This is a genomic window from Peptoniphilus sp. BV3C26, assembly GCF_000478985.1.
GTDB lineage: Bacteria > Bacillota > Clostridia > Tissierellales > Peptoniphilaceae > Peptoniphilus_B > Peptoniphilus_B koenoeneniae.
The window spans coordinates 1-57,671 of record NZ_AWXB01000027.1; the positions used below are offsets into that span (position 1 = coordinate 1).

General features: G+C 31.7%; 58 protein-coding genes and 1 tRNA gene (1 of these 59 running past the window's edge). 9 read left to right on the top strand and 50 right to left on the bottom strand.

Annotated elements, in window-relative coordinates:
• Positions 1-1,213 (bottom strand): hypothetical protein (locus HMPREF1253_RS02555; RefSeq protein ID WP_023055207.1); only part of this gene is annotated, 1,213 nt, incomplete at its 3' end.
• A gap of 229 nt (positions 1,214-1,442) precedes the next feature.
• Here HMPREF1253_RS02555 and rpsD point away from each other — a divergent pair.
• A complete protein-coding gene (gene rpsD / locus HMPREF1253_RS02560; RefSeq protein ID WP_023055251.1) occupies positions 1,443-2,039 on the top strand; it encodes a 30S ribosomal protein S4 in 597 nt (198 codons plus the stop codon).
• A gap of 68 nt (positions 2,040-2,107) precedes the next feature.
• On the top strand, positions 2,108-2,368 hold the full coding sequence (locus HMPREF1253_RS02565; RefSeq protein ID WP_023055209.1) for a putative signal transducing protein: 261 nt from the start codon (positions 2,108-2,110) through the stop codon (positions 2,366-2,368).
• Between the two features lie 23 nt (positions 2,369-2,391).
• Here HMPREF1253_RS02565 and HMPREF1253_RS02570 read toward each other — a convergent pair whose 3' ends face one another.
• The 8 genes from HMPREF1253_RS02570 to HMPREF1253_RS02605 all read right to left on the bottom strand — a co-directional run bounded on the left by HMPREF1253_RS02570 (position 2,392) and on the right by HMPREF1253_RS02605 (position 8,901).
• Entirely contained in the window at positions 2,392-2,925 is a 534-nt protein-coding gene (locus HMPREF1253_RS02570) for a DUF6648 family protein (RefSeq protein ID WP_036739247.1), read from the bottom strand.
• Between the two features lie 112 nt (positions 2,926-3,037).
• Entirely contained in the window at positions 3,038-3,472 is a 435-nt protein-coding gene (locus tag HMPREF1253_RS02575) for a hypothetical protein (RefSeq protein ID WP_023055221.1), read from the bottom strand.
• Positions 3,465-4,379, bottom strand: a complete 915-nt coding sequence (locus HMPREF1253_RS02580) for a TIGR01212 family radical SAM protein (RefSeq protein ID WP_023055249.1) — start codon at positions 4,377-4,379, stop codon at positions 3,465-3,467. Before HMPREF1253_RS02580 ends, HMPREF1253_RS02575 begins: the two co-directional genes overlap by 8 nt.
• 5 nt (positions 4,380-4,384) lie before the next feature.
• Positions 4,385-4,723, bottom strand: a complete 339-nt coding sequence (locus HMPREF1253_RS02585; protein ID WP_023055213.1) for a DUF1292 domain-containing protein — start codon at positions 4,721-4,723, stop codon at positions 4,385-4,387.
• Between the two features lie 9 nt (positions 4,724-4,732).
• Positions 4,733-6,184, bottom strand: a complete 1,452-nt coding sequence (locus HMPREF1253_RS02590) for an aminoacyl-histidine dipeptidase (protein ID WP_023055222.1) — start codon at positions 6,182-6,184, stop codon at positions 4,733-4,735.
• Positions 6,185-6,279: 95 nt separating this feature from the next.
• On the bottom strand, positions 6,280-6,756 hold the full coding sequence (gene msrA / locus HMPREF1253_RS02595) for a peptide-methionine (S)-S-oxide reductase MsrA (protein WP_023055236.1): 477 nt from the start codon (positions 6,754-6,756) through the stop codon (positions 6,280-6,282).
• Positions 6,757-6,765: 9 nt separating this feature from the next.
• Positions 6,766-8,091, bottom strand: coding sequence for a RelA/SpoT domain protein (locus HMPREF1253_RS02600; RefSeq protein WP_023055227.1), 1,326 nt, complete (start codon positions 8,089-8,091; stop codon positions 6,766-6,768).
• Between the two features lie 45 nt (positions 8,092-8,136).
• Positions 8,137-8,901 (bottom strand): peptidylprolyl isomerase, encoded by a 765-nt coding sequence (locus HMPREF1253_RS02605; RefSeq protein WP_023055193.1) that lies wholly within the window; start codon positions 8,899-8,901, stop codon positions 8,137-8,139.
• 273 nt (positions 8,902-9,174) lie between these two features.
• On the opposite strand from HMPREF1253_RS02605, the gene glmS reads away from it, so the two are divergent.
• From glmS to HMPREF1253_RS10430, 3 genes are all read left to right on the top strand, one after another.
• Complete coding sequence (glmS, locus tag HMPREF1253_RS02610) at positions 9,175-11,001, top strand: glutamine--fructose-6-phosphate transaminase (isomerizing) (protein ID WP_023055218.1); 1,827 nt, start codon at positions 9,175-9,177, stop codon at positions 10,999-11,001.
• A 169-nt stretch (positions 11,002-11,170) separates the two neighbouring features.
• Positions 11,171-11,506 (top strand): membrane protein, PF01595 domain protein, encoded by a 336-nt coding sequence (locus HMPREF1253_RS10425; protein ID WP_023055248.1) that lies wholly within the window; start codon positions 11,171-11,173, stop codon positions 11,504-11,506.
• 5 nt (positions 11,507-11,511) lie between these two features.
• On the top strand, positions 11,512-12,351 hold the full coding sequence (locus tag HMPREF1253_RS10430) for a hemolysin family protein (RefSeq protein WP_023055243.1): 840 nt from the start codon (positions 11,512-11,514) through the stop codon (positions 12,349-12,351).
• A 40-nt stretch (positions 12,352-12,391) separates the two neighbouring features.
• Here HMPREF1253_RS10430 and HMPREF1253_RS02620 read toward each other — a convergent pair whose 3' ends face one another.
• Positions 12,392-13,591, bottom strand: a complete 1,200-nt coding sequence (locus HMPREF1253_RS02620) for an acetate/propionate family kinase (RefSeq protein WP_023055198.1) — start codon at positions 13,589-13,591, stop codon at positions 12,392-12,394.
• A 102-nt stretch (positions 13,592-13,693) separates the two neighbouring features.
• Between HMPREF1253_RS02620 and HMPREF1253_RS02625 the strand changes: the two genes are divergently transcribed.
• Positions 13,694-14,848, top strand: coding sequence for a nucleotidyltransferase (locus HMPREF1253_RS02625; RefSeq protein WP_023055192.1), 1,155 nt, complete (start codon positions 13,694-13,696; stop codon positions 14,846-14,848).
• Positions 14,849-14,953: 105 nt separating this feature from the next.
• On the opposite strand, the gene HMPREF1253_RS02630 is transcribed toward HMPREF1253_RS02625, so the two are convergent.
• From HMPREF1253_RS02630 to HMPREF1253_RS02670, 9 genes are all read right to left on the bottom strand, one after another.
• Entirely contained in the window at positions 14,954-17,977 is a 3,024-nt protein-coding gene (locus HMPREF1253_RS02630; protein ID WP_023055242.1) for a type I restriction endonuclease subunit R, read from the bottom strand.
• Between the two features lie 12 nt (positions 17,978-17,989).
• On the bottom strand, positions 17,990-18,679 hold the full coding sequence (locus HMPREF1253_RS02635) for a restriction endonuclease subunit S (RefSeq protein WP_081696566.1): 690 nt from the start codon (positions 18,677-18,679) through the stop codon (positions 17,990-17,992).
• Positions 18,628-19,881 (bottom strand): restriction endonuclease subunit S, encoded by a 1,254-nt coding sequence (locus tag HMPREF1253_RS02640; RefSeq protein ID WP_238318874.1) that lies wholly within the window; start codon positions 19,879-19,881, stop codon positions 18,628-18,630. The genes HMPREF1253_RS02635 and HMPREF1253_RS02640 overlap by 52 nt, the downstream gene beginning before the upstream one ends.
• Position 19,882: 1 nt before the next feature.
• Positions 19,883-21,457, bottom strand: coding sequence for a type I restriction-modification system subunit M (locus tag HMPREF1253_RS02645; RefSeq protein WP_023055244.1), 1,575 nt, complete (start codon positions 21,455-21,457; stop codon positions 19,883-19,885).
• 189 nt (positions 21,458-21,646) lie between these two features.
• Positions 21,647-22,294 (bottom strand): cupin domain-containing protein, encoded by a 648-nt coding sequence (locus HMPREF1253_RS02650; RefSeq protein ID WP_023055202.1) that lies wholly within the window; start codon positions 22,292-22,294, stop codon positions 21,647-21,649.
• A 1-nt stretch (position 22,295) separates the two neighbouring features.
• Complete coding sequence (locus HMPREF1253_RS02655; RefSeq protein ID WP_023055246.1) at positions 22,296-23,099, bottom strand: ABC transporter ATP-binding protein; 804 nt, start codon at positions 23,097-23,099, stop codon at positions 22,296-22,298.
• Positions 23,086-24,114 (bottom strand): iron ABC transporter permease, encoded by a 1,029-nt coding sequence (locus HMPREF1253_RS02660; RefSeq protein WP_023055201.1) that lies wholly within the window; start codon positions 24,112-24,114, stop codon positions 23,086-23,088. Before HMPREF1253_RS02660 ends, HMPREF1253_RS02655 begins: the two co-directional genes overlap by 14 nt.
• Positions 24,111-25,286, bottom strand: a complete 1,176-nt coding sequence (locus tag HMPREF1253_RS02665) for an ABC transporter substrate-binding protein (RefSeq protein ID WP_023055245.1) — start codon at positions 25,284-25,286, stop codon at positions 24,111-24,113. Before HMPREF1253_RS02665 ends, HMPREF1253_RS02660 begins: the two co-directional genes overlap by 4 nt.
• Positions 25,287-26,045 (bottom strand): class I SAM-dependent methyltransferase, encoded by a 759-nt coding sequence (locus HMPREF1253_RS02670; protein WP_023055232.1) that lies wholly within the window; start codon positions 26,043-26,045, stop codon positions 25,287-25,289.
• Positions 26,046-26,136: 91 nt separating this feature from the next.
• Here HMPREF1253_RS02670 and HMPREF1253_RS02675 point away from each other — a divergent pair, with 91 nt between their 5' ends.
• Positions 26,137-26,730, top strand: a complete 594-nt coding sequence (locus tag HMPREF1253_RS02675; RefSeq protein WP_023055191.1) for a Crp/Fnr family transcriptional regulator — start codon at positions 26,137-26,139, stop codon at positions 26,728-26,730.
• A 260-nt stretch (positions 26,731-26,990) separates the two neighbouring features.
• On the opposite strand, the gene HMPREF1253_RS02680 is transcribed toward HMPREF1253_RS02675, so the two are convergent.
• From HMPREF1253_RS02680 to HMPREF1253_RS02740, 13 genes are all read right to left on the bottom strand, one after another.
• Entirely contained in the window at positions 26,991-28,268 is a 1,278-nt protein-coding gene (locus HMPREF1253_RS02680) for a serine dehydratase subunit alpha family protein (RefSeq protein WP_023055211.1), read from the bottom strand.
• A gap of 13 nt (positions 28,269-28,281) precedes the next feature.
• Positions 28,282-28,896, bottom strand: a complete 615-nt coding sequence (locus HMPREF1253_RS02685; protein ID WP_023055238.1) for a GntR family transcriptional regulator — start codon at positions 28,894-28,896, stop codon at positions 28,282-28,284.
• A 13-nt stretch (positions 28,897-28,909) separates the two neighbouring features.
• Entirely contained in the window at positions 28,910-29,908 is a 999-nt protein-coding gene (locus HMPREF1253_RS02690; protein WP_023055220.1) for a uroporphyrinogen decarboxylase family protein, read from the bottom strand.
• Positions 29,901-30,923, bottom strand: coding sequence for a uroporphyrinogen decarboxylase family protein (locus HMPREF1253_RS02695; RefSeq protein ID WP_023055214.1), 1,023 nt, complete (start codon positions 30,921-30,923; stop codon positions 29,901-29,903). The genes HMPREF1253_RS02690 and HMPREF1253_RS02695 overlap by 8 nt, the downstream gene beginning before the upstream one ends.
• 4 nt (positions 30,924-30,927) lie before the next feature.
• On the bottom strand, positions 30,928-31,578 hold the full coding sequence (gene dhaL, locus HMPREF1253_RS02700) for a dihydroxyacetone kinase subunit DhaL (protein ID WP_023055205.1): 651 nt from the start codon (positions 31,576-31,578) through the stop codon (positions 30,928-30,930).
• Between the two features lie 13 nt (positions 31,579-31,591).
• On the bottom strand, positions 31,592-32,578 hold the full coding sequence (gene dhaK, locus HMPREF1253_RS02705) for a dihydroxyacetone kinase subunit DhaK (protein ID WP_023055237.1): 987 nt from the start codon (positions 32,576-32,578) through the stop codon (positions 31,592-31,594).
• A gap of 9 nt (positions 32,579-32,587) precedes the next feature.
• A complete protein-coding gene (locus tag HMPREF1253_RS02710; protein WP_023055231.1) occupies positions 32,588-33,292 on the bottom strand; it encodes an ABC transporter ATP-binding protein in 705 nt (234 codons plus the stop codon).
• A complete protein-coding gene (locus HMPREF1253_RS02715) occupies positions 33,279-34,061 on the bottom strand; it encodes an ABC transporter ATP-binding protein (protein WP_023055197.1) in 783 nt (260 codons plus the stop codon). Before HMPREF1253_RS02715 ends, HMPREF1253_RS02710 begins: the two co-directional genes overlap by 14 nt.
• A complete protein-coding gene (locus tag HMPREF1253_RS02720; RefSeq protein ID WP_023055206.1) occupies positions 34,054-35,088 on the bottom strand; it encodes a branched-chain amino acid ABC transporter permease in 1,035 nt (344 codons plus the stop codon). The genes HMPREF1253_RS02715 and HMPREF1253_RS02720 overlap by 8 nt, the downstream gene beginning before the upstream one ends.
• Before the next feature lies 1 nt (position 35,089).
• Positions 35,090-35,965, bottom strand: a complete 876-nt coding sequence (locus HMPREF1253_RS02725; RefSeq protein ID WP_023055217.1) for a branched-chain amino acid ABC transporter permease — start codon at positions 35,963-35,965, stop codon at positions 35,090-35,092.
• A gap of 15 nt (positions 35,966-35,980) precedes the next feature.
• Positions 35,981-37,111, bottom strand: a complete 1,131-nt coding sequence (locus tag HMPREF1253_RS02730) for an ABC transporter substrate-binding protein (protein WP_202899120.1) — start codon at positions 37,109-37,111, stop codon at positions 35,981-35,983.
• A gap of 256 nt (positions 37,112-37,367) precedes the next feature.
• The gene (locus HMPREF1253_RS02735) at positions 37,368-38,648 is read right to left on the bottom strand and encodes a cell wall metabolism sensor histidine kinase WalK (protein ID WP_238318875.1); all 1,281 of its coding nucleotides are present in this window, start codon (positions 38,646-38,648) and stop codon (positions 37,368-37,370) included.
• Positions 38,649-38,757: 109 nt separating this feature from the next.
• Positions 38,758-39,444 (bottom strand): response regulator transcription factor, encoded by a 687-nt coding sequence (locus HMPREF1253_RS02740; protein ID WP_023055225.1) that lies wholly within the window; start codon positions 39,442-39,444, stop codon positions 38,758-38,760.
• 99 nt (positions 39,445-39,543) lie between these two features.
• On the opposite strand from HMPREF1253_RS02740, the gene HMPREF1253_RS02745 reads away from it, so the two are divergent.
• Complete coding sequence (locus tag HMPREF1253_RS02745) at positions 39,544-40,629, top strand: UTP--glucose-1-phosphate uridylyltransferase (RefSeq protein ID WP_023055200.1); 1,086 nt, start codon at positions 39,544-39,546, stop codon at positions 40,627-40,629.
• Positions 40,630-40,898: 269 nt separating this feature from the next.
• Here the strand turns inward: HMPREF1253_RS02745 and hcp are convergent, their stop codons facing one another.
• The 6 genes from hcp to HMPREF1253_RS02780 all read right to left on the bottom strand — a co-directional run bounded on the left by hcp (position 40,899) and on the right by HMPREF1253_RS02780 (position 45,205).
• Positions 40,899-42,521, bottom strand: coding sequence for a hydroxylamine reductase (gene hcp / locus HMPREF1253_RS02755; RefSeq protein WP_202899121.1), 1,623 nt, complete (start codon positions 42,519-42,521; stop codon positions 40,899-40,901).
• Positions 42,522-42,560: 39 nt separating this feature from the next.
• Positions 42,561-42,692 carry a 4Fe-4S domain-containing protein gene (locus tag HMPREF1253_RS09865; RefSeq protein WP_023055240.1) on the bottom strand — a complete coding sequence of 44 codons (132 nt, stop codon included), beginning with the start codon at positions 42,690-42,692 and terminating at the stop codon, positions 42,561-42,563.
• A 36-nt stretch (positions 42,693-42,728) separates the two neighbouring features.
• On the bottom strand, positions 42,729-43,382 hold the full coding sequence (locus HMPREF1253_RS02765) for a cupin domain-containing protein (RefSeq protein WP_023055234.1): 654 nt from the start codon (positions 43,380-43,382) through the stop codon (positions 42,729-42,731).
• Complete coding sequence (locus tag HMPREF1253_RS02770; protein ID WP_023055247.1) at positions 43,379-43,612, bottom strand: DUF1858 domain-containing protein; 234 nt, start codon at positions 43,610-43,612, stop codon at positions 43,379-43,381. The genes HMPREF1253_RS02765 and HMPREF1253_RS02770 overlap by 4 nt, the downstream gene beginning before the upstream one ends.
• Positions 43,613-43,625: 13 nt before the next feature.
• The gene (locus tag HMPREF1253_RS02775; protein WP_023055239.1) at positions 43,626-44,312 is read right to left on the bottom strand and encodes a DUF2249 domain-containing protein; all 687 of its coding nucleotides are present in this window, start codon (positions 44,310-44,312) and stop codon (positions 43,626-43,628) included.
• A 74-nt stretch (positions 44,313-44,386) separates the two neighbouring features.
• On the bottom strand, positions 44,387-45,205 hold the full coding sequence (locus HMPREF1253_RS02780; RefSeq protein ID WP_023055223.1) for an ATP-binding protein: 819 nt from the start codon (positions 45,203-45,205) through the stop codon (positions 44,387-44,389).
• 96 nt (positions 45,206-45,301) lie between these two features.
• On the opposite strand from HMPREF1253_RS02780, the gene HMPREF1253_RS02785 reads away from it, so the two are divergent.
• Positions 45,302-45,955, top strand: a complete 654-nt coding sequence (locus HMPREF1253_RS02785; RefSeq protein ID WP_023055229.1) for a Crp/Fnr family transcriptional regulator — start codon at positions 45,302-45,304, stop codon at positions 45,953-45,955.
• Between the two features lie 285 nt (positions 45,956-46,240).
• Here the strand turns inward: HMPREF1253_RS02785 and HMPREF1253_RS02790 are convergent, their stop codons facing one another.
• The 12 genes from HMPREF1253_RS02790 to pcrA form a co-directional block, all read right to left on the bottom strand.
• The gene (locus HMPREF1253_RS02790) at positions 46,241-46,498 is read right to left on the bottom strand and encodes a hypothetical protein (RefSeq protein WP_036739260.1); all 258 of its coding nucleotides are present in this window, start codon (positions 46,496-46,498) and stop codon (positions 46,241-46,243) included.
• A gap of 22 nt (positions 46,499-46,520) precedes the next feature.
• Positions 46,521-48,956, bottom strand: a complete 2,436-nt coding sequence (locus HMPREF1253_RS02795; protein WP_023055196.1) for an FtsX-like permease family protein — start codon at positions 48,954-48,956, stop codon at positions 46,521-46,523.
• Positions 48,949-49,629, bottom strand: coding sequence for an ABC transporter ATP-binding protein (locus HMPREF1253_RS02800; protein WP_023055204.1), 681 nt, complete (start codon positions 49,627-49,629; stop codon positions 48,949-48,951). The genes HMPREF1253_RS02795 and HMPREF1253_RS02800 overlap by 8 nt, the downstream gene beginning before the upstream one ends.
• Positions 49,630-49,678: 49 nt before the next feature.
• Entirely contained in the window at positions 49,679-50,539 is an 861-nt protein-coding gene (locus HMPREF1253_RS02805; RefSeq protein WP_023055228.1) for a HAMP domain-containing sensor histidine kinase, read from the bottom strand.
• Positions 50,540-51,190 carry a response regulator transcription factor gene (locus HMPREF1253_RS02810; RefSeq protein WP_023055194.1) on the bottom strand — a complete coding sequence of 217 codons (651 nt, stop codon included), beginning with the start codon at positions 51,188-51,190 and terminating at the stop codon, positions 50,540-50,542.
• A gap of 431 nt (positions 51,191-51,621) precedes the next feature.
• A tRNA-Ser gene (locus HMPREF1253_RS02815) sits at positions 51,622-51,709 on the bottom strand.
• Positions 51,710-51,737: 28 nt separating this feature from the next.
• Entirely contained in the window at positions 51,738-53,165 is a 1,428-nt protein-coding gene (gatB, locus tag HMPREF1253_RS02820; RefSeq protein ID WP_023055219.1) for an Asp-tRNA(Asn)/Glu-tRNA(Gln) amidotransferase subunit GatB, read from the bottom strand.
• Positions 53,162-53,785: an amidase family protein gene (locus HMPREF1253_RS10590; protein ID WP_023055241.1), complete on the bottom strand. Its 624-nt coding sequence runs from the start codon at positions 53,783-53,785 to the stop codon at positions 53,162-53,164. Before HMPREF1253_RS10590 ends, gatB begins: the two co-directional genes overlap by 4 nt.
• Positions 53,776-54,588: an amidase gene (locus HMPREF1253_RS10595; RefSeq protein WP_023055208.1), complete on the bottom strand. Its 813-nt coding sequence runs from the start codon at positions 54,586-54,588 to the stop codon at positions 53,776-53,778. The genes HMPREF1253_RS10590 and HMPREF1253_RS10595 overlap by 10 nt, the downstream gene beginning before the upstream one ends.
• Before the next feature lie 3 nt (positions 54,589-54,591).
• The gene (gene gatC, locus HMPREF1253_RS02830; protein WP_023055215.1) at positions 54,592-54,873 is read right to left on the bottom strand and encodes an Asp-tRNA(Asn)/Glu-tRNA(Gln) amidotransferase subunit GatC; all 282 of its coding nucleotides are present in this window, start codon (positions 54,871-54,873) and stop codon (positions 54,592-54,594) included.
• A 2-nt stretch (positions 54,874-54,875) separates the two neighbouring features.
• Entirely contained in the window at positions 54,876-56,834 is a 1,959-nt protein-coding gene (ligA, locus tag HMPREF1253_RS02835; RefSeq protein WP_023055233.1) for an NAD-dependent DNA ligase LigA, read from the bottom strand.
• A protein-coding gene (gene pcrA / locus HMPREF1253_RS02840) for a DNA helicase PcrA (RefSeq protein ID WP_023055195.1) crosses the window boundary here: on the bottom strand, positions 56,831-57,671 show its end. The gene runs 1,349 nt beyond the window's last position; only the last 841 of its 2,190 coding nucleotides appear in the window; its start codon lies beyond the right edge, outside the window; its stop codon occupies positions 56,831-56,833. The genes ligA and pcrA overlap by 4 nt, the downstream gene beginning before the upstream one ends.

Genomic DNA, 57,671 nt, shown 5'->3' on the forward strand with positions numbered 1-57,671 from the left:
TTTCATCTTCTGGAGTAAATATTGCAGCAAAAGATTTTTCTCCTAAACTGGCTAAAGAAATTTCTCCATCTTCCCAGGAAAAACCCTTAGGAAGTTTTACATCTGAAAGCTTATCTCCTAAATTAGCTGTAAGATTTTCAGGAATTGTGTAAGTTGGGTCTGCCTTTTCTATTTCCCATTCCAAATATCTTTCTTCTATTTTGTGGTTATCGCTCCAGGCGTATTCATCTGAAGGCTTTATCAGGGTTTTATATTTTCCTGCATTAATTTTTTCATTTTCTGTTAAGAAAACATACTTTGTATCTTCATTTATACCTTTTTGAATTTTACCGTTGTAAACAAGACCCGTATTAACTGAGGGCACATCAACTAATTTTTTAGGTTTAAATTCCTTAGTGTAAAAATATTTAGTTGAATCTTTTACAGTAATTGCACTTGTAAAACCACCATTATAGCATTCATTACCATTTAATTTTCCTTGTGTATCTTCAATTAATACATAACTATCCGATTTACATTCAACAATAAATGCTAATTTATATCTTCCCTCTTGGAAAACTTGATCTGTGCATATACCCCATTCTTTTCTATCTTCATTATATTTGTACCAGACATGTCTATCGTTAGAAACTTCCAATCCCTTTGCTCTGTCTATGTCTGATAGTATAAAATTATAATCTTTTCTTACCTTATCGCCTATGACCGGTGGGGAAAATTCTTTACAGCTTATATTTATTTTATCTATCTTTTCTCTATTGTCCTTTGCTAAAAATTCTTTTGTGACAAATTTTCCTTGGGAATAACCTTGTCCAACAATATATGATTCATAGTAACTGCATTCTTCTCCGTTCATTTTAATCTTAGTGTCTTTGGAAATATAATATTCATTTGAATTGCAATACACCATAAAGCTTATTCTATATTTTTTATCTTTAGCAAAATTTTTTATCTTAGATTTAATATCCTTCCAATTTTTATTTGTAAACTCTTGCCATGTCATAATCGCGCTTATACCATTAGCCTCAGACTCAAATTTAAAATTTCCCCTTGGAATTTCTCCATAGGCTTCTGGATTTTTAAACCAATCTGCGATAAGATTTATTTCCTTAATGGGCTTTCTTGTTTCTTCTGCAAATGTACTTACTTTTGTAAAAAAGCATAAACTTAAAATTATAAGTAAAACAGCTAAAAATCTTTTACAATTTTTTTTCATAAATGTCACTTCCTAAACACTTTATATTTATTTTATTAAAAATCTTTTATTTACATTTTATCAAAAAAAGTTTTAATATAAGTTTTTTGAATAAATTTATAAAAAATATTGTTTAGGTCCTCGAAATTTTAAAAAATTTTTAAAATTAAGTTTACAAAAATTAAGATTTTCTGTATAATATTTAAGGCTCTAATTATCGCGGCAAGATTAAATTAGGAGTGAATTTATAATGGCAAAAATGATGGGACCTAGATTTAAATTATCTAGGAGATTAGGTTTGAATGTTTGCGGTCACCCGAAAGCAGCTAAAAGAATGACTAAGGGAACTGCAAGAAGCGATAAGAAATTAACTGAATACGGAAAACAACTTTTAGAAAAACAAAGACTAAGAGCTTACTATGGGGTTCTTGAAAGACAATTTGTAAATCTTTTTAAAGAAGCAAAGAAATCTAAAGAACAAACAGGTCCGGCTTTAGTTCAATTCCTTGAAAGAAGACTTGATAATCTTACTTATAGAATGGGTTTTGCAAGTTCTATAAGACAAGCAAGACAAATGGTAACTCACGGACACATTTATGTAAATGGAAAAAAATTAAACATTCCTTCTTACAGATGTAATGCTGGTGATGTAATCGAACTTTCTCCAAGAGGAAGGAAAACCGATTTGTTTAAAGAAAACTACGAAACAAACTTTGTTACAAGTTATCCTTATATTTCTAAACAAGAAGGCTTTAAAGCAACTTTAGTATCTCTTCCAAATAGAGAAGATATACCTGTAGAAATAGAAGATCAATTAATCGTAGAATTCTATTCTAAGAATATGTAATATAGAAACTCCCTTTTCTGGTGGGGAGTTTTTTTATTTTTGTGGTATAAATTTTATGAGGTGATTTTATGAAAGATCCTAAGTTTATAAAACTTTTAACTGTTTCTGACAGGGTAAGATTTGATTTGATTAAGGGAATTTTTGAAGAAGAAAATATTCCCTATCTTGTTAAAGATGATGAAGCTGGAAGCCTTATGCGAATTATAGGTGGCTTTTCAAATTATGCTGCAAGTTTTTTTGTTCCAGATTTCCTTTATGAAAAAAGTAGAAATATAATTGCAGAAGATTTTGAAGGAATAGAATTCGATCCCTATGAAGAGGAAAAATAAAAACAAAAAAAGAGCCCTTAGGCTCAATATCTCTCATTGATATATTTATCAATGAGAGAATTTTTTTGATTTTTTTCAAATATATTTTTTTCTTTTAAGACTTTTAAAATCTTTTCATTTTTCGTATGAAAAATAGCTTCTTTTTCATCTTTTAAAACTATTTCAAAAATCTTTCCTTCCAAACCTTTAGAATCACAATTTATGTAGTAGGCACTTATATTTTTAAAATTTTTTAATTTTAAAATTTCTAAAATCATCCTATCTTTCAAATCATAATTTTTATTTGAAATGTTCATAAATCTATTATAGGCTCTTTTATTTTTCTCTTCCTTTGCCAGCATTCTATAATATTTTGCAACAATATTATAGTACTGATAATTGTACATTCCCTTTTCATAGGTATTTACAAATAAAAAGGGCTTGGGGTTTCTAAAAGAAAAAAACTCATAGCTCTTTATTAAAAATTCTTTTTTACTTATTAATTTGTCATCGTAATCTTTAATAAGTTTTGAGCGGTGCAAAAAGAACCGCTCAAAAACATTCTCTAAATTTGTCAAAATTTTTCTTTCTAAATATAGTAGGCAAATTGTAAAATTAGCGGCAATATAAGCATCACTATTAATATTATTACAATTATCCTTGTCAATAACTTATTATCTCTCATTATTTTTATTTTACTTCGTCCGATGTTATTTCAATGGAATTTTCTTTTAAATAGTCGGACATATCACTTTGTAAATAATCTACATTTATATAAATTTCTCTTGATGCCGCATCTTTTACGGATTCAAGTTTCTTATGTAGATACTCAAGGTCTGTTATACTTAAATTTAAAACCTTGTAAATTCCATCTACATAGATTTTTTGAAGGTCGTAATCCATTGCGCAAAGTCCGCAAATAAAACCGTAAAATGATTCAAGGTCATTTAAGTTATACTCAGTAGCATTTATAAGTCTTATATTATAATCAAGACTAAAAATGTGATCATCGTCAACTTCTACAAATGCAATGTTTCCATTTCCTTGTGCCATATCTTCATTAGCATTTTCTATTAGCCATCTTGTTTTACCGACACCCTTTGCGCCTAAAATAAATTTAATCATGATAATCTCCCTTTCTCAGATCTCCCTGAAAGTAATTATTTTCTTCCATCTCTTCTATTATTTCATCTCTTATTTTCCACCAAGAAGTGTTCCAGTTGCAAAATAGAGAGTTTTCTTTCGGAGCTCTTCCTATAATTCTTTCAACGACAATCTCTTTATTTAAATTTCTTAAAAATAAAATAACCCTTTTTTTATATTCCTCAAGATTTATTAATTCAATTTTTCCTTCTTGATAAAGTTTGCCTATAAGTGTATTTTTTAAAATATATAAAGCGTGAAGTTTTACTTCATCAATATTTAAAGCATTCATAAGTTTTGCAGCTTCAATTGTATCTAATTCATCATCCCAAGGCAAATTTAATATAAGATGAACTGCAATTCTAAGCCCATGTTTTTTCGTCCTTATAACTCCATCTATAAAGTCCGAAAGTCCATGACCCCTATTTATAATTTTTAAAGTATGATAGTTTGGAGTTTGCAAACCAAGCTCCAAAGTTACCATATAATTTTCATTAACCTTTTCTAAAAATTCTAAATATTTTTCTGGCAGGCAATCAGGCCTTGTGGAAATATTAATTCCTACAATATCTTCCGACAAACATTCTTCTATGGATTTTTTAAATTTTTCAAAATCCATATAAGTATTGGTAAAGTTTTGAAAATATGCTATGAATTTTTTGGCCTTATACTTTTTTTCAATCAGTGCCTTATTTTTTTCAATCTGATCTTTTATTGATCCGCACCTATTTTCAAAACTTCCACCCTCTTCTCCACAAAATATACAACCACCCTTTCCCAAAGTTCCATCTCTATTAGGACAAGTTAGGCCTTCTATTTTTATGGGAAGTTTATATACTTTTTCATTAAATTTTTCTTGAAGAAATTTTGAGTATTCCCTATATACCAAAGAAATTATTCTTCCTCATCTTCCTCTTCGAAATAAGATTCCAACTCTTCTACAACCTTATCATATAAATCTTCATCTTCAATTACATTTAGCTCAACTTCTTCATCGTTGATTTCATTGTATTCGTAGATTAAAATTTCTTCCTCTTCTCCTTCAACAGGGCAAAGAGCTATATAAGATTTACCTTCAAAATCAAAGATACCCAAAACTTCACATTGAAGCTCAGTTCCATCATCAAGGGTAATATCCATATAATCTACCATTTCTTCTTCATGTTCATCATGTTCATCGTGGCATCCGCAACCACATCCGCAATCTCCTTCGTGTAATAAAAATTTTTTCATATTTACCTCCTATTTTGTATTTTTTAAAATTTCTTTTATTAATTCATAAGTTCTTTCTGTAGACGAAATGCTTAAATTTTCACCAGGAGCATGTACTCCATGCATTTCTGGACCTATAGATGCCATTTCAATGTTCCCTATAGACTTTTTAAATATTCCGCATTCAAGTCCACCATGAGTGGCAAAAATCTCCATAGGCTTATTATAAAGATTTTTATAACTTTTTTGTATCAAATCAATCAAAGCTGACTTATCTTCAAAGGGCCATTCAGGATAGACTGAAAGAATCTCTAAATCTCCACCAAAAAATTTTGATAAAATTTTAATTTTTTGAGATAAAAATTCTTTAAGAGTTCCCTTATTGCTCCTTAAAGCTGAAATTATATTGATATAAGTTCCGTCATCTTCTAAAACGCCAATGTTTGATGAAGATTCAACTAAACCATCCAAATCACTGCTCATAGTCAAAACTCCATTTGGCATTACATTTAAAAGACCTATAATTCTTTTTTTAAGGTCTTCTTTTAAACATTTTTCTTCTTCAAAAGATTTTTCAAAATTTAGCCTTATATCAGGATCGATTTTACCCAATTCTTTTACATATTCGCTGTTTAATTTTATTGTTAAAAGTTGTGCGTTTTTTAAATCTTCTTCTTTAATTGCTATTTTAGCCTTTGAATATCTTGGAATTGCATTGGGCTTTCCACCACCGCTAAGGCTTATAAGCTTTATATTAAATTCTTCATCGAATCTATATAGGGCTCTTGCAAGTCTTACAATAGCATTTCCGTGATATTTGTGAATTTCTCCTCCGCTGTGGCCACCTTTAAGACCTGAAATGGAAAGTTCGTAAAAAATATATCCTTTTTCTAAATCTTCATATTCTTTTTTGAACCTAACTTCATTTCTTTGACCTCCTGCACAGGATACAGTCAATATTCCTTCTTCTTCAGAATCTAGATTTAAAAGCCTTTTTGAAGAAAGTCTTTTCCCATCTAAATTCAAAGCTCCAGTCATTCCAGTTTCTTCATTTGCAGTAAAAAGACATTCCAGCTTCGGTGCCTTTAAATTTTCATCTTCAAGAAGTGCAAGAATCATTGCAACTGCTATTCCGTTATCAGCTCCTAAAGTAGTTTCCCTTGCAATTATCTTGTCTTCAAAAACCTCAAAATTAATTGGATCTTTTGAAAAATCATGGTCCGATTCAGGTTTTTTCTCACAAACCATATCAATGTGACCTTGTAAAATAATAGGTTCCACATTTACATAATCTTTGTGAGCTTCCTTATAAACAATTATATTATTAAAACTGTCTCTGTAATATTGAAGTTTTTTTGATTTTGCAAAAGCTTCAATATAATCTGCAATTTTTTCTTCATGAAATGAAGGTCTTGGAATTTTCGTTATCTCTTCAAAATAATAAAAAACTCTATCGGGTTGATAGTTTTTTAATTTTCTCAATTTTTTCCCCCTCAAATTAATTATAACCTAAACAAAACAATACTTCATCAATTTATTTTTCTAAAAAAAATAAAACTGCAGCTTTAACTGCAGCTTTAAAAATTTAAATTTATATGGCAATAACCTCCGGGATTTTTATCTAAATAGTCCTGATGGTATTCTTCAGCCAAATAAAAATTGTCAAGTTTTTTTACTTCCGTTACAATTTCTCTTTTGTAATTATTTCTTATACTTTCTATAAAATCATCAATGATTTTTTTATCTCTTTCATCTGTAAAATAAACTCCGGTTCTATATTGATGCCCTATATCAGGACCTTGTCTATTTAATAAAGTAGGATCTATTACTTTAAATAATTTTTCTAAAAGTCCTAAAAGGGAAATTTTTTTCTCATCATAAATAATTTTCACTGTTTCTGCAGCAAGGGTCCTGCCACTACAAACTTCTTCATAAGTTGGATTTTCAGAAACTGAATTTGCATATCCTACATCTGTATCAACTATTCCCTCAAACTTTTTAAAATATGCTTCAACTCCCCAGAAACATCCTCCTGCAAAATATATTTCTTTCATTTTTACCTCTTAATCTTTATCAAATATAAATTTTAAATCATCTTTAGAATTCTTATCTATAAATTGAATTATTTCAGGAATTTTTTGCTCAATTTTTTTAGGCGCTTTTCTCATAATAAAATCAAAAGTTGATTCTTTCTTAAATCCAAGAGCAGTTATTTTTAAAAGTTCATCTTCTATTTCCTTTTGAGCCTTATAAGTTAATTTTGTATCGGCGAAGCCATCAAGGAAAATTAGAGAATATTTATATCTTAAAAAATATAAAAATTCTTCAAAAGACTCTGCCCTGGAACCTCCTTCAATTATAAAAATTATTTTAAAGAAAAGATTCCATTCAAAATCTTCGTTAATAACATTTACAAGGGATGCACCTATAGAGCGAGTAAAATCATCAAAATATGATGGGGTTCTGTCAAAAACCAAATAGTGTTCAAGATCCAATTCCATATCGCTTATAGCCGTTATCCTGTTTAAAAGTTTAATGAATTGATCTCCATAAGAAAGCTCTTTTTGTTTTACACATTTCATAAAAAGATAATCAACTATTACATCAGTTGTATCTTTAAAATTTAAAATAATCCCCAGTTCTTCCCTAACCTTATTAATAAAGACATCATGAATTATTTTTGAAAGAAGAATTTTTAACTGATCCGTATTATCCTGATAGCTTTTATTTTCCATGCTTTCTACATGGTTATAAAGAAGCCTTAATTGAGTGTCTATCATAATAAGGTTTGTTCTTATAGAACCTAAAATATCCCTGAAAAAATTTTCAGTAATCATATAATTATAGTTTTTATAAAGAACCTTATGATCAATTTCTCCCCAAAATACATTTACAATGGATTTTACCTGTAGTTCAAAATGTATTTTTCTCCCATCATCAAAATATTCTCCGTCAATTTTATAAATTTCAAAACCGTTTTTTTGAATTTGAGGTTGAGGCTCAGAAAGCTTTAAACGAATTTTTTTGTAAGATTTTGTCGTGTAATAATCATCATCGACTTTAATGTTAAATATCTTTTTTATTTTTTTGAAAATTTTTTCTTCATCTTCAATAAATCTGCACTCACACCTTAAACCTACTAAATCCTGAAGGGTGAAAATTGTATCTTCTTCCGAAAGTCCAGAAACATAATAATTATTTCTTACAATTTTTTCTTTTACACTTTCTCTGCTTTTAACTCTATATGTAATATTTACAAAGGATTCATCAGATTTACACATAGCTCTAAAAGCTTTAGATAGTTCATGGGCAACTTTTTCAAAAAGTTCTCTATTTTCATCTAAATATTTTAAAGCCCCATCAATAAAATTAAATAAACCAAGTCTCATTTAAAACCTCCCTTATATAGATACCCATTTCAGAAAAAAAGACGCTTATGCGTCTTCTTCTACTGAATGTTTTTCAACCTTATATTTTTCTGAAAGTTTGCCCATAGTATCCATATAAAGTTTTTGTTCTTTTTGTTTTCTGATTTTATTTTCAATTTGACCTTTTACTTGATCAAAAGTCAATTTTTTTTCTTCATTTTTTTCATTAACTTTAATAATGTGATAGCCGAATTGTGTTTTTACAGGTTCAGAAACTTTTCCAACTTCCATTTGGAAAACAGCTTTGTCAAATTCAGGTACCATTTGTCCTGGATAAAAAGTTCCTAAATCTCCACCCTTTTGTGCAGATGGACAAGTTGAATGTTCCTTGGCAAGATCTGCAAAATTTTCTCCCTTATCTATTTTATTTTTTATTTCTTGAGCTTTTTCTAAGTTATCAACTAAAATATGAGAAGCGTGAACAGACTTTGGTGATAAAAATTCATCTTTATGTTTTTCAAAATAGTCTTTTATTTCTCCTTCAGTAACTTTAATATCTCCGAAAAGTTTTCCAAGAGAATATGTTTTTAACAAAGACTCTTCAGTTTTTCTTATAACTTTTTGAAATTCTTCATCCTTGTCCCAGCCTTTTTCCTTTGCATTTAGATATAACATTTCTTGATAAATTAATTCATCTAAAACTTGGTCCAGTAATTTATTTTTAATAAAATATTGACCTGTACTGGGATCCAATTGACTCATAAAAATATTAAAGTCTTCTCCTGTTATTGTTCTATCTCCAACTCTTGCTAAAATTTTTTCTTTTTCCATTTTTTCCTCCATTTGTTAATTTAATAATAACACACATAGAAAATACAGACAATTTAATACCTTTAAACTTTACTATTCAAAAGCTCTGTGTTAATATTCACTTTGAGATAAAAAAATATTAAGCGCCAGACCTTATTGGTTAACGAGGAACGAAGTTATCGAAATTTCGGCGGATGCTTCGTAGGTACCACAGCCTAAACATCAAACAAATATGTAAGCAATTACAAAACAAAGTTGATGGAGTGGATCTCTAAATTATTTTTGGAGGTAAATATGTGCGGTATAGTATGCTATAACGGAGAAAAAGAGGCTTTAAATATAGTTCTTGAAGGCCTTGAAAAATTAGAGTATAGAGGTTATGACTCTTCAGGAGTTTCTATATTAAAAGATGGAATTAAAACTATTAAAAAAGCAGGTAAAATTCAAACTCTACTAAAAGAAATTGAAAAATCTTCTTTTGATTTAAATTCAAAAATTTGTATAGGACACACAAGGTGGGCAACTCACGGCGTTCCCACAGATATAAATGCTCATCCCCACAATTCTATGGATAATTCTATAAGTATTGTTCATAATGGGATAATTGAAAATTATCTAAGTATTAAAGAGGATCTTATTAAAAAAGGTGTTGAATTTAAATCTGATACTGACAGTGAAGTAATAGCTCAAGCCCTTGGAAAATATTATGAAAAAGATTTGTTGACAAGTGTTTTTAAAGTTAGAGAAATTCTTGAAGGAGCTTATGCTTTAGGAATAATTTCTTCTAAAGACCCAGGAGTTTTAATAGGTTTAAGAAATGATGCTCCTTTAATTGCTGGAATATGTGACGATGGAGTTATCCTTGCTAGCGATATTACAAGTATAATAGAACTTACTAAAAAAGTTATATATCTTGAAAACGGGGATCTTATTTATATTAAAGATGGAAAGTATAAAATTTATGATAAAAATAAAAATATAGTTCAAAGAGAAATTAAAGAAATAAATTGGACTTTTGAAGCTGCAAGCAAAGAAGGCTATGAACATTTTATGATTAAAGAAATTCACGAACAACCGCAAATGATTAAAGATGCTGTAAGTTTAAGAATTTCCAACGGATTTATAAAACTTTCAAATTCCTTTACAAAAGAAGAAATAGAAAATTTCTCCAATATTTATATTGTAGCTTGTGGAACTGCTTTTCATGCAGGAGAAGTTGGAAAATATCTTTTAGAAAAATATTTAAAACGCCCTGTCTTTGCTGAAATTGCATCAGAATTCAGATACAATGATCCCTTTATAGATGAAAATTCTCTTTTAATTGTTGTTTCTCAATCAGGAGAAACTGCTGACACTCTTGCAGCTATTAAAGAAACAAAAAGAAAGGGTGGAAAAGTCCTTGCCATTACAAATGTGGTAGGTTCTTCCATAGATAGAGAAGCAGATAAAGTTATGTATTGTTATGCAGGACCTGAAATAAGTGTGGCTTCAACAAAGGCCTACACTGCGCAAGTTATTGCTTTGTGTTTCTTAACTTTAGACTTTGCTTATAAGACAGGAAAAATTTCTCAAGAAGAATTAAAAGAATTTTTAGATGAAATGCAAAATCTTCCAAAATATATTGATGAAATTTTAGATAGAGAAGATGTTTTTAAATCTATAGCGGAAGAAATAAAGGATTCTTTCTCCTCATTTTATATAGGCAGAGGTCTCGATTATTTAAGTGCAAAAGAAGGTGCTTTAAAATTAAAAGAAGTAACTTATATTCACGTTGAATCTTTTGCTGCAGGAGAATTAAAACACGGATCTTTAGCTTTAATTGAAAATGGAACTCCGGCTTTTGCCGTAGCAACTCAAAAAAGACTTCTTGAAAAAACTCAATCAAATATAAAAGAAATAACTGCTCGTGGAGGACATGTATATGGAATAGGAATTCACGATGAAAATGAACTTTTAGACAAAGCTTGCAAAAATGTATTTTATCTTCCTGAAACTAAAGAAGATTTAATGCCTATCTTAAGTGTAATACCTATGCAACTTCTTGCTTATTATACTAGCCTTGCAAAAGGAATTGATGTTGATAAGCCGAGAAATCTTGCAAAATCAGTAACCGTTGAATAAAATTTAAGGCGACTTAAGGTCGCCTTTTTATTTTACAAATTCCTATTAATAGACTTTTTTTTAAGCAAATAATATAATAAGTAAAAAGGAGATTTGAAATTTTTAATGATTTATTTTTATATACTTTCTTGGTTTATATTTTTGGTGCTTTCTTATAAATTCACCATAATTGAAAATTCTTTTTTACATCTTTCCCCCACAAAAAAAGAAAAAACTTATTGATGATGGAATTGATGTTAAATACATTGAAAAATTAAGCAAGGATGGAAAAATATATTCCACAACTTTAATAGGAGATTATTTTTCAAACGGTTTAAGTATAATTTTTCTTTCAATGACATTTTATAAAGCTTTTGGTAATAGATTTTTATATTTAGGTTGTATTCTGGGAATATTTTTTATTATATTGTTTGGTGAATCTCTTCCAAAACATATTGCTAAAAAAAATTATGAAAGTGTTATTGAAAAAAATAAAAACTTTACCATATTTATTTTTATTTTTTAAAACCTTTGGTATTTTTTATAAGGCTTCTTTTAAGCGGAATTTTTAAAATTTTTAAAATAAATTGGTCCTACAAAGAACCACTAATGACTGAAGATGATTTAAAAGATGCCGTAAGTATTTCTTTAAAAGAAGGAATTATTGATAAAAGTGAAGTTGGAATTATTGAAAATGTAATGGGCTTTAGAGATTCTTTTGCAAAGGATATAATGACTCCACGAACTGATATTGTTGCTCTTGATGTAAATTCAACTTATGAAGAAATCGCAAAGACAATAAAAGAAGAAAATTTTTCAAGAATGCCAGTTTATGAAGATGATTTAGATAACATTTTAGGAATTCTCTATGTAAAAGATCTTTTCTCAAAAACTTTTACCGGATCTCTTAAAGATAACTTAGACCTCTTAAAGCAACCCTACTATACTTTTGAATATAAGCCCATAGCAAATCTTTTTAATGAAATGAGACACAAAAAAATTTCCATTGCCATCGTCTCTGATGAATATGGAGGAACAGAAGGCATGATAAGCACCGAAGACTTAATTGAAAAAATTGTCGGAGAAATAAATGATGAATATGATGAAGAAGAAGATATGGACTTTATAAAACTTGCTCCCAATAAATATTTAGTTGACGGTTCCATGAACGTTGAAGATTTAGGTCATCTTTTAAATAAGGACTTTGAAACTGAAGAATTTGATTCTGTTGCCGGTTATATTATTGAAAATATAGACAGGTTCCCTAAAAAAGGCGAAGATATTATTTTAAACAATATAAAATTTCATATTGCAGAAGCTTCTAAAAACAGAATTGATAAAATTATAGTAGATATAAATAAAAACAATTAAAAAAGACCGAGTCAAAAATGACTTGGCTTTTTTATATAGATTACATTTCTTCAACAATTCTCTTTGTATCTCTTGCAATCATAAGTTCTTCATTTGTAGGAATTACCATGACTTTTATTGAAGAGTCATTTGAAGATATTATAGCTTCTCTTCCTCTTGTCTTGTTTCTCCATCTGTCAAGTTTTACTCCAAATTGACTTAGAGCATTAATTATTGCAGCTCTGTTGTCCGGTGAATTTTCTCCTACTCCTGCAGTAAAGATTATTGCGTCACAATAATCAAGTTCAGTTAAATAAGATCCTATAGTTTTAGTAACTTGAGCTTCAAAAGCATCAAGAGCAAGAGCAGCTCTTTCATTTCCCTTTGCCGCTGCATCTTCAAGATCTCTAAAATCTGATGAAATACCTGAAAGTCCTAAAACACCGCTCTTTTTATTTAAAATTTCGTTAATTTCAGCAGGACTCAAATTTTCTTTTTCCATGATAAAAGTAACAATTGCCGGGTCAATATCTCCTGAACGAGTTCCCATTATAAGTCCTTGTAAAGGAGTAAATCCCATTGAAGTATCCCAGCTCTTTCCATGTCTTATACAAGAAATTGAAGATCCGTTTCCAAGATGGCAAGTAATTAAATTTATATATTCTTTATCTTTTCCTAAAAGTTGTGCAGCTCTTTCAGTTACATATTTATGACTTGTTCCGTGAAAACCATATTTTCTTATTTTATATTTTTCATAATATTCATAAGGAATTGCATACATATAATTTCCAGCTGGCATAGTGTGATGAAAAGCTGTATCGAAAACTGCAACTTGAGGAGTATTTGGCATTAACTCTTCACAAGCATTTATTCCTATAATGTTTGGAGGATTGTGTAAAGGAGCAAGCTCTACATTTTTTTCAATAGCTTTTTTTACTTCTTCAGTAATTAAAACAGAATCTGAAAATTCTTCTCCTCCATGTACAACTCTATGGCCTACAGCACCTATTTCATTTACACTTTTAATAGCTCCTATTTTTTCATCAAGAAGACACTTAATTACAAGACTTATCGCATCTTTGTGATCAGCTAAAGGAGTTTCAATAACTTCTTTTTCTTTTTCTTTGGTCTCATGTTTAATTCTTGAACCGCTTATTCCGATTCTCTCAACAAGACCTTTTGCTAAAGCACATTCTTCTTCAGTATCAATTAATTGATACTTTAAAGAAGAGCTTCCGCAATTAATGACTAATATATTCATTAATACCTCCTAAAATATTTTACTTTTAGATTCCTTAGTAATTATACCATAAAATGATGGAAAAATTTTAAATGAAAATTGTATAATAAATATGGTGATAAAATGAAAATAGGTTTAGTTGCAGAATATAACCCTTTACATAAGGGTCATTTATATCAAATAAATAAAATTAAAGAAATGTATCCCGATGGAAAAATTATTGTATGCATGTCTTCAAACTTTGTGCAAAGAGGAGAACCTGCAATAATAAATAAATTCCAAAGAGCAAAACTTGCCATAGATTTAGGCGTAGACTTAGTTTTTGAACTTCCCGTTTATTTTTCAACACAAAATGCTGAAATTTTCGCAAAAGCTTCAATAAATATTTTGAATAAATTGAAAGTTGAAAAAATTATTTTCGGTTCTGAAGATAAAATTGAAATTTTAAAAAATATTTTGGAAAAAATAGAAAATAATAAAGATATTTATAGGGAAAATTTAAAAGAAAATTTAAAAAAAGGCTATTCCTATCAAAAATCTTCCCTTATTGCCATGGATTTTTTAAATAAAATAGAAAAAGATGCCCTAAAAAAAGCCAATAATATTTTGGGCCTTGAATATTTAAAAGCTATAAAAAAAATAAACCCTGAAATTTCAGCCCAAACCATAAAAAGAGTGGGAGTAGACCACAATAGCCAAGATTCCACCTTAGAATTTGCATCTGCAAGTCTAATAAGAAAAAAAATTTTTCAAAATAAATCCGTAAAAAATTTTTTACCCCTGGAAACTTATGAAAGCATAAAAAAACAAAAACTCAACAATTTGGAAAACTATTACCATATTTTTAAACATCAAATCCTCTTAGATTCAAGCTTAAAAGACTATATGGACTATGAAATAGGTATGGAAAACCTGTTTTTAAAAAATTTAGATGCCAAAAATTTTTCTGAATTTATTAATTCCTGCACAAATAAAAGATATTCATCCTCAAGAATAAGACGCCTAATACTTTCAAAAATATTAGACTTAAAAAAGGAAGACATAAAAAATTATTTATATCTGCCCTACCTAAGACTTTTAGCCGGAAACTCAAAAGGATTTGAAATTTTAAAAGACCTTGAATACCCAATAATTACAAACAAAAAAAATTTAAAAGACCTTAGCCCGGAAATAAAAGCAATATATGAAAAAGAAGTCTTTGCAACAAATGTATACAACACATTTTCCACAGGTAAATTAAACGAAGACTATACAAGAAAAATATTTATAAAAAAATAAAACTAAAAAAGCAGCTATTAAAAAAGATTTAATAACTGCTTTTTTTCAATCCCAAAAATCTATCTAAAAAGTTTTTTAAATAGATTTATAAGTTCCAATTAAATTTTATATTCCAACAAAAACATCTACAATTTTTCTTATTTTTTCCAATACAGATTCTTTTTTCTTTTCTCTTGCTCCTTGCCTACGGGAAACAGGGGGCATTATACTGTCCAGCTCATCTCCTGCATATTCAACATAGCCCTTGCTGATAGCCTTTTCTATAAACCTTTTTGAATATTCTTTAAGATTTTCCTCTTCAATCAAAGATAGAATTTTCTTTTGCTTTTCTTTCTTTGCAAAACTATAAAATGACTCAAGAATATCATCAGTATTTTTTAATTCAGATAATCGTGTACTATTTATAAAGTCCATAATCAATCCCTCTTTAGCTCTGGTGCCAAGACTTGATCTAATCACCCTTCTGACTTCAGCCTTTAAGCTTTCCACATCATCATGCTCTTTTGACTTTTCCAAAATTAAAGCCAAAATATAGTCTAAATTTATTTCATCTGTTTTAAGTAAATCTATTTGGAACTCAAGGTCGGAAAAATCAATTTGTCCATTATCTGATTCGCCATTTCTCCTATGGTTTAAAATACTTTCTCTAATATCTACATAGACGCTCTTCATGTCCTGCATTTGTCTATCTGAAATAATTTTCTCAAATTTTTCAAACTCATCGAAGTTTCTAAGTATATTCTCCGCTTTAAGAAGTTCCCCAAAAAGTTCTACAAAATCTTTTTTATCAGCTTCTAAAATAATTCCTGTAGGCTCCGGAAATTTAGAAACTATCTCATTACATATTTCTACATAACCCTTTTGAATCTTACCTGTTTCTTCATCCTTAAAACCATTAATATACTCTTCATAAGACTTTTCCAAAATAATATTAACACTATTTTCATCGCCAAAAGTTTTTATCGCATCCCTTGTAGCTTGTTCCAAATCCCTAAAACAAACAATATTTCCAAAAGTTTTCACCTTATTCAAAATTCTATTCGTCCTTGAAAAAGCCTGAATAAGTCCATGATATCTAAGATTTTTATCAACAAATAGTGTATTTAATGTAGGTGCATCAAATCCCGTTAAAAACATGCCTACCACAATAAGTAAATCAATTTGTTTTTCCTTCACCTTAAGAGATAAATCCTTGTAATAATTTTGAAATTCATTTCCATTAGTGGAAAAATTTGTCTTAAAATATTTATTATAATCATCTATAACCTTATCCAAAAACTCTTTTGCAGATGAATCCATAGCAGAAACATTAAAATCTTCTTCAGAAATTTCTCCAATAGACCTTTGTTCTTCATTGGCTGCAAAACTATAAATTGTAGCTATTTTAAGTCTTTTATCTTCAGGCAAATCGCTTTGCTGCTTTTCAAACTCTTCATAATATAATTTTGCAGCATCAACACTTTGAACAGCGAACATAGCATTAAATCCATTGAGCCTTCTATGTTTCAAATCATAAAAATCATTTCTATGGGTCTTTGTATCAAAAACCCTAAGAATGTGCTTAGTAATTTCAGAAATTCTCTGTGGATGAAGGAGCATTTTATTTTCTAATTTTTCTAACTTACAATCATCTTTCTCTTTTTCAGCACTTTTAAATTTAGGAGTTATATTATTGTAATCAACCTTAAACTTCAAAACCTTGCCATCTCTAATAGCATCAGTAATAACATATGAGTGAAGTTGTGCCCCGAATATTCCCGCTGTCGTATCTCCGCCAAGGGAATTTTCTGGAAAAATCGGAGTACCAGTAAATCCGAATTGGTAATACTTTTTAAAAGCCTTTCTTATATTCTTTTGTGCATCTCCAAATTGAGAACGATGACACTCATCATAAATAAGAACACATTGCTTATCATAAATTTCATGGTTAGGATTTTTCTTCACAAACTCATTTAATTTTTGAATAGTTGTTACCACAATCCTATTATCATCTTTTTCAATGCATCTTTTAAGCTCCTTGGTATCCTTACTTCCATTTACACTATCCGGCTGAAATCTTTGATACTCTTTCATAGTTTGATAATCCAAATCTTTTCTATCAACAACAAAAAATACCTTATCAATAAAATCAAAACTTGTAGCAAGCCTTGCAGTCTTAAAAGAAGTTAAAGTCTTACCGGAACCTGTAGTGTGCCAAATAAAACCTCCAGCCTCCGTTTTCCCGAATTTTTTTGTTTCATAACTTGATTTTATCTTCCATAAAATTCTTTCAGTTGCAGCAATTTGATAAGGACGCATTATAAGAAGAGTATCGCTCACATCAAAAACACAATATTTAGTAAGTAACTGTAGAATAACACGCTTTTCAAAAAAAGTTTTTGTAAAATCTTCTAAATCACAAATTACTTTATTTTTAGCATCAGCCCACTCGCAAGTAAACTCATAATTGTTTTTATTCTTTGCAGTCGTGTTAGCAAAATACCTGGTGTAAGTACCATTAGAAATAACAAAAATTTGAACATACTTATACAAAGATCCGTCACTATTGAAACTCTCTTTAACATATCTGTGAATCTGGTCATATGCCTCATGTAAATTCACGCCTCTTTTTTTAAGCTCAATATGTACAAGAGGAAGACCATTTACAAGAACTGTTACATCATATCTGTTGTCATGAGTTCCCTTTTGAGCAAATTGATGAATAACCTGCAAAAAATTGTTATAAATATTTTTCTTATCAATAATCTTAATATTTTTTAAATGACCATCATCAAAAATAAAATCATAAATATTATTTTCTTGAATCTTCCTAGTCTTTTCAATCATTCCATCATTAGGAGCATCTAAATATTCAAGTAAAAATCTTCTCCACTCCTCACCTGTAAAAGAAACATTATTCAACCTTTCAATTTGATTCTTTAAATTTCTATACAAATCATCCTTGGAACTTATATTTATAAATTCATAACCTTGAGACCTTAAATTATCAATTAACTTTCTTTCAAGTTCACTTTCACTTTGATAGGAAGATTCTCTAAAACTTGTATCCTTTTTAAAATTCGCTAAAATTATTCCATTTGTCATTTCAGCAATAGTTGACCTGCCATAATTTGTGGTTTTTTCGGACATAATATCTCCTTTCTATTTTGGAAAATTTAAAAGCCTTTCTCTATAATACTCATACTGTTTTTGTCTTAACTGAATCTCTTTAGGTAAACCCTCATTAATGTCATTTACCAACTTATCGAACTTATCAAGGATAGAAACCACTTGTTCTTGAATAGTAATAGGAGGAATAACAATTGGGTATCTCTTTAAAATTTCTTTATTAAGACCTCCTCGACTTCCATCTCCTGATGATACTTCACGTAATTTAATATATTGGTTATCTAAATAGTAATATAAATAATCATTATTTATATTATCTTTTGGAACTAATGTTGCTAACGATTGATTTGTAGAAAGATTTATTTTTATTCTTGCAACCAAACCTCTAGTTTTTCCTTGACCTGCTAAAGCTATTACCGTTGAATTTGCAGGAACCATAGTTGCACTAGAGTTATCATAACCAGCTTGTGTTATAAAATTATCTGTATTATAAATTATTTTTTTATTTACTTCTCCACTACTCATCCATGGAATATTTCCATTGTTCCAATATTCATGTTTTATTTTACTAGGAGTACCTCCAAGAACAATCTCCGAAACTGAGCCAAGATTTTCCCACTTAATATTAAATAATTTAACTCCAACAATCTCTCCAGCTTCTTTAAGAAATTTTAAATACGAGTTAGAGAGATATGCTCTCTCTCTCTCTCTCTCTCTACATATTCTTCGTCAAATGTCAAGAGTTTTTCACGATAATATTCATATTGTTTTTGTCTTTTTTCAATTTCCTCTGGCAACAAACCCTGAGTATCAGAAAGCAGGTCTTGAAACTTATCCAAAACCTCAACTATCACTTTTTGTAATTCAACACTTGGAATTAAAATCTCTAATCTTTCTATTTCTTCTCTTGATAATCTTGGTACACTTGCTTTTCTGACTTTAGTTTTTATTAATTTTTGCTTACTCAATAAAAAATAATAAATATATTTGTTTAAAATTGAATCACTATCTATTACAAAAACATCATCAGCTGCCCAAAAGTCATTTTCTCTATAAAAAATTTCCCCAGCTGCGCCAGCTGATATTACACAAGTTTTATTACCAGAAAAATTTTTATCATAATAATATCCTAATGGTTTTAAACTATTTTGGAAAACTGGAAATTTGCCTTTCTCTTCAAGATCACTACGAACAAGTCTTTTTCCTCTTGTAATTTTTGCAACATTTTTTAGTTTGCATTTTTTAATAGAATTATTGCATTTAAGAAAAAGTTCCATCGATTTGTTATTTAAATATTTTTCACTTAAAAGCATATCCCTATAGTATTCATACTGCTTATTTCTTGCCTGTAATTCTGCCTGTAATTCTGCCTGTAATTCAGTAACATAATTTGTAAATTTATCAAGTATTTTTACAATTTTCCCTTGAGTTTCTAAAGATGGGATTGGAATTTCAGTTTCTTTCATTAAATCTTTTGATACATTAAATCTCGTTACTCCAGATGCCGTTTTCACAATTTTCTTCCTAATAGCACTTGACCTAAATAAATGTTTTGAAAAATTAGGTAAAAGTATATCTTTATTATTTAATCTAAGAAAAAAACAAAAACTGTTTAAATAAACATTTTCTGTCAATTCATCAGTTATTACTGAAGACATTCCACATTCTTCAGGTGTCTCTGATGAACCAGTAAATATAATATCTCCATACATTAGCTTTCTTTGATTTTCGTTTTTATTAATTTTGACCTTTTCATCAGAATATAATATAGTAGCTGGGTTTGAATACACATTTTTATATGTTATAAATTTCGCATTTCCATTTATAAAATCTGATTTAGATTTTGCTGTTATACCACCATAAAATGTTCCAATATCCCCTAACTTCTTCCATTCCACCTTTTCATTTCTTAAAAGTTCATCCATCTTACTCATCTTCAAGCTCCCTTACTATTTGGTTTATAGAAGCTCTAAGCTGGTCTATTTTCTTTACTCTTTCTTCAATTTCCTTATTAAGGACTTTTATGTCTATTTTTTCTCTTGTGTCTTCCTTTTCAACATAAGTAGAAACCGAAAGATTATAATCATTTTCTACTATTTCATCTCTATCTACATATCTTGAGAAATATTCCTTATCTTCACGATTTTTAAATTCTTCTACTATTGTATTAATATTTTTTTCTTCCAAGATATTGTTGTTTGTTTCTTTTTTAAATTCTTTACTTGCATCAATAAATAAGACCTTATTTTCCGTCTTATTTTTTGCCATTACTAAAATACAAGTTGCTATTGAGGTGCCAAAAAAGAGATTTTCCGGCAGTTGTATTATGCAGTCTATAAAGTTGTTGTCTATTAAATATTGCCTAATAGTTTTTTCTGCACCTTTTCTATAAAATATTCCTGGAAAGCATACTATGGCGGCTCTGCCCTTACTTGATAGGTAGGCAAGAGAATGCATTATAAAGGCATAGTCTGCGTAGGCTTTTGGGGCTAATTTCCCTGCTGGTGCAAATCTTTCGTCACTTATAAGGGTTGGATTTCCATCGCCTACCCATTTTATTGAGTAGGGCGGATTGGAAACTATAGCATCAAAGGGTTTTTCATCTTTATGTAAGGGATTTAATAGTGTGTTTCCCCTTTTTATGGAAAAATTATTGTAATTTACATTGTGTAAAAACATATTCATACGAGCCAAGTTGAAGTTGGTCATATTTATTTCTTGTCCGAAAAAACCCTCATCTATAATGTGCTCATCAAATTGTTTTTTCATCTGCAAAAGTAAAGAGCCGCTACCGCAGGTAGGATCATATACCTTGTTAATGCTTGTTTTCCCTTCCATTACGAGTCTTGCTAAAAGTTTTGATACGGTTTGAGGTGTAAAGAATTCTCCGCCAGATTTACCGGCATTGCTTGCATAGTTGGAAATCAAATATTCATAAGCATCTCCAAAGGCATCTATTTCATTGTTTTGAAAGTTTTTAAAATTTATTTCTCCTATACCTGTTAAGATGTCAGTCAACCTTTTGTTTTTTTCTGCTACTGTGCCTCCTAAACGGTTGCTAGTGGTGTCTATTTCTTCAAATAGTCCTTTTATATCATCTTCTGATGCAAAGCCTACTGCACTGCCTTCTATGGCTTTAAATATGTTAGCTAAGTCTGTGTTTAAATTTTCATTGTCTTTTGCCTTTTTTACTATATTTTTAAATAACTGACTGGGTAATATAAAAAAACCCTTGTCTTCAACTGTGTTTGGTCTAAAATATTCCTCTGCTTCTTTGTCAGAAATTTCTGCATAATCAAAGTCTATGTCCCCTGCTTCATGTTCTGCGGAGTTAAAAAACTCGGTTATATTTTCAGAGATAAATCTATAAAATAAAATTCCTAAAATATATTGCTTAAAGTCCCAACCATCTACTGCTCCACGAACATTGTCTGCTATTGACCATATTTTTCTATGTAGTTCTGCTCTTTGTGTGCTTTCATTATTTTCTACTTTAGCCATTTCTTTCTCCTATGTATATATTTTATTAAACTTTTTACTGCTTCATGTTAATATTATAGCATAATATAAAATTACAAAACTTAGACTGAGAGGAAAAATAAATACCAGAGTAAGCTTTAATACTTACTCTGGTATTTGATTTAATTTAAAGGGTTAACTTTATGATTAAAAAATAATTCAATTTCTTTTTTATTTATCTATAGATAAGATTAATAACATTTTAAATCTTGTAATTGCAGTTACATTATGGATTACATTTGCCGGAAATACTAATTGCTCTCCTGCTTCAATCTCAATTTCCTTATCTCCCACAAGAAGCTTTGCTTTACCTTCAAGTGCTAGGACGAGAGCATCTCCTGGAGCTTTATGTGGTTTTAGTCCCTCTCCTGCATCAAAAGCCATAATAACTAACCTAAAATCATCTTTTGAAGCAAGGTCAATGTTTGCAATTCCTCCATCTACATAATCTAAATAGTCAACTAGTTTAATTTTTTTTCCTTTGTCAATGTTTTTCATTTCTTCCTCCTCTAAGTTAATTGCGATTTCTAAAAATATACTTTTTTCCCTTGCTTCTATGTCAAAAAGTTTATTTTTTTCAAAAAGTATTAGTTCGTTATTTATAAGCCTTTCATTATTAAATTTAAGCTCACCTTTTAAAACAAAATATATTCTTTCTTCAGCATAAAATTCAGGGGAAATGCTGGTGTTTTGATCAAGACTCATAAGTAAGATGTGAAGATCATACAAATCTACAAGTTTCTTGCTTATAGTTTGATGGTCTTTTATGGGTATGACCTCTTCTGGTATCAATATTTTTCCCTTACTGATATTTTTCATTTTAATCACCTGCTATGCTAATGGGTATTATAGTATTATATTCTTTCTTATCGTTTTTTATTTTTTCAAGTATAACCTCTACCCCAAAGGCTTCCTTCATGTTTTCCTTACAGATAATATCAGATGTTTTTCCTATTTTATGCCTAGCATTTTCCATTAACATCAAGGATTTATCTGCTACTTCAAGAGCGTGGGCTGGGTAATGAGTATTTATAATAACACTGATATTGTCTATTTTGGATAGTTTTTTGATTAATGAAATTATTTTTAGCTGATTTTTAAAATCAAGGCCACTTTCCGGCTCATCTAATATGATTAAGCTTGGATCTGAAATTAAGGCTCTGGCTATGAGAACCATCTGAAGTTCTCCTCCACTCATCACAGAACATGACTTGTCTTTAAGGTTTTCTATAGATAAGCTTTTCATAATATTATTTGCCTTCTCATATTCTCTTGTGCCTGGTTTTGCAAATGGTCCAAGTTTACTAGAAAGCCCTAACACTACCATATCAATTCCAGAATATTCAAAAGAAAATGATCTTTTTTGAGGAACATATGATATCTTAGACCATAAGTCCCTTCTATTAAAACTTGAAATATCTTTTCCATCCATAAAACTATTTCCTAGTTTCCATTTTTCAAAATCACATATACATCTTATAAGGCTAGTCTTACCAACACCATTGGGCCCTAAGATAGATAAAACCTGACCTTGAGCCAGACTAAAAGATAAGTTTTTAAATAATTCATGATTTTTATCATAATAAAATCCTGCGTCTTTTACTTCTAATTTAATTGAACCCACCCCCAGTTTTTCTAATTAGGCTTATAAAAATTGGAGCTCCAATTATTGCCGTAAGAACTGAAATAGGTAGTTCTATTACAGAAACCGTTCTTGATAAAGCCTCTATTAGTACCATAAGACTTGCTCCTAAAGATATGCTAAAAGGTAGAGTATGAGTATTATTAGCTCCCACCATCATCCTTGCCATGTGAGGAATTATCAAACCAATCCATCCGACTTGCCCACACATTGATATAGATGAGGCTGTAATAAGTGTTGATGCAAATATAAAAATAAGCCTAGTTTTTTTTACATTAACTCCTAGACTTTTTGCTTCATCTTCTGATAGGCTCATGATATTTAGCCTAAATATCAATAGTCTTATTATGATGACTCCCAAAATTATTAGGGGCGCAGATAACATCAAATTTTTATAAGATGATCTTGCAAAAGAACCCATAAGCCAATAACTGATGGCTGGCAACTTATCTGTCGGGTCTGCTGTATATTTTAAAAGAGACGCTAGAGCATTTGATAATGAGGAAACTACAAGACCTGCGAGTATAAGCATTATCGTTGATGACCTAGTTCTACTCTTGCCAATATAAAGGGTTAAAACTACTCCAATTAATCCAAAAGCTAAAGCAAAGACTTGAATAGATAAGGTTGAAAGCGATAAAAGTATACCAATTACAGCTCCAAGACTTGCAGCTGAGCTTACCCCTAATATATCAGGAGTTGCCAAGGGGTTTGAAAAAACCCCTTGGAAGGCAAGACCTGCTGTGGAAAGACCAGCTCCTACTACTATGCCAGTAATAATCCTTGGTAATCTCACATTTATTATTACTGATTCAAGCATAGGGTCATAATCCCTCCCGCTTAAATAAGCATTGAAAAAATCTACAATCTGTCTGATGCTTAGAGGCATTCTCCCAATAACAAGTGCCAAAACGCTGATCAATATAGGTAGACTAATTAGTATCACATATGAGCTTGCTGTTATCTTTTTATCTTTGATAAAGATTTCTTTAATCATATATCAAACATATCCTCAATTTGTTCATTTGTTAATTCATAATCATACCATGTTTTATAGTAATCTTTAATCATTGCTTTTAGATCATAGTCTTTAAATTCTTCTGGGTAAGTTGATTTTGCAAGCCATGCTAGGACAAGTGGTCCGTCCGGATTTGGTGTAAACCAATTCCACATGCCAAGCTTAGTATTATAAACTTTTTTATCCTTAACAGCTTTCATATTTGAAAAATTGATACCTTCTACTGAATTTTCATATACATCTTTTGTTGTAATATCAAGAAGACCAGGTCCATCAAGATAAAGTATATCTGGATTCCATTGATAAAATTGTTCAATAGAAACTTTGGCAAAGCCTTTTGTTTCATCAGCTAAATTTTTAACACCAATTCTCTTTAGCCAGAAATCTCCAAAAACACCTTTACCAGCAACCATTGGTACTCCTTCAACATACTTCCATAAAATCACACCAGTTGGTTTTTTACTATCATCTATTTTTGAAATTCTTTCTTCAACATCTTTTACAATATCTTGACCTGCTTTTATGAAATCATCTGTCTTTCCGCTTTCGCCAAATACATCTTCTAAGAGCTTTAACCATTGTGTGTACCTATCTATTGGGTCAGCTGGTCCATTTGTGCCAACTGTAGCAAATCCTACACACGGAATCCCTGTCTTTTTAAGAGTTTCATAGTGTTCTTTATTCGAAGCATTGTAAAAAATAACATCTGGTTTAAGCTTCATTATTTCCTCAATATTAATGTCAGATTGAGCTTGAACTGTATTTTGGCTATCAAGAAGCTCTGGAGCTATATCCTTTAAAACTGTATTTGAAATTACTTGCTTTAGTGATCCAGCATATCCTACTATGTATGGAGCCTTTCCTTGATGATAAGCCATATAAGTAGATAAAATTGGAATTTGATCTATTACTATTCTCTCAATTTTCTCTGGAACTTCTACCTTATTGCCTGTATGGTCTGTAATTGTTCTAACTTTTTTATTTTCAGCCTTGCCTTGTTCTGTCTTTTCTTCCTCTTTCTTTTCCTCAGTTTTAACTACTTCTTTACCTTCCGACTTTTGCTCAGTTTTTCCATTGCCACATGCAGTCATGCTTGTTAAGACAAATATAACTAGACATAAAATTAATGATATTTTTTTAATAGCTTTCATCTAATCCACCTTTTTACTTGCTAAAACTATATATGAAATGCTTGAATTTTTAGACCTTTCTATCATTTTTGCAAACCTATCCCTATTTTCTTCTGAATAGGCTTTTTTATAAAAATTTGCAGCCCCTACTGGTCCCTCATCTTTTATAATTGTATCCCTGTCTAATAGAATCATCTTACCCGTTCTTTGTGAAAAAGGTCTAAAAGAATTTTCTATAAAAACTTTATTCCAATTTTCTATGGTTAGAGGATACACATTCATATTTGTAAATTTTGAAAGTTCCCTTCTTATATCTTCACTTTCATTTTCCACTGCAACATCATGAGTTAATAAATAACCGCCTTTTTTTAAAACCCTGTGATAATTTTTAAGAGCCTTTGCTTTTTCTTCATTTGGAAGCATGGTAAGCATTGCCTCATTGATTATTAAATCAAATGTTTCATCCTCAAAATCCAACTTTAAGGCATCCATATTCATTACTTCAATTTCCTTTTCTAAACCTAAAAGCTTTATATTCTCTAAGGCTTGTTCTATGGCAACTTGGTCATTATCTATACCTATTATTTTGCACTTATATTCAGTATAAACTCTTATGAGATTATCTCCTCTATTGCAAGCAACTTCTAAAACCTTCATATCTTTATCGATCTTTACCTGATCAAGTAACCAATCGGTCATAAGACCTCCGCCTGGTCTAAGTCTTGTTCTACCAAGCATCTTTAAAAAATCATGTCCAAAGCTAATTTTATTCTTTTCCATTTTTTCCTCCTTGATAATAATTATCATTACGTTTATAATTATAGCATAGATAATTTTTGTTGCAGTTGCAGAAGCAACAAAGGGGGATTTTATGGAAAAAATTATTTTAAAAAGCAAATTATTTTATGGTTTAGATGAAGATACTATAAAGCACATACTTTCTTGTATTGAGCATAAAACCTTAATTTTTAGTAAAGGCGAATATCTATATGATTTTTCTAAGGGCTTTAAGGCAGGTATAGTTTTGAATGGAAGAATTGATCTATCTGCAATAGATGATGATAAGGAAATTATAGATAGAATTTATGAGACTTCAGATTCTTTTTCTTTAAATTTTTCCTCCCTATCTGATAGATTTATGGTTGCAAAAAAAGATTCTAAAGTTTTAGCCCTTGATGTTAGCAAAATCTTTGAAAAAAATAAAAGGTCCTGCTCAAGCAGACCGATTTTTATGGAAAATATTATAAAATTGTATAATGAGCAAATTTCATACTTAACTTACAAATTAGATATATATTCTAAACCTAAAATTAGGGAAAAAATTAATAAATATATAGACAAATATGGTAAAGACTCCTTATTTTCTAATAAATTATCCAGAGAGGATTTGGCGAAATTTTTAACTTGTAATAGGCCTGCCCTTTCAAGAGAGTTATCCCTTATGAAAAAAGAGGGCTTAATATAAAAAATTATAAAAAATCAGTCTTAGGAGAATAAATATCTTATATTACAGCCTCCTTAAAATTAGGTATAAGAAAAGCATCTATAAAATCTAGATGCTAATTAATTATTTCCATTTCTTATTTTTTAAAATTTTCCCTATTTTATCAACTTCTGGTAACTTGTCACTTTTTAATATCTCTGTTAAATCAAATATTTTTGCACCAATTGACCCTCCTTTAGACTAAAAAAATAAGACCGTATTTACGGTCTTATTTACTTTATTTAGTTTGCTTTTATTATTTCCAACATTACATCATCTACGTTTTTAAATGCTGTCCTTGAGAGTTTTCCTATGTTGGAGATTGTTTCCTCTATAGTTTTTCCTACGACTCCTGTTGATTTATCTGAAATCATGCCGTTTACTGCCAGATATGCTGAAATTATAGCTTCTTCTGCTGAGGTTGACAGTTTCATTGAGCAAGATTCTTTTGCTCCGTCACAAACCATTCCTGTTAAGTTTGCGTAAACATTTGTTGCTGCTCCTGCTATCATTTCATCTGTGCCTCCTAAGAGCCAAGCTATTGAGCAAGTTGCTCCTACTGCTGCTCCTATTGCACATCCACACATACCCGATAATTTTCCTGAGTATTCTTTTACATATCTGTTTAAGATATGACCGAAAAATAGTGCTTTTGCCAATTTATCTTTTGAAACATCTTCATAATTTGCGACTATTTCAATAGGCAAAATTACTCCTATACCTTGGTTGCCTGATCCTCCTGATGTCATAATTTCATAATTTTGTCCACTCATTCTCATGTCTGCAGCTGCGGCAGTCATTATTCTTGCTTCTGTTATAAAATTTTTAGGTAAAATATTTTCATCCCTTAAACGTTTTAAAGTTGAACCTAAACTATTTTCTTTATCTAATCCGGCAATTGCTGCTTTTTTATTTATTTCAATTCCTTCAAGAGTAAAGTCAAAGGTCCCTTCAGGTGCGTTTTCTACAATTTCTCTCAATTTTTGAAAAGATAAATCTTTTAAGTTAAAGGAGTTTTCTTTTTCGCTTTTTTCATTACTTTGTTCATATAAAACTTTCCCATTTTTTATAACTTTTTGGAGTTTTGTGTGTCCGCCGCAAATTATAACTGTTCCTTTATCTTTGTCTGTTTCAATAATTGTTTCAACATAGACATCATTAGGAGTATTATCTTCTCTTAAAGTAATTTTACCCTCTTCAATAAATTTTTCTGCCTTGTCTATTATTTCTTTGTTTATCTTACTGAAAACCATAAAACCGTCTTCAACTTTATCAGCAAAAATACCTAAACTTGCTGCAAGCATAAGACCTTTTTCCTGTACAACAGGAATGTAAACAGATTTTCCGTTTTTATATATATTTTTTGATACTATAACTTCTACATTTTTTATCTTATCTTTATCATCTATAAGAGAACCACAAACATTTGCGCAATATCCTACTGCAACAGGTTCAGTGCAGCCTAAAGCTCTTTGTGAATCTCCTTTTACTATTTCGATTAATTCTTCTAATATGTCCATAAATCTCCTTATGTTAAAATGATTGGATATCAGCTTTTAGTAATTCAATGGCTTTTTCTTTGTTTTTATTTTTTATTTCATTTAACACTCCTATATGGTTATTTCTTAACTTTGTGTCTAAAATATTAGACCAGTCATCCCAATAAAGTAAAGAAAATGTAATAAGTTGCTTATTTAAAATATTTTTTAACATTTCATAAAAAAACTTATCTTTATAAGAGCGTGCTAATTCAATATGAAAAGCACTTGTTTTTCTCCAGTATTCCATCGGAGTTGCAAATGCATTTTTATCCATTTTTACTATATTAGCTTCTATTGTAGCCAAATCATATTCACTTATTTTGTCAAAGTACAGTTCCAAATATTTAGGTTCAATATTTAAGCGAAATTTTAAAATACTATCCAGATAATTTTTGTCAAACAGATTGATTTTGTATCCAAATCTCGGGATGCTATATATGATGTTATCAACACTTAATTTAATTAAAGCTTCACGTATTGGAGATTTTGATATTTTAAATTTATCAACAAGAACCCTTTCAGTAATAACAGTTTCTTGATTAATTCTTCCTGCAACTATTTCATCTATTATTATTTTATAAATTTTATCGCTTAAATTTTCTTTCATATTTACCTACTTACTATTTGTATTCCCCTGCAATTTTTTCTACTAATTTTAGCCTATTTATATCTATGTCTTGAGAAATTGTACAGTCTGCTCCAAGAGCAACTCCTCTTGTTCCAACTTCATCAAGTATTTTAAATATTTCCTTTTTTAGTTCTTCTTCTGAAGCAGAGTATAATACAGTTCCGTTATTGTTGTCAAATCCTCCCAAGACTGCCTTTCCTTCAAAAATTTCTTTTCCTTCTTTTAGACCTATGTTTTCAGTGTGAGTTGCCCAGTTAAATACTTTTGCTGGATAGTCTTTATACCATGCTAAGTTGTTTGTATAGTGGCCATATCCGCAAATATGAAGCATAACATTGTCGTTTATTTTATTAATTTCATTTAAAACTTCAAGATCTAAGGGTTCAACTATTTTTTTATGCTTTTCTTCATCAAAAGATTTATCTTGCACTGATTGAACGCTGTAATAAATTCCGTCTACACTTGTTTTTTCAAATAATTTTTTTACTAAGATTTTTATGTCTATTGCTATTTCTTTTGCTGCTTTTATCATATCTTCTTCAGATTCTTTAAATAATCTTACAAATTTTTCAAAATCTTCATCATATTCTTCAAATCTAAGTCTAATATATTGTAGGGGAGAAAATAAATTATAATATTTATAAGTGTCTTCTCCTGCAAAGTCACAAATTTCTTTCACAAAGTCAACTTGTTTTTGTATCCAAGGATGATCTGGTCCTACTGATTTTATTCTTTTTAAGTCTTCTATTGTTTCAATTTTTCTTTCACAAACGCTTGGATGTCCAAAAAATCCGTCTGACATTATTTTAATTAAATCTGGATCTAATTCTTTTATATATTTTTTTTGTCCTTCTACTACTTTTTTATAAATTTCAGGATCATTACCATTGTAATGGTCATGAAATGATACAAAGTGATGCCAAAATGCTGTAGGTACTCTGTCAACATCTTTACAATTTAAAAAATTTTCTACTCTTTCTTTTTTATTCATTTTTTTCACCATCCATAAATTTATACGTTGCATCTGAAATAATTCTTACTTGATTGTCGTCTATATCATTTGGTATGGAGCAGTCAGCACCAATTATAAATGATGTGTCCTTATATTTTTCAATAAGAGATTTTGTATAAGCTTCAAGTTCTTCTTTTGAACCCTTGTCTATTAAGGTTCCTGGATTATTGTCAAATCCACCTAAAATACATTTTTCAGGGAAAAGTTTTTTTCCTTCTCCTATTGATATTTTTTCTGTAAAAGTCGCCCAATTATAAATTCTTGCTTCATAATTTTTATAAAAACTTAAATCATTTGTGTATCTTGCGTAACCACACATATGCAAAATATTTAAGTCTGAATATTTGTTTGCTACTTCCAAAACTGGAAGTTCTGATACCTTTACTATTTCTTCATATTTATTTTTGTCATACATTTTACTTTGTATGTTTTGAACGCAATAATATATTCCGTCAAGACTTGTTTCTGTTAGTAATTTTTTTACTAAAATCTGTATGTCTTTTGAAATTTCTAAACCAGCATTTTTAAATTCTTCAGGAAAGTTTTCAGCTAAATAAACAAATCTGTCATATTCCTGATCTAAAAAATCCAATCTTATTCTTATTGTTTGTAAAGGTGAAAATACATTATAAAATGTTAAAACTTCATCGCTAAATTCTGCAGCAAGTTTTTTTATATATTTTACTTGTTCTTGTATCCAGGGATGATTTTCTCCTATGGATTTTATTTTTTTTAGGTCTTCTGCTGTTTTTAAATCATTATCCATTATTGGTGGATATCCGAAAAATCCTTCATTCATAATTTTCATTATGTCTGGATTTGTTTTTTTATAGTAATCTACATGTCCCTTATAGGCTTTTTCTAACAAAGATGGGTCTTCTAAGCCCATGAATTGATCTTTTCCTAAAATAAAATGATGCCAAAATCCTAAAGGTACTCTTTCTGTTTTTTTACCATTTATAACATCTAAAACAAGTTGCCTTTTATTCTCCATCTTATCACTTTCCTATTTTATTATTTAAAATGTAGTCGCAAAGCAATTCTATTTGATAAGCCATTGTTACTGCGCCTGGATCTAAGTGTCCTATTCCCTTGTCTTTTTGATAGCTTGCCCTGCCTCTAATAGCTGGCATATCTTTTGTGCTTTCAGCTCCATTTATAGCTGCATTTTTTACATTTTCAAAAATTTTTACAAGGTCTTCTTCCCTGGAATTTAAATGTTTTTCCAATTCTTCAACGGCAGGATTTAAAGCATCAATCATTGTTTTTGATCCTACTTCAGTTTTGCCTCTTTTTTTCATATCTTCAACCATTGTTTTTAGGGCTAAATATATGTCCTCTAAGTCAAATTCTTCTTTACCTTTAAGAGCTTTTGCAGCAGCTAAATATGCACCGCCATATAAAACTCCTGATGAGCCTCCAATTTTTGACATCATAGTCATTCCTATATTTTTAAATAATTGGTCCATAGGTAAGTCTTTATATTTTTCTGCATTCTTTAATAAATCACCAAAGCCTATGTTCATATTGTTCCAGTGATCTCCGTCGCCTGTGGCTAAGTCAAGATTTGTTACATATTCACGATTGTTTTGCAATTTTTCATAAACATTTTCTATATATTTTAAATAATCTATAGTATTTATCTTCATGATTTCTCCTTAATTAGTTAATGGTTAATGCACTAGTTTCGCATTTTTCGTCTATCATTTCTTTTAATTCATCGTCAAGTTCCATTAAAGTAATTGAACATCCTGACATATCTAATGCAGTCATATAATTTCCAACTAAATTTTTATACACTTTAATATTCTTTGTTTCTAAGATTTCTCTAACATCCTTGTTTAAGATGTAAAGTTCCATTAAGGGTGTTGCTCCCAATCCGTTTACTAATAAAGCAACTTCTTTTCCTGAAAAGTCTTTATCATCAAATATGTGTTTTAAAAGAACTTCTGCTATTTCTTTAGATGTTTTTATATTTGTTTTTTCTACACCGGGTTCTCCATGGATTCCCATACCGATTTCAATTTCATTTTCCCCTAATTCAAAGTTTGCTTTTCCATTTGCAGGAATTGTACATGCAGACATGGACATTCCCATTGTTCTTATGTTGTCACAAGCTTTTTGTGCAATTCTTTTTACTTCTTGTAAACTATAACCTTTTAAAGCTGCAGCTCCTGCTACTTTATGAACGAATATTGTTCCAGCTATTCCTCTTCTTCCTGCTGTATATGTTGAGTCTTCAACGGCTACGTCATCTCTTACTACTACACTTTCAACGTCTATGTCTTCGAATTCTGCAAGTTCTTTTGCTAAGTCGAAATTCATAATGTCTCCAGAATAATTCTTTATTACTAAAAGAACTCCTTTTCCACTATCTGCTCTTCTTATTCCTTCAATAATTCTATCAGGGCTTGGAGATGAAAATACATTTCCTGCAACTGCTGCATCAAGCATTCCTTTTCCAACGTATCCTGCGTGAGCTGGTTCGTGTCCTGAACCTCCTCCTGATACGATTCCTACATTTCCTGATTTTTCTTTTTTTGCTATTACTTCTAATTCTTCAACGTATACTAATTTGTCATTTGCATACTCTAAACCTTTTAATGTTTCTGCTACAACATTATTAGGGTCATTTATAATTTTTTTCATTTTTTCCTCCTATAATCCCAAATATACTTTTCTTATATCTTTGTTATTTATTATGTCTTTTGCATTGCCTTGCATTGAAATTTTTCCATTTTCTAATACATAAGCTCTATCTGAAATATTTAAAGCCATATAGGCATTTTGTTCTATTAACATTATGGTGATTCCAGTTTTTGCTATTTTTAATATTAAGTCAAAAATTAAATCAACTATGTTAGGAGCAAGTCCTAGGGATGGCTCATCAAGAAGGAGCAATTTAGGTTTACACATCAAGGCTCTTCCTATGGCTAACATTTGTTGTTCTCCACCTGATAAGTTTCCTGCAAAAGATTTTTCTCTTTCTTTTAATCTTGGAAATAGTTCAAAAACTTCTTCAAATGATTCTTTTATTTGTTTTTTGTCTTTAATAGTAAAGGCACCTAACATTAAATTTTCATTTACTGTTAAATCTGGAAAAACTTCTCTTCCTTCAGGAGATAAAGAAATTCCAAGTCTTAATATTTTATAGGCTTCAAGTCTTTCTATATTCTTTCCTTCAAATAGGATTTCTCCTTTTTTAGGTTTTAATAAGCCTGATATTGTGTTTACAAGAGTGGTTTTCCCTGCACCGTTGCTTCCTATTAAACTAACTATTTCTCCACTTTCAACATTCAGACTTACATCTTTCAATGCGTGTATTGAACCGTAATAAGTGTTAAGTTCTTTAATTTGTAACATCTGCTTCTCTCCCCAAGTATGCTTTTATAACTTCTTTGTTATTTACTATTTCTTCCGGAATTCCTTGAGCTATTAATTTTCCATTATCTAAAACATAAATTCTGTCAGATACATTCATAACTACACTCATGTCATGTTCAATTAAAAGTACTGTTATTCCTAAATTTTTTAAACTTTTTATAAAACTTAAGAGTTCTTCAGATTCTTGAGGGTTCATTCCTGCTGCTGGTTCATCAAGTAATATAAGCTCTGCTCCTGTTGCTATGGATCTTGCTATTTCTACTTTTCTTTGATCACCATATGGAAGAGAGTCTGCATAAGAATCTTTTTTGTCCAGCATGTTTAATGAATCCAATATTTTTATAGCTTTTAAAGCACTTTCATCTTCTCCGGTTCTAAACTTTTTATTACTTAATATGGAATCCAGCAAAGTATATTTTGTATTAATATGATTTCCTATCATTACATTTTCAATTACTCTCATGTCTTTGAATAATCTTATGTTTTGAAAAGTTCTGGCTATTCCTCTTTTTACAATTTCTTGAGGAATTTTATTTTGGATTTCTTCTCCCTTAAAAAATATCTTTCCTGAACTTAGTTTATAAACTCCTGTCAGTAAGTTAAATGCTGTGGTTTTTCCCGCTCCATTGGGACCTATAATGCTTACTATCTCACCTTTTTTTATATTAAAAGTAAAGTCATCAACAGCTTTTATTCCACCGAAGTTAATTGAAATATTTTCAGCGCTTAGTAATATATTCTCACTCATAATTTGCACCATTTCCTTCTATGTTTTTAAGATCGGTTAATACCTTTTTAGATAGTTTATAATCATTTACATCTCTCCAACCAAGTAAGCCTTGAGGTCTAAATCTCATCATAATTACAAGTATTATTCCGTATAAAACAAATCTGTAGTCCATCAAGCTTCTTGATAATTCTGGGAAAACTACTAAAATTACTGATCCTATAATCATACCTCTTATAGTGCCCATTCCTCCAAGTATTACTATACTTAAAATCATTGTTGACATATCAAAAGTAAATGTATTTTGGTCTATGTAACCCAGTTGAGTTGCATAAATTGATCCTGCTATGGCACATATTACAGCTGATAATAAAAATGCCAATACTTTATAATAAGTTGTATTTAAACCCATCATTATACTTGCTGTTTCATCTTGTTTTATTGCTCTAAAGGCTCTTCCTGTTTTACTATTTTGTAGCCTATATATAAACAAGATGACAAGGACCATTGTTATTACTGTTAAAATATACAATCCCCCATTTGACATTGATAATTTAAAACCGAAAATAGATGGCAATGGAATGTTTCTAAGACCTAATGGCCCGTTTGTAACTTTTTCCCAGACAATTATTACAGTTCTTATTATTTCTCCAAAACCCAAAGTTATTATTGAAAGATAAGTACCCTTAAGCCTAAGAGTAGGAAGACCCATAACAAATCCTGCTATTGCTGAAATTATTATTGCTACAATTATTGCAAGAAAAAAGTTTACATTAAATTTAATCATTAATATTGATGTAGTATAAGCTCCTATGGCAACAAAGCCTGCCTGTCCCAAGGATACAAGACCGGTCATTCCTACGAGGATATTAAGCCCTAAAGCCATAATGATGTAATTTATTATTTTTATAATTATATTTATGATGTAGTTGTTTAAATGTAAAAAAGGAATTGCTATTAGACCTATAATCGCGATAATGAAAAGATATATTTTAAATTTATCTATTGCTGAAAAAAGTTTTGCAAAATTATTTTTTGAATTTTTCATATTACACCTTCTCAACGCCTTTTTTACCGAAGAGACCATTAGGTCTTATTATTAATACTATTATTAATATAATAAATGCCATGGAATCTCTATATTCTGAGCCTAAATATGTTGCTGCAAAAGATTCACTCAATCCTACTAAAAGTCCACCTACTAATGAACCCTGCAAGCTTCCTATACCGCCTAAAACTGCTGCTGCAAAGGCTTTTAAGCCTGCCATATATCCCATGTTTGGATATGCCATTGAATAGTAACTGCTTACTAATGAACCTGCTATAGCTGCTGATACTCCGCCTAAAAAGAAGGTAAATGAAATTATAAAGTTTACATTTATTCCCATTAGTTGTGCTGCTTTTATATTTTGTTGAGATGCTCTCATTGCAAGTCCTATATTTGTTTTATTTACTAAAGCTACAAGTAAAAGCATAAGAATTAGAGATACTGCAAACATTCCTAATTGGGTGTATTGAATGTCTATTCCTAAAAATTGTATTGTTTTACTTGGGAACAAGGCCGGAAATTGTCTTTTTTGACTTCCGAAGGATGCTATAAGTAAATTACTTATTATGTTTGAAATACCTATTGTTGTTATAAGGGAGGCTATAGGTTCTGATTTTGCCTTTCTTAATGGTTCAAGGGATGTTTTGTCAATTAATATACCTAAAGCGCCGGTAAAAACTATTCCTAAAAGTATGGCCGGTATAATGCCAATATTTTTAGAAATCAAATATAATATTATATTTGCTCCAAAAGCATATACCGACCCATGAGAAAAGTTTACCAAACGCAAAATACCAAAAACTAATGAATAACCTACTGCTATTAAGGCATATGACATTCCAATGGTTATTCCATTAAATATTTGTTGTGCGTTCATTTTTCCTCCTAAATGTTATTTCTTTAATAAGTCAAATTTTCCATCTTTAACTACGATTTTTGTAAAGGCTTTATGAACATCTCCATTTTCATCAAATTTAGTATGTCCTGTTACTCCTTCGTATTCCATAGATAAAATTTCATTAACTATTTTTTCGGTGTCGTCCACTCCTACTTTTTGTGCTGCTGTTAGGAATACTCCAACTGAGTCATAAGCTTGTGCTGTAAGGGCACTTGGTTCAGAACCATATTTTTCTTTGTATTTTTCAACAAATGATTTTACTTTTGGGTCTTCAGATTGTGCGAAGAATATTACAGGGAAAGCAACTCCTTCAATAGCGTCTCCGCCAAGTTCCAATAATTGTTGAGAATAAGCATTTGAGAATCCTACAATAGCTATGTCAGGATTTATTTCCTTATATTGTTTAGCAACAGGTGCTACAAGGTTGTACATTCCTACGCATATTACAACATCTGCTCCTGCATCATTTAATTTTGCAATTGCAGGTCTGTAATCGTCAGAACCTTCAATAACTTCTTCGTGAGCTACAACTTTTGCATCTTTAAAATCTTTTTCAACTATTTCTTTAACTATTCCTGCTGTACTTACTCCCCAGTCAGTCTTTATAGAAATAATTCCTATGTTCTTTTTGCCAAGATCATTAACAGCTATGTCAAGACTTGCTTGAGCTTCGGTATTAATTACAGTGTTATTTCTTATAATAAAATTTCCCATTCCTGAATAATCTGGGTGAGAAGATGACGGTGAAATTTCAACAATTTTATTTTCTTGATAAATTGGAGCTGCAGCTAAACATACCCCTGATGCAAAGTGTCCGATTACGCAAGGAATATCTTTTTCACTTGCAATTTTATTTGCTACTGAAACTCCTTCTTCTGGTGAGTTTTTGTCGTCAAATTTTACAATTGATATTTTTTTAGAATCAATTCCTCCATTTTCATTCCATTCTTCAGCCATAATTTCAGCTGCGTTTGAAAATCCTATACCATATTCTGAATTGTCTCCTGTTAGCGGGCCCGCTACCGCTATTTTGATAACATTTTCATCTTTTGGTTCGCTTGCAGAACTGTTTTCCTTATTTCCACAAGCAGTAAGTAATAATGTGCCAGCTAATAATCCAGCCATAATATGTTTCCTAAATTTCCTCATTTTTTTCTCCTTTCATTTTTCACTCAGAAATTTACTATTAAAATACCACTAATAATACCAGTAATATTTTAATAGTATTATAGCATATTCGAGAAATCATTTTCAAGCTCTAAAATTAATTTATTTAAGGAAAAATTTTATAAAAAAATAAACTCTGAAAAATCCTTTTAAATATGGTTTAAAGAATTTTTTCAGAGTCCATTTTTTATCTTATTTTAAATTTTATTTTTTATTATTTTTTAGCTATGAAATAAAAGTCTGAGCCCTTTCCTAAGGTGGATTTTACTCCATAGGCATATGAATGTATGTCTAATATACTTTTGACGATAAATAGACCCAGTCCTGTGCCTACACGAGGCCTTGTACGGTTGTCCCCCGCCCTATAAAATCTTTCCCATATGTTCTCAATTTCTTCTTGACTTATGCCAATTCCGAAATCTATACAGTCAAACCTTACAGTGTCTTTTGAAATTTCTTCTGCTTTTATTTCTATTTTCTTACTTTTTCCCGAATATTTGATGGCGTTGGAAATTAAATTATACACAACTTGCTTTATTCTTTGAGGATCTCCTTTTATTTTTAAATCGCCCTTATAAGTGGTTTTTATTTGGAAATCTTTTTCTAAGCTTTTAAATCTTTTAACTTCTCCTTCTATGATTTCTTTTAAGTCAAATTCAAATGGGTTAAAGTCTTCAAGCTTACTTTCAAGTTTGGATATATCTAAAAGATTGTTCACAAGATCTGTCAGATGATCTGCTTCATCTATTATTACATTGATGTGCTTTTCACGCATTTCTTTATTGTCCCCACTTATGTCTTTTATCATTTCTCCATAACTTTTAATTAAGGTTAGGGGCGTTTTTAAATCGTGACTTACATTAGCTATTAAATCTTTTCTAAGTTCCAAAGTTTTATTTACTTCTTCTGTTGCTAAATTTAAGGCTCTTGAAAGATTATTGATTTCATCGTAAGATTTTCCTACAAATTTTACATCCAAGTTTCCTCCAGCCATATCTCTTGCCGTTTCCGAAAGTCTTTCTATTGGTCTTGCCAATCTCTTTGAAATAAAATAGGACAATATCATTGATATTATCAGTGAAAGAAGAGAAACTATTAAAAGTTGCTTTCTTAAAATGTCTATGGCGAAATCAACAGGCTCTAATATGGACTGAATGGATATATAGTATCTCACTCCATCTGCATTTCCCAAATATCCTGCAAAGGTCAAAACGCTGTTATTCATTTTTTGAACTTTTTGTGCCCAAATATTATATTTTAAATTTTCTCTTTGAATTTTACTAAAGAGCTTATCAAACTCAACTTTTGAAATAGGCGGTCTAATAGATTCTTCAAAAGCGTTGCTTATGGGATAGACATAATTTCCATATTCATCTACAACTTTTATGGTCAGAGATTTTCTTAATGAATAATTTTCAACAAGCTCTTTAAAACCTTCATCTTTAAATTTTTCTTGAACATTGGTCCCGATTTTTGCAACATCTTTTAATTTCATGGACTCGTAAAAATAATTTAAAAAAACTATTTGTAAAAGCCAAAGCATTAAAAAGATTATTCCCGCAAAAACAATAAAATATTTCCAAAGTTTAGTTAATATACTGCCTTTAGTTATTTCCTTGTAAAGGCCCTTCTTCAAATTTATAACCTACTCCTCTAACTGTTACAATATATTTTCTATAATCTTTTATAGAATTTCTCAGCATTTTTATGTGGGTGTCTACTGTTCTGTCATCGCCGTAAAATTCATAGCCCCAGACTTTGCTTAAAAGTTTATTTCTTGTTAAAGCTACATTTTTATTTTTTATCATAAAAACTAAAAGATCATATTCTTTTGGTGTTAAATCAATTTTTTCTCCATCAATGGAAACTGTTCTGCCATCTAAGTCAATGTGAAGTCCTTCCACATCTAAAACTCTCTTTACATTTCCCTTTCTATTTCTATTTACAATTACATTTATTCTTGCCATAAGCTCCTTTGGAGAAAAGGGTTTAACTACATAGTCGTCTGCTCCTACTTCAAAGCCAAAAAGTTTGTCATATTCTTCACTTCTTGCTGAAAGCATAATAACAGGAATATCTTTAATTTTTTTTATTTCTTTATAGGCTGTAAAGCCGTCAAGTTTTGGCATCATTATGTCCATTACTATAATGTCAAAATCATTTTCTTTTACTTTTTCTATTGCATCGAGCCCGTCCACTGCTTCCAAAACTTTGTGGCCGTTGTATTCTCCATAAGTTTTTATAACTTCTCTTATTTTTTCTTCGTCATCTACTATTAATATTTTAAACATTTTATCACCTAATAAATTTTATACTTTTATATTATCTTAAAGACGAAAAATATTAAAGTCTTAGGTTTAAAAATATGGTAACATTATATTGGTGATAATATGAAAATTAAAAAAGCGGTTATTCCTGCGGCAGGCCTCGGCACAAGATTTTTGCCTATTACAAAATCTATTCCCAAGGAAATGTTACCTATAATTGACAGACCTGTTATAGATTTTATAGTTCAAGAAATTGTTGATGCCGGCATTGAAGAATTGTTAATAATAAGCGGAAGGAACAAAAGTCCTATTGAGGATTATTTTGACAATAATCCAGAAATTGAAGAAGATTTACTTAAAAAAAATAAAATAGATCTTTATAACTGTGCAAGTTTTAAATATCCTTTGGAGATTACTTTTAAAAGACAGGGTAAGCCCTTAGGTCTTGGCCATGCTGTTTTAATGGCAGAAAATTTTACTTGCGGACAAGATTTTGCTCTTCTTTTAGGAGATGAAATCATTGATCCTCCCCATGCTATTTCTCAGCTTATAGAAAAATATGAAAAAGTTAATTCCACTGTAATCGGCACGAGAAAAGTTCCAAGGGAAGATCTTACAAAATATGGAATAATTGATGGAGAAAACTTTGGTGATCTTATAAAAGTCAATTCTTTAGTGGAAAAACCCCCTATTGAAAAAGCTCCTTCTAATTTTGCAATAATGGGCCGATATGTAATAAAAAATGAAATTTTTGAAATTTTAAAAAATACAAAAGCAGGTCATGGTGGTGAAATCCAACTTACTGATGCTTTAAATACTCTTGCTCATAATTCTCAGGTTTATGCCTACGAATTTTCTGGTCAAAGATTTGATACTGGTAATAAACTCGAATATGTTAAGGCTCAAGTTTATTATGCTTTGCAAAAAGAATATTCTAAGGAACTTCTATATTTTTTAAAAATTTATAAAATAAAAACACTTTTACTTATTTTTAGTAAAAGTGCTTTTTATTTGGAAAGGAAATCATATATTGATAGAATTTCAGCCTATGGTTGCAAATGCAAGGTCGTGGGTGCAAATGAGGCTGTGGGGGTGCAATTCAAGGGGTATGGGTGCAAACTCATATTAGCAGCAAAAATCCGCAGTCAAATATGTCTGCGGACTCTGTTTTATGTTTGTATTATCCTTCGATTTCCATTCCGTTTTTAAACCGGAACAGTAGTGCTCCATTGTTTTTTACCGTTATGCTTTCTATTACAGAAATCCACAGCTTATTATCAAATTCCGTGATGGGATTTTCGGTTTCGTGTAGTTCTAACATAAATGCCCCGATTGAATCTGCCTGGCCTTTTCTTTGTTTGCTTTGAGGGGACAAATCCACATTAGAAAGGTTACAGTGAATTTTTCATATTTTTATAGAATAAAAGACCTGCAGAATGTTCACTATCCTACAGGTCAGTCTAAATTAAAAATTCTTTTTATTCAATAAGAATTTTTAAGTCTTCATCAACAGTAGTGATCCCCGCGATACTGAAGTTCTCTACCAACACCTTTGCCACATTCGGTGACAGGAATGCCGGAAGTGTAGGGCCAAGATGAATATTCTTTACACCCAGATACAACAGCGCGAGAAGCACGATCACGGCTTTCTGCTCATACCAAGCGATGTTGAACGCCAGCGGCAGTTCATTGATATCCTCAAGCTCGAAGATCTCTTTCAGCTTAAGAGCGATCAATGCCAGTGAATAGGAATCATTGCACTGCCCCGCATCAAGAACTCTCGGAATTCCGCCAATATCACCCAGATCCAGCTTATTGTACTTATACTTTGCGCATCCGGCTGTAAGAATGACAACATCTTTCGGAAGTGCCTTTGCAAACTCCGTATAGTAATCACGGCTCTTATGTCTGCCATCGCAGCCCGCCATCACGACAAATTTACGAATAGCTCCGGATTTTACCGCGTTTACAACAGGCTCTGCCAGAGCAAATACTTGCTCATGGGCAAATCCGCCGATGATTGTTCCTGTTTCGATTTCTGTCGGTGCAGGGCATCCTTTTGCCTGTTCAATAATTGCGGAGAAGTCTTTTTCCTCCCCATATTCTCCGGAGATATGACCGCATCCTGGATATCCCGCAGATCCTGTCGTCCATAGGCGGTCTTTATAGCTGTCCTTCGGCGGCACGATGCAGTTGGTGGTCATAAGGATCGGGCCATTGAATGATTCAAATTCATCCTTCTGCTTCCACCACGCATTGCCATAGTTTCCGGCAAAGTGAGGATATTTCTTAAATGCCGGATAATAGTGTGCCGGAAGCATCTCAGAATGCGTATAGACATCAACTCCGGTATCCTTCGTCTGTTCCAGAAGCATTTCCAGATCACGAAGGTCATGTCCGGAAATCAAAATGCCAGGATTTTTTCTGACACCAAGGTCTACCGTAGTGATCTCAGGATTGCCATAGGCTTCCGTATTCGCCTTGTCAAGTAGCGCCATACCATCCACTCCAAACTTTCCGGTCTCAAGTGTCAGCGCCACAAGATCGTCTACCGTAAGGGAATCGTCCTGGATCTTTGTCAAAGCTTTCTGAATAAATGCATCTACATCTTCATTGTCCTGAATTAGAGCATTCGCATGTTTAGAGTAAGCCGCAAGTCCCTTCAATCCATAAGTGATAAGCTCACGAAGGCTTCTGATATCTTCATTTTCTGTTGCCAGAACTCCAACATTCTGTGCTTTTTCGTCAAACTCCGCTTCATCTCCATTCCAAAGCGCCGCTTCAGTCAGACATTCTTTGCTGTCAAGTCTTGATAACTGTTCTTCTTTAACCTTCAGTGTGTTTTTAATCGCAGCAATGATCGCCTTGCGGTCAAAATTCGCATTTGTAATCGTAATAAAGAGATTCATTGTAACGAGGTGATTGATCTCTTTTGAGACCTCTTTCCCCTCACTCCTAAGAGCTGTTGTTACTGACGATAATCCCTTTGTCACATAGATCAGAAGATCCTGCATAGCCGCAACTTCCGGCTTCTTGCCGCATACCCCTGAAACTGTACATCCTTTGCATCCCGCTGTTTCCTGGCACTGGAAACAAAACATCTTATTCTCTGCCATGAATATTTTCCTCCTTCTGTTAACTTATACTTCCTCTATTGCTCCTACCGGGCATCCGTCTTTTGCTTCAGCCGCAGCAGATTCACTTTCTACCGGAACCTCTTCTTCTATTGCTTTCGCAACTCCCTCATCTGTCATAGAAAATACTTCCGTCATTTACCACATACTTCATAATAATCACCTATCTTTCTCTTATTCCAATGTCAAAAGAAGCGCCATCTTGAACTTCTTCGTTGCTTTTACCGAGTGCAGACCGGCTTTCGCAAAATGGAAATTCTCACCCGCCTTTATCGGGTGTTCCTTACCCTCATATCCAATAACGCCTTCGCCATCCAGCGCAAAGATGATTGCTTCGCCGGGTGCGGCATGCTCAGAAAGGCCGGTGCCCTCATCAAAAGCCATAACCACAAATTTCATCTTGTCATTGTGTGCCACGTCCATGTTTACGATTTTACCTTCCGCATAAGGCACAAGATCCGCCAGTTTAAAAACTTCCCCCGCTTTAATCGCTTCATTCATAATATCCTCCTTCCTGATCATGATCTCTGTATAAACTGCGCCTTCCGATGTTCTAATTCCCATCGGTACATCCGTCAGAGTCACGATACTTTCTTCTTTTTCTATCTTCTTTGAAAAGCCATCCGTGCCATAGACTTCCATGTTTCCATCTGCCACAACGAGCAGCTTGTAGTAGGGATAGATCTCCGCACTGATATCCGTATTCTTCGCCAGTGAAAAGTAAATAATATCATTAATTCCACTGTATACTGCCTTGGATATCGTACACCCCGGCACCGGCTGATTATCCTTTGCTATGGAGAATACCTCTCCGGTCTTTTCGTTCATACCATCACCTGCTTATGCGCTTTGATAAGATCCGATATCCTGCTTATAAGAACGTCTGCGTCCATGCCGGATTTTTTGCTCATCTCCGTAATTGTGGCTTTTCCAAGCATCACCTTGCCTACCGGAGTATTCAACAGCTTGAACTTATCATTGACCTTTGCCATCTCATCCTTAAGCCACGGATATGTGATGATCAGGTCTTTCAGTTTTGTATCTTTCGTAATCTCCATATCCCTTACCACCTTACTGAACCTTTACATCCGGATTTTTCTCACCGAACTTTTCTTTCAGCGCTTCACAGATCTCACCGCGCGCTTTTCCCTTCTTCTCCATGTTCTTGATCGTCTTATATGCGGCAAACAGTGTGGATGGCCCAATTTCAGAGCTGAAATAACCGATTCCCTGATTCCAGGCCAGAAGTTCAAACACATCATCAAGTGCTGCACTGTCTAATCCGTGGATATATGCCTTTACCAGTTCTCTTGTCGCCTGACGCATCCTGCCGGCACCGACTGCATTTGTCAGCGAAAGAAGCAGACGCATCTCATAAGGCAGATGTCTCTTGTTGTCATTCCAGGTCAAATCCCAGAATTCAACCGCTACCTTTCCCAGCCCTTCATCAATCAGCGGCATATTTGTAAGCGCTGCCGGTCTCATCGGAATATCCTTCTCTTCCTGCTTCACAATCGTCCTGTAAAAATAGGCATGAAACTCCGTATCACCTGTCTGCTCTGTATGATGCTCATAACCGAGATCTTCCATCACCTCATAAAGTGGGATCGGATCAAAGCTCTGCACAACCTCAAGCCCCTGTCCAACCGAGAGTCCCATTGCCTGTTTCTTAAGTCCTTGGAAGAAATTGCCCTGGATTCCTCTTACGTCAACTGTCTTAAATTCCGCTGTTTTATCTTTCCAATCTGAATAACTCATAATGATACCTCCTGTTTTCTTTTATACTTAGACTAACATTTTTATTGAATCTTGTATGTGGTTCAAACCACATTTTAACCCAAAATTTTTCCGTCCCTCGAAATGGTCACAACCTGCCACGGGATGAATTTCCCGCTGTTACGCAGAGCGTTTTCCGCCGCCCTCTGAAGGCCGCCACAGCATGGAACTTCCATGCGGACGATGGTCACACTCTTGACATCATTTTTCGCTATGATCTCAGTCAGCTTTTCGGAATAGTCGATATCATCCAGCTTCGGGCATCCGATCAACGTGATCTTTCCCTTCATGAAATCCTCATGCATATTGGCATAAGCATATGCTGTGCAATCTGCCGCAATCAAGAGCTTCGCTCCGTCATAGAATGGCGCCTGTGTCGGAAGAAGCTTGATCTGGCAAGGCCACTGATTCAGCCTTGAGACCGGCTTTGAAATAACCGCCTGCTGAATGTTTTCCTTGTTTTCAAGGGCCTCCTCTTCGCGCTTCATCTGCATCGCCCTCGACCCCGGACATCCACCGTGAGGCATTGACCCGCCTTCCTGCAAATGCTTCATCATTGCCGCTCTACGTTCTTCTTCATTTTCGATCTTCATGATTTCTTCTGTAGTCATCTTATCTTCCTCCAACTTCTTAATCTTTTGCATCTGAGCTGCCTTAACAGCCGCTTCGTCATATGCCGGTGCTTCCCGCTCCTCAAAGGTGATCGCGCCCGTTGGGCAGCCCGGCAGACAATCGCCAAATCCGTCGCAATAATTTTCCCGTACAAGCTTTGCCTTACCGTTAATCATGTCAATCGCACCCTCATGGCACGCAGTCGCGCAAAGTCCGCAGCCGTTGCATTTTTCTTCGTCTATGTGAATTATTTTTCTAATCATCTCAATATCCTCCTTGCCTTCTTGATGTCAGTATAGTATACTTTCATGTATAAGTATGTGGTTTGAACCACATTTTGAAAAGAAAAGAGATTTTTTATGAATGACGATTTATTAAAAAAAAGTATCCTGTTTAAAGACATGACAGACACCGAACGGAATGAATGCCTTCTGACACTCAATGCGCACAGAAAATCATATAAAAAAGGAAACGCCATCCTTCACGCCGGAGATCTTACGGATCAGATGGGGATGGTGCTCTCCGGCAGCGTAACAATAGAGAGCAACGATATGTGGGGTAACCGTACCATCCTAAGCCACGTAGGGTCAGGACAATTTTTTGCTGAAACCTATGCCCTGCTTACAGAAGAAGTTATGCTTGTAGATGTTATGGCAAACGAAAATTGCCAGATCCTCTTCATCCATATTGGTGATCTGATCTCAAATATGCAAAATGCAGTCTGGTCCCATAAACTATATAGAAATCTTTTGATGATATCATCACTTAAAAATCTGACGCTCTCCGGCCGCAGCTTTCACACTGCACCGAAAAGCGCCAGAGGGCGGATCCTTGCATATTTAAATACCGTATCACTGCAGAAACGCTCCACGGAATTTGATATTCCATTTGACCGACAGCAGCTGGCCAATTACCTAAATCTTGAACGCACAAACATGTCTAAGGAACTGACACGAATGCGAAGAGAAGGGATCATCGAATTCAGGAAGAACCATTTTAATCTTCTTAAATAAATGGAGATTATCTCATTCTCCCATTTATAATTAAATTCTAAAATCCTTTGAAATCAACATTTATTTCCTATTTCACCTAACTCTTGACATCCAGCATGCGCACCCCACGTGGCTTGAGTGGTCAGTATAGATAAATTTTGAAAATTTTCAAAAGCCTCGTATGTGGGAATATATTAATCAATACGTATCTTATAATACATTATATCATTCTGGAGCAAAGAAAGAAAAAAACAGCCCTATAAAAGAGCTGTTTAAATTATTATTTTCTTAGTCTAGTCGCATTACTTATATTAGATGACCAGCAAACATTGCTATCGGAAGTAATAAGATTAACATAATATTCAATACCATAAATAATCTGTCCTTTTCCTTTACCCCAAATATTAAACCTATTTGTTCAATAATTGGGCAACCAAACATTGATGTGAGTCCAGTTGGTCTTAGGTTTGTAAAGCCTTCAAATATATCTACTGGAAGTAGGTAGGAAATCACAAATATTACAAGTCCAAGTAGAAATATCTTCTTGCTTAATTTCTGTTTAATAGATACTCCTATTTCTTTGAAATTATTCTGTTCTAATCAAATCAATAGTTGGTCTGTCTAAAATTCTTTTTAAAGATAAATGATAAATTAGCACATTTATTCCGTAGACTACTAAAGAAAATGCTATAAATAATTTATAGTCATAGTATCTTAGGAGATTTAAAAAAGTCAATCTTGATGAGAATATAGAAATTATAAACATTACACCTATACTAGTTAATATAACTATAAGCAATGATTTTATCTGTTCATTTAAATATTCTTTTCCATAAACCCTTTTGAGTTCATCTAAATCCATTCCACAAGAATAAAAGCTTCCTATTTCTTTTTTTCTACTCAACAAACTTAGATTTATAGATGAATATCCATTTGTAATATTTAAAACCAATATTATTAATCCTATACCTAATACAATTTTCATTAGGTCTTGTAGACTCTCAAATTCTTTCTTTTCTTGCTCTTCCCCTACAGTAATATCAAATCTATCTTCAGGTGAAATTTGTTCCCTAATTAATGTTTCCGCATAATCTTGTGCATCTTTTGCATCGGAGTCATTTACTTTCATATTCAAAGTATAAGGATAGTTTTTATATTTTTCATCGCCAGTTTCTTCCATTAGATTGAAAAATGTATCGAAGTCGGTGTAAATTTTCACATCGAAGGGCATGGTTCTAGACTTAATTTTCCCCAAATCATTTATTGACTTTGAAATCTTAATACTTGTTTGGTAATCATCTCCAATACTTATATCAAGACTTGTTGGATTATCAAAATATGGAATTTTCTTTGCTTTAGATATAGGTATGGAAGAATCTTCTTGGATCATATTATAAAGTAGAAATTCTCCCTTATTTCCTCCAAGCTCTTTTAAGTCTTCTTCTTCTAAGGCTATTAAAAATCCATCCATTCCCTTCGCATTATATTTTTCAATATTTTTTTCAGCCTCTTTATCTAGGCTTGCATTCCTAGCTTCTTTTGAAAAATCTTTATTATTTTCAACTATTACATGTTTTTGTTTAGAAATATAGGATTTTTCATTAGAAATATTTTCATCAATCTCTTTTAGTACCGATGGCACTTCATCCTTATCACTATAATAATCTACAGAAAAGTTATATCCATTATCATAATACGAATAGTCTCTAAGATAATTTGAAATTCCTATTACAATTACAAATACTGAAATGATTAGAATTCCAATAGCTGAAATAAATCTTTGTGATTTTATTGAAGCTAAGTTGTTAATTCTTAGTTCTTGCCATAAGTTCTGTTTCTTCTTTTTCTTATACTTGGAAAAATCTATATTTCCTCTTATGCCGTCTATAATATTTATTTTAGAAATCTTTTTCGCAGGGGATTTTATAGCTAATGCCACAATCACAAAGGAAACGAAAAGTATTGCCAAACTTAATAAGGGATTAAATTTCATCACTTCAAAGGCACTTACTACTTCACCTTTTGTTATGTTTTTATACAAACAATACATAAAGAAAAATCCTGCAATGTGTCCTAATAGTATTGGAATTGCAGTTGTAACAAGTCCTTCCTTTAGGAGTAAGAGATAAATTTGTCCATTGGTAGATCCTATAGACTTATAAATGGACAGCTCTCGAATCTTCCTTAGCCCCCAAACCCAAAAGATGTTTTTTATAAAAAACACAAAGATTACTATACATCCAAGAACCGATAGAACAAGAACAGCCTTGCTCATTATGTTTTGTAAGGGTTCGTTTTCCACTCCATAATAATTTATGAGACCTTCTGAAAATTCTAAATTAACATCTTTACCAAGTGTCTTATTTATTTCACTTTGTATCTTGTCTCTATTTTTGTAGGCTTCTTCAAAAGAATGAAATTTTACAAAAGTCCTGAAGGTGGTCATTTTATCTTGTAGTCCTAGAGCAAAATTTAGTTTACTGTACTTGTTGTAGACATCTCCGTAAACACCGACTAAAGTAAAACTTTTAGAACCTTTAATCTCAAATTTTTCTCTGTCAGTATTTGCACTTGTGGGACCTATCTCTTCGCCATTTAGAAACCTTTTGCCTAAATCAAGTTCTACACGATCGCCTATTTTAAGTTTATTTTTCTTTACGAGGCTTTCAGATAGTACAATTTCGTCTTCCTTTTCAGCAAATCTGCCGCAGGTAAGTCTTGAATACTCTCTTATCTTATTGATTGCTTCGTCTTGGTAGTTTATAACGACTAAATCGTCAGCAAGTTTTCCATTATCAGGATTAAGAGACATTTTTCCGACCAAATCTATATCTTCAATGGACTTTAACTTTTCAACATCTTCATTTGAAAGTTCTTCTTTAATCTCTCCATGATAAAAGCTAGAAGCCATGTAGTATCCATAGTTAGCCTTCATATTTGTATATCCGTAATAAAAAACCACAGTAAAAAACAGACTTACAATAAATAATGAGATGAAAATAGGAAAATTCTTCTTATTCATTTTTTTCATCTCCTAGGATTTTTCCATCGACTATTGTAATAATACGATTTGCTTGTAAGGCTATTTCTTCGTCATGGGTGATTAGGATAATTGTCTGTTTTAAAGTTTTGTTAAAATATTTAAAAATTTCAATTATTTCCTTAGAATTTTTTCTATCCAAGTTTCCAGTCGGTTCATCTGCCAATATGATAGATGGATTGTAGATAAGACTTCTGGCTATGGCAACTCTTTGCTGCTGACCTCCTGAAAGCTCACTTGGAAAAGAGTCGAGTTTACTTTCTATGCCAAGTTTTTTTACTATATCTGAAAATTCATCTTGATTTATTTTTCTTTTATCAAGTTTTAATGGAAGTTCTATATTGTGACGAACTGTTAAATTTGGTATCAAATTATAAAACTGATAAATTAGTCCGACTTTTCTTCTTCTAAAATAGGCTAACTCCTTTGAAGAATACTTTGAGATATCATTACCATCTATATAAACCTTACCACCATCTGGACTATCTACCCCTCCTACAATGTGCAAAAGTGTAGATTTTCCAGATCCACTTGGTCCAACAATGGCAACAAACTCTCCCTTTTCAATTTCAAGGTCAATACCATCTAAGGCAACAACTTTGGAGTTTCCCTCTCCATATTCTTTTCTTAGGTTTTCTACTTTTAATATTTCCATACTTGCCTCCTTTTTATCTTAAAGAAAGCTTATTAAAGTAAAGTGACTTTTAAGTGACATTGTAAAATTTAATTTCAAATCTTGCTCCATTATCTGTATTAGTTACAGAAATTTCTCCATTGTTTTTCTCCACAATTGTCTTTGCCATGGCAAGGCCAATGCCGAATCCCTTTGAATCTGGTGTTTTATAAAAGCGTTTGAAAATCTTTTTTATATTTTCTTTTTCTATGCCTCCACCATTGTCTTCAATGATTAAGCTTGTATAGAGGGGGTTTTTGTATGATGAAACCACGATTTTATCACAAGTCGGTCTATTATCAGCATTCTTTATAATATTAATGAGAGCTTCTGCCAGCCAATAAAAATCTCCACAAATACTATTTTTCTTTAAACTCTCTTCTATTTCTACATTAGTAAATTTTTTTAAATTCAAAGTATCCAAAGAATAATCTACTAACTCACCTAAGTTAACTTGTTCTTTTTTCATAAGATTTTTGTTTGCATCAAGGCTTGATAGTTTAAGCAAAATATCTGATAGGGAGTTTAATCTGATTGTTTGCCTTTTTAAAATCTCTATATCTTCAATATCCGGAAAATCCATCTCCAAATTTTCTATGGAAAAAAGCATTGATGTAATAGGCGTTTTTATTTGATGGGCAATATCTTCTAGGTATTCTATTTGCTTTTCACTATTTCTAGTACTTGTCTCTTTTGCTTCGACTATTTCTATAAAAAGTTTGTAAATCTTATCTTCTAAAATCGAAAAATCGTCTTGCTTCATAGGAATTTTATAGTCTTGATTCTTCATTTTTTCTATCAGATCTATAAGCTCATTTATTCTATTTTTCTTTCTTTTTTCCAAAAAATAATAAAGAAGTAAAAGACTTATTATCCAAAATACATATATCATCTAATCCATCCTATATCCAATTCCTCTGACAGTAGTGATAACTTCCCTATCAAGCTTTTCTCTAATTCTCTTAATAGTTGATGTGAGAGTATTGTCATTTACAAACTTATCCCTATCTTCCCAGAACATTTCAAGCAGCTGGCCTCTTGTATAAACTCGGTGAGGATTTTTAATAAATAAGACTAGGATTTCATATTCTAGCGAAGTTAAATCCACCAGATTTCCCTTAAAATAAACTTTTGACTGATTAAAATCTATTTTTATATCCTTATAATTGATTGTTTTGTCTTGACTTAGAGCTATTGTCCTTAAAACTGCATCAATTCTTGCCCTTAATATTGCAAGGGAAAATGGCTTTGTTAAATAGTCGTCTGCTCCTTGATCTAGGGCGGCAATTATAAAATCTTCATCATTTTTTACAGTTGTTACAATAACTCTTATTTCCTTATCTTTTAATCTTTCTATCAAATGTTGACCATCTTTATCTGGTAGATTTATATCAAGTAGTGCCACATCCATGTCTACATTCATCATATAGTTTGCTTCGTAAAAAGATGATGCAATCTCTACCTCATAACCATTATTAACTAAATACTTTTCCATTTGTAAGGCAATTTCTTTATTATCCTCTATAATCAAAACACTCTTCATTCTAACCCTCTCATGTATCAACTTTGGAATCTATTAAATTAATTTGTTCTGTATCATTTGTCTATAAGCAATTTGATGCTACTATCCAATAATTACACTTATAGTATAACATTATCACTTATATTAAAAACAGACCCTTCACGGATCTGCTTGCTTTTAAATATTTATTTTATTTTCTCAAGAAGAGAAACTGATTCTACATGTATTGTGTATGGAAAGATATTTATAAAATAAAGTCGACCTTTACCCACAAAGCAAACCTTTTTATTCGATGAACTTCACGCAGCCAAGCAAAAACAAGAAAAGCCCGTCTCGTAAAGCGCACCAGGGCAGACTAACTTATGTCACGAAATGTTGAAATTCCTTGAAATCAATGCTTTTTGGCAAGGAAAAAGGAAGCACATTTTTCTATCAAAATATGCTTCCTTTTTTGGCGGGAAGAGGGAGATTCGAACTCCCGAGGCCCGAAAGCCCACTTGTTTTCGAGACAAGCACATTAGACCACTCTGACATCTTCCCATGTTGCAGAAATCTGCAACACATTTTATTATATGTTTTTTAATTTTTCAAGAATCATTTTATTTGCTAATTGAGGGTTTGCTTTTCCTCTTGAAGCTTTCATAACTTGTCCTACTAAGAAGCCTAAAGCTCTGTCTTTTCCATTTTTGTAATCTTCTATGGATTGAGGATTTTCTGAAATAATTTTATCAACTATTTTTTCTATCTCCCCTGTATCGCTTATTTGTATAAGACCTTTTTCCTTTATAATATCAAGGGGTTTTTTACCTGTTTCAAACATTTCTCGCAAAACTTTTTTTCCTGCATTATTGTTAATTTTGTTTTCTTTTATTTGTTCAAGTAAAATTTTCAGATCTTCTACTTCAAAAGGAGTTTTAAATTTTTCATCACCTTGCAAATCCACTCTTCTTAAAACTTCTGTCATCATCCAATTACTTGCCATATTATAGTCATCAAATTTTTCTACAAGTTTTTCATAATAATCTGCAAGTTCTATTGTAGATGTTAAAACTTCAGCATCATATTTTGGAAGTTTATATTCTTTTACAAATCTAAGACTTTTTTCTTTAGGAAGCTCCGGCATGGATCTTCTTATTTCTTCAATGTATTCATCGCTTATTTCAACAGGCGGTAAATCTCCTTCCGGTGCAAATCTATAATCTGCAACTGTATATTTTATTCTCATAAGCACAGTTTTATTGTTTGCATCATCCCATCTTCTTGTGGTCCTTAATTCTTCTTCTCCCTTTTCAAGAAGACCAATGTGTCTTTCAACTTCAAAGTCAATTGCTTTTTCTACTCCTCTAAAAGAGTTTAAATTTTTAACTTCAGTAACTTTTGTTTTTTTACCACTTTCAGTATCAATGACATTTACATTTACATCGCATCTTAGGGAACCCTCTTCCATTTTGCAGTCACTTATTCCCAAGTACACAAGGGTGCTCTTTAAATTTTCAAGAAACATTCTTGCTTCAGCTCCGCTATTCATATCGGGCTTACTTACAATTTCTATAAGAGGAACACCGCATCTGTTGTAATCCATAAGGGTATCTTCTTCCATGTGAAGAGATTTACCTGTGTCTTCTTCCATTTGTATTTTATAAATTCCAACTTTTTTTGGCCCCTCTTGGCCTTCTATTTCAATGTAACCATCATAGCAAATTGCCTGGTCATCTTGTGTTATTTGAAAGCCCTTTGTAAGGTCGGGATAAAAGTAATTTTTTCTGTCAAATTTACTGTGATTTTTTATTTCGCAATTTAAGGCAAGACCTGCCATAACAGAATATTTTACAACATTTTCATTTAATACTGGAAGTCCTCCCGGAAGTCCTAAACAAACAGGACAAGTTAAAGTGTTGGGTTCTTTTCCGTAGGCATTTTCGCAAGAGCAAAAGGCTTTTGTCTTAGTTGAAAGCTCAACGTGTATTTCAAGACCTACTATTGTCTTATATTTCATTTAAAACTCCTTTCAAATATATGGGCACAATTAATAATTACATCGTCTTCAAATCTTTTTCCTGTAAGTTCAATTCCTACTGAAAGGCCATCTTTAATGGGCATTGGAATTGAAAGAGATGGGCAGCCCGCCATATTTGCAGGAATTGTAAACATATCAGCTTGATAAACTTCAACACTGGACATATTACTTTCAAGTTCAAAGGGAAGCATAGGTGAAGTTGGACTCAAAATAAAATCATGATCTTTTAGAGCCATATCCATATCTCTTTTTATAAGTCCCCTTACTTTTAAAGCCTTATAATAGTAGTCTTCTGCAAGATCCAAGCTAAGTATATGAGTTCCTATCATAATACGTTTTTTTACTTCTTTTCCGAATCCTTCTCCCCTTGATTTTCTATACATTTCTTCAATACTTCCATATTCCTTTGTTCTGTGTCCAAATCTAAGGCCATCAAATCTTGCCATATTAGGAGCTATTTCTCCATTTACGAGAATGTGATAAGTTTCTATTACATATTTTAAATAGGGAAGGTCTATTATTTCAACTTTTCCTCCTAAATCTTGGAATTTTTTTATTGCCCTTTCAAATTCAGACATAACATTTTCTTTTAAATCCATTTCCATATAAATTTTTGGAATTGCAATTTTTTGTTTTTTAAATAAGTTTCATCTAAATTTTTTAAATCAATTTTTTCAATGGATTCATTTCCAAGACTTGTTGCATCTAATTTATCTCTTCCAACTAAAATTTTTAAAAGACTTGTTGCATCTTCAACGGAATGTCCCATTGTTCCCGGAGAATCAAAAGTATTTGCCATAGTGGAAATTCCATATCTTGAAATACTTCCGTAAGTGGGTTTTATCCCTACAATACCACAGTAGCTTGCAGGTTGTCTTGTAGATCCTCCTGTATCAGTTCCCACTGAAACAAGAGCTGTATTTGATGCAACAGAAGCTGCGCTTCCTCCTGATGAACCTCCTGGTACAAGTTTTGTATTTAAGGGGTTTTTTGTATAGCCAAAATAGGAACTTCTTGTTGTCGCCCCCATGGCAAATTCATCCATATTTGTCTTTCCTAAAATGACAGCTCCTGCTTCTTTTACTTTTTTACTTACAGAAGAGTCATAGGGAGAAATATAGTTTTCAAGCATTTTTGATCCACAAGTCATTCTTACATCTTTTAAAGAAATATTATCTTTAAGGGAAAGAGGAATTCCATATAGGGGAAGGTCAAAATTTCCTTCATCAAGTTCTTTTGCCCTCTTTAAAGCAAGATCATTTGTCTTAGTAATGTAAGCATTTATTTCTCCGTCTTTTTCTTCAATATTTTTTATATATGCCCTTGTAACTTCAGTAACTGAAAAATCTTTTTTTCTATAACCCTGACAAAGTTGTTCAAGGGATAATTCTGTTAAATTCATATTTTACTCCACAAACTTTATAATCTTAAAGAATCCGTATTTTTCTTCTGCTGTGTTTTCAGTAGCATCCTTCACATCTAAAGATTCTTTTACCTTATCTTCTCTTAAATTATTAATTGTTCCGTTGACCTGAAAAACTCCTTCTATATTCTCAGTGTCAATCTTAGCAATACTATCAATTAAATTCATAGTTTCAGAAAAATCTTCTTCAAAGTTTTTAAGCTCCTCTTCTGAAAATTCAATCTGAGCAATATCTGCTATGTGTTTAATTTCCTCAAGCTTCATTGTTACCTCCGCTTATTATACTCATCTTCATCTATTATTTCTATACCAAGACTTTGTGCCTTATCTGCCTTAGAACCAGGACTTTCTCCTATGATAACCAAATCAGTTTTTTTGCTTACTGATCCTGTCACTTTTGCTCCTAAACCTAAAAGCTCATTTTCAATTTCTTTTCTTGGCCTTGATAAAGCTCCTGTAAGAACTATTATTTTATCTTTAAAATAATTATTTTCTGTTTGTATTTTTGTGTAGTGGCTTTTTACTCCATACTCAATTAATTCATCAAGAGCCTCTTTAATTTTTTTATCTTTAAAAAATTCTACAATCTCATGAGCTGTTATAGGTCCTATATCTCCTATATCCTTTAGGTCTTCTTCTTTAGCCTTGGATAAATTTTCAAAAGATTCAAAGTTTTTTGCAAGATCTCTTGCAGTTTTTATGCCTACATTGTGAATTCCCAAGGCATATATAAAGTTTTCAAGTTCCACATCTTTACTTTTTTCTATTTCATCTAAAAGATTTTGGCTTTTCTTTTTTCCAAAACCTTCAAGTTTCATTAAATCTTTAAGTTCAAGTTTATATAACATGGGAACTTCTTTTATATTTAAATCCGATAAAAGTTTAAGGGCTGTTTTGTCACTTAAACCTTCTATATTCATACCATCTCTTGAAGCAAAATGAACAATCCTTGAAACAAGTTGAGGAATGCAGGATAAGGTATTGGGACAAAATATATGAACCCCGTCCTGATACAACTCCGCTCCACAAGATGGACAATGTGTCGGTTTTTCAATAGGAATAGTTTTTTCATCGCTGGGCACTACTCCTAAAATTTCAGGAATAACATCATTGCTTCTTCTTATTAAAACCCTTGAGCCTAACTCAACTTTTTTCCTTAAGATGTCATCATAATTGTTTAGAGTTGCTCTTGTAATAGTAGCTCCGCCTATGTCCACCGGTTCCAGAATAGCAGAGGGAGTAACCTTTGCACTCCTTCCCACATTCCAAACTACATCTAAAAGCTTTGTGGTTATTTCTTCCGCTTCAAACTTGTAGGCTATGGACCATCTTGGAAATTTATTTGTGTAGCCCAAAGCCTGTCTGATTTTCATATCATTTATTTTTATTGTTACCCCATCAATTTGAACATCTAAATCATCTCTTATTTTTCCTATGTGATTTATTTTTTCTATAGCCTCATCAATGGAAAAAACATGATAATAAATTGAATTTACCTTAAATCTATTGTCCTTTAAAAATTTTTTCATTTCTATGTCAGACTCAAAAGTTTTTCCTTCAATATAACCTATATTGTAAAAATAAGCAGTTAAATGCCTACTTTCAGTAACCTTTGAATCTAAGTTTCTCAAGGCTCCTGCAGCAGCATTTCTTACATTTTTAAGAGGCTCTTCATTTTCTTTATTGTATCTATAAAAGGCATCATAGGGCATTAATCCTTCCCCTTGAACTTCCATTTTTCCCTTATAATCAATTTTAAGAGGAATAGATTTTATGGTTTTTATCTGAGGTAAAATTTCCTCTCCTACAAGTCCATTTCCCCTTGTAGCAGCATTTACTAAAAATCCCCCATCATAAGTTAAATTAATTGTGAGCCCGTCAAATTTAAGCTCTATAACATAATCAAGTTTTTCATTAATATTAAGGCTTTCCAAAAGTCTTTTATTTCTAATTTCCCAATTTTTTAAAGCTTCAAAACTTTGAGCCTTATCCATGGAATAAAGAGGGCTTATATGAGTGTGTTTTACAAAGCCCTTTAAAACCTGTCCTCCAACTCTTTTTGTAGGTGAATCTTCTAAAACAATGCCACTTTCTTTTTCAAGTTTTACAAGTTCATCATATAAAATGTCATATTCCTTATCACTTACTAAAGGTTCATCAAGAGTATAGTAGTGGTATCCCAATTCATTAAGTCTATCTACAAGTTCTCTTAATCTATCTTTCATTTTATCAACTCCAAAGGTGCGAAGGAAAGCATAAGTCTTTTTATTCCTCCCTTGTCAAAAGAAATAACAACTTCATAATCATTTCCTTTTTTCGTTTTAGCAACAATCATTCCCTGACCGAAAGTTTTATGTCTCACCTTATCCCCTATATTTATATTTTTATTTTCCTTACTCATTTCCGGTTTTTGACTTTTCCATATAGGATATCTTAATAAATCTTCACCCTTATCTTTATTTGTTTTTGTAAAATCAATAACTTCAACGTTATTTTTTTCTTCACAGGAAATCTTTTTAATATCTCCCATTTCATCAATAAATCTGGATTCCCTATTAAATTGAGTGTTTCCAAACCTGTTTCTCGCCTTTGCTGAAGATATATATAATTCTTCCTCGGCTCTTGTTATGGCAACATAACAAAGTCTTCTTTCCTCTTCCACGTCTTCGTCTTCTTCCATGCTCATAAAAGAAGGAAAGATATTTTCTTCCATGCCCACTAAAAAAACAACAGGAAATTCCAATCCCTTAGCAGCATGAACTGTCATAAGTTTTACTCCGCTTTTCTCATCAGTTTTATCAACATCAGACAAAAGAGAAACCATGGCAAGAAATTCTTCCAGGCTTGCTCCCGCAACTTCTTTTTCAAAATCTTTTGCAGCGGAAACAAACTCCTCTAAATTTTCAATCCTCGTTCTGCTTTCTAAGCTTTTATCTTTCTGCAAATCACTTAAATAGCCTGAATCAATAATAACTCCTTCAATAAGAGAAGGCAGATCTAAATTTAGTGCCTTGTCCTTTAAGGTTTCTATTATTTCCTTAAAATCATTTATCTTCTTATTT

Bases quoted from the DNA above. Each gene is read 5' to 3' on its own strand.
- rpsD (WP_023055251.1), top strand. From the start codon at position 1,443: ATGGCAAAAATGATGGGACCTAGATTTAAATTATCTAGGAGATTAGGT.
- HMPREF1253_RS02565 (WP_023055209.1), top strand. From the start codon at position 2,108: ATGAAAGATCCTAAGTTTATAAAACTTTTAACTGTTTCTGACAGGGTA.
- HMPREF1253_RS02575 (WP_023055221.1), bottom strand. From the start codon at position 3,472: ATGATTAAATTTATTTTAGGCGCAAAGGGTGTCGGTAAAACAAGATGG.
- HMPREF1253_RS02585 (WP_023055213.1), bottom strand. From the start codon at position 4,723: ATGAAAAAATTTTTATTACACGAAGGAGATTGCGGATGTGGTTGCGGA.
- msrA (WP_023055236.1), bottom strand. From the start codon at position 6,756: ATGAAAGAAATATATTTTGCAGGAGGATGTTTCTGGGGAGTTGAAGCA.
- HMPREF1253_RS02600 (WP_023055227.1), bottom strand. From the start codon at position 8,091: ATGAGACTTGGTTTATTTAATTTTATTGATGGGGCTTTAAAATATTTA.
- HMPREF1253_RS02605 (WP_023055193.1), bottom strand. From the start codon at position 8,901: ATGGAAAAAGAAAAAATTTTAGCAAGAGTTGGAGATAGAACAATAACA.
- glmS (WP_023055218.1), top strand. From the start codon at position 9,175: ATGTGCGGTATAGTATGCTATAACGGAGAAAAAGAGGCTTTAAATATA.
- HMPREF1253_RS02620 (WP_023055198.1), bottom strand. From the start codon at position 13,591: ATGAATATATTAGTCATTAATTGCGGAAGCTCTTCTTTAAAGTATCAA.
- HMPREF1253_RS02625 (WP_023055192.1), top strand. From the start codon at position 13,694: ATGAAAATAGGTTTAGTTGCAGAATATAACCCTTTACATAAGGGTCAT.
- HMPREF1253_RS02630 (WP_023055242.1), bottom strand. From the start codon at position 17,977: ATGTCCGAAAAAACCACAAATTATGGCAGGTCAACTATTGCTGAAATG.
- HMPREF1253_RS02640 (WP_238318874.1), bottom strand. From the start codon at position 19,881: ATGGATGAACTTTTAAGAAATGAAAAGGTGGAATGGAAGAAGTTAGGG.
- HMPREF1253_RS02645 (WP_023055244.1), bottom strand. From the start codon at position 21,457: ATGGCTAAAGTAGAAAATAATGAAAGCACACAAAGAGCAGAACTACAT.
- HMPREF1253_RS02650 (WP_023055202.1), bottom strand. From the start codon at position 22,294: ATGAAAAATATCAGTAAGGGAAAAATATTGATACCAGAAGAGGTCATA.
- HMPREF1253_RS02660 (WP_023055201.1), bottom strand. From the start codon at position 24,114: ATGATTAAAGAAATCTTTATCAAAGATAAAAAGATAACAGCAAGCTCA.
- HMPREF1253_RS02665 (WP_023055245.1), bottom strand. From the start codon at position 25,286: ATGAAAGCTATTAAAAAAATATCATTAATTTTATGTCTAGTTATATTT.
- HMPREF1253_RS02670 (WP_023055232.1), bottom strand. From the start codon at position 26,045: ATGGAAAAGAATAAAATTAGCTTTGGACATGATTTTTTAAAGATGCTT.
- HMPREF1253_RS02675 (WP_023055191.1), top strand. From the start codon at position 26,137: ATGGAAAAAATTATTTTAAAAAGCAAATTATTTTATGGTTTAGATGAA.
- HMPREF1253_RS02680 (WP_023055211.1), bottom strand. From the start codon at position 28,268: ATGGACATATTAGAAGAATTAATCGAAATAGTAAAAGGAGATTCACAA.
- HMPREF1253_RS02685 (WP_023055238.1), bottom strand. From the start codon at position 28,896: ATGAAAGAAAATTTAAGCGATAAAATTTATAAAATAATAATAGATGAA.
- HMPREF1253_RS02690 (WP_023055220.1), bottom strand. From the start codon at position 29,908: ATGAATAAAAAAGAAAGAGTAGAAAATTTTTTAAATTGTAAAGATGTT.
- HMPREF1253_RS02695 (WP_023055214.1), bottom strand. From the start codon at position 30,923: ATGGAGAATAAAAGGCAACTTGTTTTAGATGTTATAAATGGTAAAAAA.
- dhaL (WP_023055205.1), bottom strand. From the start codon at position 31,578: ATGAAGATAAATACTATAGATTATTTAAAATATATAGAAAATGTTTAT.
- dhaK (WP_023055237.1), bottom strand. From the start codon at position 32,578: ATGAAAAAAATTATAAATGACCCTAATAATGTTGTAGCAGAAACATTA.
- HMPREF1253_RS02710 (WP_023055231.1), bottom strand. From the start codon at position 33,292: ATGTTACAAATTAAAGAACTTAACACTTATTACGGTTCAATACACGCA.
- HMPREF1253_RS02715 (WP_023055197.1), bottom strand. From the start codon at position 34,061: ATGAGTGAGAATATATTACTAAGCGCTGAAAATATTTCAATTAACTTC.
- HMPREF1253_RS02720 (WP_023055206.1), bottom strand. From the start codon at position 35,088: ATGAAAAATTCAAAAAATAATTTTGCAAAACTTTTTTCAGCAATAGAT.
- HMPREF1253_RS02725 (WP_023055217.1), bottom strand. From the start codon at position 35,965: ATGAACGCACAACAAATATTTAATGGAATAACCATTGGAATGTCATAT.
- HMPREF1253_RS02730 (WP_202899120.1), bottom strand. From the start codon at position 37,111: ATGGCTGGATTATTAGCTGGCACATTATTACTTACTGCTTGTGGAAAT.
- HMPREF1253_RS02735 (WP_238318875.1), bottom strand. From the start codon at position 38,648: ATGAAATTAAAAGATGTTGCAAAAATCGGGACCAATGTTCAAGAAAAA.
- HMPREF1253_RS02740 (WP_023055225.1), bottom strand. From the start codon at position 39,444: ATGTTTAAAATATTAATAGTAGATGACGAAGAAAAAATAAGAGAAGTT.
- HMPREF1253_RS02745 (WP_023055200.1), top strand. From the start codon at position 39,544: ATGAAAATTAAAAAAGCGGTTATTCCTGCGGCAGGCCTCGGCACAAGA.
- hcp (WP_202899121.1), bottom strand. From the start codon at position 42,521: ATGTTTTGTTTCCAGTGCCAGGAAACAGCGGGATGCAAAGGATGTACA.
- HMPREF1253_RS09865 (WP_023055240.1), bottom strand. From the start codon at position 42,692: ATGACGGAAGTATTTTCTATGACAGATGAGGGAGTTGCGAAAGCAATA.
- HMPREF1253_RS02765 (WP_023055234.1), bottom strand. From the start codon at position 43,382: ATGAACGAAAAGACCGGAGAGGTATTCTCCATAGCAAAGGATAATCAG.
- HMPREF1253_RS02770 (WP_023055247.1), bottom strand. From the start codon at position 43,612: ATGGAGATTACGAAAGATACAAAACTGAAAGACCTGATCATCACATAT.
- HMPREF1253_RS02775 (WP_023055239.1), bottom strand. From the start codon at position 44,312: ATGAGTTATTCAGATTGGAAAGATAAAACAGCGGAATTTAAGACAGTT.
- HMPREF1253_RS02780 (WP_023055223.1), bottom strand. From the start codon at position 45,205: ATGATTAGAAAAATAATTCACATAGACGAAGAAAAATGCAACGGCTGC.
- HMPREF1253_RS02785 (WP_023055229.1), top strand. From the start codon at position 45,302: ATGAATGACGATTTATTAAAAAAAAGTATCCTGTTTAAAGACATGACA.
- HMPREF1253_RS02795 (WP_023055196.1), bottom strand. From the start codon at position 48,956: ATGAATAAGAAGAATTTTCCTATTTTCATCTCATTATTTATTGTAAGT.
- HMPREF1253_RS02800 (WP_023055204.1), bottom strand. From the start codon at position 49,629: ATGGAAATATTAAAAGTAGAAAACCTAAGAAAAGAATATGGAGAGGGA.
- HMPREF1253_RS02805 (WP_023055228.1), bottom strand. From the start codon at position 50,539: ATGATATATGTATTTTGGATAATAAGTCTTTTACTTCTTTATTATTTT.
- HMPREF1253_RS02810 (WP_023055194.1), bottom strand. From the start codon at position 51,190: ATGAAGAGTGTTTTGATTATAGAGGATAATAAAGAAATTGCCTTACAA.
- gatB (WP_023055219.1), bottom strand. From the start codon at position 53,165: ATGAAATATAAGACAATAGTAGGTCTTGAAATACACGTTGAGCTTTCA.
- HMPREF1253_RS10590 (WP_023055241.1), bottom strand. From the start codon at position 53,785: ATGGATTTAAAAGAAAATGTTATGTCTGAATTTGAAAGGGCAATAAAA.
- HMPREF1253_RS10595 (WP_023055208.1), bottom strand. From the start codon at position 54,588: ATGAATTTAACAGAATTATCCCTTGAACAACTTTGTCAGGGTTATAGA.
- gatC (WP_023055215.1), bottom strand. From the start codon at position 54,873: ATGAAGCTTGAGGAAATTAAACACATAGCAGATATTGCTCAGATTGAA.
- ligA (WP_023055233.1), bottom strand. From the start codon at position 56,834: ATGAAAGATAGATTAAGAGAACTTGTAGATAGACTTAATGAATTGGGA.